Raw genomic sequence first — 57,671 nt, forward strand, 5'->3', positions numbered from 1 at the left:
ATAAAAGAAAAAACTGTAGACAGCATCCATAAAATGGACTTTGTCTACAGTCTGGGGCAGCTTCTAGTTGCTCTTTTCTCTTTTTTTGATATGATAAAGAGGAACTTATTAAAGGAGTGAAAATGATATGTCAAAAGTTTTAGTTTTCGGACATCAAAATCCTGATACAGATGCAATCGGTGCTGCCATTGCTTTTGCGAACCTGCAAAAGGAATTGGGAGTAGACGCAGAGGCTGTTGCATTAGGCAAGCCTAGCGAAGAAACACAATACGCGTTGGATTATTTTGGATTAACGGCACCTCGAGTGGTAGAAACGATCGCAGATGAAACGAGCGACGTGATGTTGGTCGATCACAATGAATTCCAGCAATCAGTTTCTGACATTGAAAAGTTAAATGTGTTGTGGGTAGTGGATCATCACCGTGTGGCGAATTTCCAAACGGCAGATCCATTGTACTATCGTGCTGAACCAGTCGGCTGCACCTCTACGATCGTTTTGAAGCTATATAAAGAAAACAATGTTGCTGTTCCTAAAGATATTGCTGGCATCATGCTCTCTGCGATCGTATCAGATACGCTGCTATTTAAATCACCAACGTGCACTGACGAGGATGTGGCGGCAGGTAAGGAATTAGCAGAAATTGCTGCAGTAGATTTAGATGCTTATGGATTGGATATGCTGAAGGCTGGCACGAATCTAGCTGATAAAACAGAAGCAGAATTATTGGATTTGGATGCTAAAAGCTTCCCAATGGGTGATAAAACGGTCCGTGTGGCTCAGGTAAACACGGTGGACATCGCTGAAGTATTTGCACGACAAGAGGCATTGAAGGCAGCCATGATCGCTGAAAACGCAGAAAAAGGCTATGACCTTTTCTTACTTTTAGTAACCAACATTTTGGACTCTGATTCTGAGCTGCTGATTGCTGGCGAACCACGGGAAAAAGTGATTGACGCCTTCAATATCCAATTGACAGATGACCGTGCTTCATTGCCAGGGGTCGTTTCACGGAAAAAGCAAGTCGTTCCTCAATTGACAGCTGCTTTTGAAGGGTAATATTCTGAGGATTTTCATACGTGAAAGTCCTCTTTTTTTTTGCTTTTTAAGTGATTAGGCTTATACTAGATTGGGGGTCATCATGAAGATTATAACTACTGATAAAAAATTAATTAAAGCGCTGAAAGAACCTCTTGTTCTTGCCCTACTGGACTATTTTGAGGCATTAGAAACACCAGTGATATTAAGAGAACTTCGACAAAACTTTTCTGATTATCCACATTTGGATAAAAACATCGATCTTTTAGTAGATACAGGAGTTTTGCAACGGCAGGATCGCAGATATCAACTGAGGCTACCGGTGCTAAGCGACTTTCCGTCTTCAGGTAATACAGATGCTCTTTTAAAAATCATTTCAAAAAAAGAGCTGGTTTGGTTTGTTGAAGCTTTCTGGCAGGAACTGCCAAGCCAAACGATAGCTCTATCCTTTCCGTTAGCGAAACAAACGGTATTGGAAAATGATCATTGTCGATTCGTCACAGTCAATGCACAAGACATTCAAAGCGTGACTTTGCCAAACTATTTTCATTTTTCACAAGAAATGCGTCCTGAGCGCTTTAAAGAATTGGAGTATGTGATCGGTGACGTAGATCCAGGGTTTTACCTTAATCAGATAGAACTGATTTTTGAACGCCTTCAGGCAGGACAAGCACCAAAAAAAGACTCCATCTTCCTAAAAAGTTTGTGGATGACACAAGCAATTACGGAAGACCAGCCGCCTGCTATTCTGCTACCAGTTTTTGATTCTCTGGAAATTTCGACAGATAAGCAGCGAACAATTGAAGAACTGCTTGATAAAATGGAGGCTTCTGAACGATACTTTGCTGTTCACCAAGTGGTCCAACAGCTGCTTGTCTCAAAAAAAGCTTTTTCATATTTAATCAATAAGAAGGAATAGTCATGAGAAAAATAGGTATAGGGATCAGTCTTTTGCTCTGTTTAGCGATAGCAGCATTTGGAATCTACTACCGCCAAATTCGTTTTGTCAGACCCAGTCCACTGGTCAAACAGGACGGGATCGCTTATCAAAATACGCCAACCGTCTTTATTCATGGGTATCAAGGAAACTCCTTTTCTTTTGGACCGTTGCTGAGAAGTTTGGAAAATGAAGGGGTGGCCAAAAAAGAAATGGTGATCACGGTCGAAGCAGATGGGCACCTTCAAGTGGATGGCACACTGGATCACCGAAAGGAAAATCCTACGATCATGGTTCTGTTTAGCCAGGATGTCCCTGATGAGATTCAACAAAGTCAATGGGTCAATCGTGTGATGAGTTATTTGTATGATCAAGGGATTCGACAGGTCAATTTGGTTTCACACTCAATGGGCGGAGTGTCCTCTCTGCGTTACCTGTTGGAAGATGCTGGCAAAAATCAGCCGATGGTCAAAAAACTGGTGACGATCGCTGCGCCTTTTAATGATTTAGAAATTGCTGAGGATACGGAGGAAATCTTTGCCTATGAGCTGCATGAAGCTGGTCCAAGTGGTGAAACACCTATTTACCAATACTTTGATCAGGCAATGGAAAAACTGCCTGCCCACTTGGAGGTTTTGAATGTTGCTGGAGATTTAAAAGACGGCACGGAAAGCGATGGGTCCGTTTCGACGCACAGTGCGTTTTCTTTGCGTTTTTTGTTAGAATCGCACACAGACAAGTATCAAGAGCTCTTAGTAAATGGCCGTGCTGGCGGACATTCGCGCATCACAAGGAGCCAACAACTAAAAAAAGCGTTGATCCATTTTTTATGGAAATGAAAAAAGTAGCCACTCGGCTGTTGAAGAGTTCAACAACGGAGGGCTACTTTTTTTGGCGCTTGCGAATACGCTTGGTCCAAAAGCCGCCTGATATATATTTTGGTTCATAGGAGATAATAAACGCTCTTGACTCGATTTCTTTGATTAGACGATACAATGTTCTTTCGCCATTTCTAGGAGAGAGGATCTCCAGTACCATACGTTCGCCTTCTAAGCCTTCTGCATAGGATTGGGTAACACCGTAGCCGTTCTCTCGCAAAATCTTAGGCAAACTCATTTCTTGATCGGTATTCGTCGGCAGGATCACGCTGACCATGATATAGCCTAATGCCAGCTTATCTTCGATTTTTATGCCAACACTGATCCCGATCGCATACCCTAAAGCATATACAAACAGGTTGATTGGATTGTCTAAGCGATCAAGGACCATTGACAATCCAAGAATGTAAACAGTAATCTCCACCATACTTAAGAGCGGAGCCAGAACACGGTATCCCTTCATCGTCAACATAAAGCGAATCGTATTCATTGCAACATAGGCAAAATTGATGAAGAAAATCATGGCGAGCATTCGTAAATCAATCAATTCTATCCCTCCTCACACCCAGCCTATAGATTTTTTACGAAAAAGGCAAATAGAAGAAATAGAAAAAAGTAATTATCAAAGTAAAATAACGTCTGTTAGAATTGATATTTCATCGAAAAAATCTATTTCGAGAAATATTATGAGAAAAATAGCATATGTTATCTTTTATTAAGAAAATGATTTCTCAACGCATTATAATAATACTCATGAATTTTTTTTATGATTTTTTTGCATTTATTCAATGTTTTAGGTGACTAAACATGTTTTTATATGTTATTCTAAAAATGTAAAGGAAATCTAAAATTAATATTTCGTTAATTTCATGAAAGTTAAAATGAATTTTCATTTCATAAAGAAAAGGGGGAGTTGAAAATAGAAAGAGGAATAAAAAAACAGTTAGAGAATGTGAAAAAAATGGAGAAAAGTTTTCTAACTGGCGAGAATTTTCATTTGCAGCACCTGTTGGGCGCACATCTGCTAGAGGAAGGGCGATTCGTTTTTCGTGTATGGGCACCAAATGCACAAGCAGTATTTTTGGTAGGAGATTTTAATGATTGGAAAGACACTTTGCCGATGGAGAAGGATTCGCACACTGGGATTTGGACGATCGAAACGACAGAGGCAAAGGTAGGGGATCTTTACAAATATAAGATAAGACAAGCTAGTGGTAGGGAAATCATGAAAATCGATCCTTTTGCGATACGGTTTGAACAGCGTCCAGGAGACGCGGCGGAATTGTACATGATTCCTGAAAAAAAATGGAAAGATGGACTTTGGCGCGGACGTATGAAACGAACCAACCAGTTTCGCCGTCCCATGAACATCTACGAAGTTCATCCAAGCTCATGGAAACACCATGAGGACGGAACGCCTTATCATTTTTCAGAATTGACAGAAGAGCTGGTCCCTTATTTAGCTGACATGGGCTATACCCATGTCGAATTTATGCCTTTGACGGAACATCCGTTAGGAAGGTCTTGGGGGTATCAATCTATTGGGTATTTTGCCTTGAGTTCTTATTATGGGACACCAGAAGATTTTCAAGCTTTCGTTGAAGCTTGTCATCTAAACAATATTGGCGTGTTGATGGACTGGGTTCCTGGTCATTTTTGCATCAATGATGACACACTCCCCTATTACGATGGCACGCCGCAATTTGAATACAGCGACCCAGATCGAGCGAATAATCGCCGTTGGGGTTCAATCAATTTTGATCTTGGCAAGCCGCAGGTCCAAAGCTTCTTGATTTCCAGCGCTATGTTTTGGATTGAGATGTACCACCTTGATGGCATCAGAGTTGATGCTGTTTCAAGTATGCTTTATCGGGATTACGATGATGGACCGTGGACACCGAATCACGAAGGAGGAAATCGCAACTTTGAGGGTTACTATTTCTTACAGAAATTAAATGCGTGTATCAAATTAGCACACCCGAATGTGTTGATGATCGCTGAAGAGAGCTCTTCAGAAACTCAGATCACCGGTATGATTGAAACTGGAGCTTTAGGTTTTGATTACAAATGGAACATGGGTTGGATGAATGATGTTCTACGGTTTTACGAAATGGATCCGATTTATCGCAAGGATCATTTCAATTTGGTCACTTTCTCATTTATGTACATGATGCAGGAAAATTATTTGCTGCCGCTGTCTCATGATGAAGTAGTCCACGGTAAAAAGAGCTTGATGCACAAAATGTGGGGAGACCGTTACAAACAATTCGCTCAGTTAAGAAACCTGTATACGTTCTTCATGACCCATCCTGGGAAAAAGTTACTGTTTATGGGCAGTGAATGGGGACAGTTTTTGGAGTGGAAATTTGACGAGGGATTAGAATGGGTTGACCTAGACGATGACTTAAATAGCAAAATGCAGCAATTTACAGCCAAATTGAATGAATTTTACAAAGCGCAGCCGGCGTTATGGGAATTAGAAGATTCTTATGACACGATCGAGATCATTGATGCTGACAATACATCAGAGACTGTCTTGAGTTTTATTCGTAAAGGAAAGAAAAAGAAGGATTTTCTGATCGTCGTGTTGAACATGGCACCAGTTGAACGAAGAGATTTTCATGTAGGTGTTCCATATCCAGGAACTTATAAAGAAGTCTGGAATACGGAAATGCTGGAGCATGGGGGGACCTGGACAGAGCATAATCCAGAATGCACCAGTTTGCCAATTGCTTTTAACAACTATGGACAGCTGATCAAAACTACAGTGCCTGCATTGGGGGCCATCATTTTGAAACCAGAAAAAATCAACTTACGAAAAAGAAACTAACGATATTTTTGAAGGGGGGGTTGATGAAGGATGAATACCTTCATCAAATAAATGAAAACAGAAATATTAGCAATGATCTTAGCAGGGGGAAAAGGGTCTCGCTTAGGAAAGCTGACACAAAATATTGCCAAACCGGCGGTACCCTTTGGCGGAAGATACCGAATCATCGATTTTACACTAAGCAATTGCATCAACTCTGGGATTAACAAGGTGGGAGTTGTTACCCAGTATCAACCATTGGCTTTAAACAGCCACATTGGAAATGGGGCAAGCTGGGGCTTCGATGGCTTCGATTCTGGAGTGACAATTTTACAACCCTATTCCAGCAATGAGGGTAGCAAGTGGTTTGAAGGGACCGCGCACGCCATCTATCAAAACATTGACTATATTGATCAGATGGATCCGCAGTATGTGCTGGTTTTATCAGGTGACCATATTTATAAAATGGACTATGAGGCAATGTTGGAAGATCATAAACAAAACAATGCTTCTCTGACAGTCGCGGTGATTGAAGTACCGATGGAAGAAGCGTCACGTTTTGGGATCATGAACACTGACGAGAATGACCGAATCATTGAGTTTGAGGAAAAACCAGAGGAACCAAAGAGTAATTTGGCTTCGATGGGAATCTACATTTTCAATTGGGACCGACTGCGAGGAATGTTGTTGAATAGTTATCAAAAGGACGGCCAAATGCTGGATTTTGGAAAACATGTGATTCCAGCCTATTTAGACAGTGGTGAAAATGTCTTTGCTTACCGTTTCAACGGCTACTGGAAGGATGTTGGAACGATCGATTCTTTATGGGAAGCCAATATGGAATACATTGATCCGAACCACAGCCTGAACATTCGAGACAAAAATTGGCGAGTATCGGCAAAAAATACGGTTTCACCACCGCATTTTATTGCAACAGAAGCAGAAGTAAAGGATTCACTGATCGTAGATGGTTGTTACGTGGCTGGAAAAATCTCCCACAGCATCCTGTCTTGTGATGTCCAGGTCAAGGAGGGGGCGACGATCAGCGATAGTGTGATTATGCCAGGAGCAGTGATTGGCAAAAACGTGACAATTTCAAGAGCGATCGTTGGAGAGAATGCGATTATCGGGGATGATGCAGAAGTCATCGGTGAAGAAGAGATTGCCGTAGTCGGCTATTCAGAAGTGATAGGGGTGTCTGTTGATGAGAACGAATAAAATGTGTGCGATTTTAGGAAATGCTCATGAATCGCGTGAATTACTTCCTTTAACGGAAAAACGACCTTTGGCGACCTTGCCGTTTGATTGCAAGTATCGTTTATTGGATTTTGCATTGTCCAATGTGGTAAATGCAAATATCAAATCTGTTTATATGGTCTTCAACCAAGGCAGAACAAAATCGGTGTTTGACCACATCGGCGGTGGAAGAGAATGGCATTTGGATAGTATCGAAAGTCGCTTCTTCATTCATTTTTATCAAGATGTGCTGCAAAAGCGGGCAGACGGCGAAAATTATTATGAAGCAGCTATCGATTATTTAAAAAAATCAAAATCTGAATATACCGTTTTTATTGGCAATAAAATGATCTGCAATATTGATCTGCGAGGCGTGTTAAAAAGCCATCAAAGCAATGACAGCAAGCTGACAGTGGTCTACAAAAAAATGCCGAAGGATCAGATCGCTTATCAAGATTTGATTCTGACCATCAATGAGAATGGACAGGTGGAAGAGCAGAACCGCTTCTATGATGAGCAATCAGATACCGAATTGAAGAACTTATGTATGAATATATTCATCATGAATACGAAATGGTTAATCTATGCCTTGGAAGAAGGGCAGAAAAAAGGCGGCCCTGCTTCCATGCAGGAATTCTTGGCATTGTGTATGGAGCTGTACCCAACGACAGCATATGAATATACCGGCTTTTTGAGCAACGTATTTGATATCAAGTCCTATTACGAGGCCAACATGTCCATGCTGGAACCAAAGAAATTCAGTTCGTTGCTGTACGCGGATCGTAAAATTTTCACTAAACTAAAAAATGAGGTCGCAACCTATTATTCGGGAGATTCAGACGTAAGAAACAGTCAATTTGCGACCGGCTGTATCGTCGAGGGTGTTGTGCGGAATTCGCTCTTTTCCCGCAATGCTCACGTAGAAAAGCAAGCAGAGATTCATGATTCTGTCGTGATGGCCAATGCAGTCATCAAAAAAGGCGCGATCGTCAAATATGCTATACTTGATAAAAACGTCGAGATCGAGGCCGGGGTCAAAGTAACTGGAACGCCAGAAAAGCCAATTGTGATCAAAAAAGGCCAGAAAATCAAGGAAGACATATTCGGAGGAGAGTAAGCGATGAAGGTATTATTTGCAGCAGCAGAGTGCGCGCCCTTTTTTAAAACAGGAGGATTGGGCGACGTTGCGGGTGCGCTGCCTAAGTCTCTCAAGAAAAACGGAGTCGAGGTTCGAGTCGTATTGCCGTATTTTCCTAAAATGGCTGCACAGTACAAGGACCAGATCAAAGACTTATTCCATTTTGATGTTTATGTGGGATGGCGTAAGCAGTATTGCGGCATCAAGTATTTGAAGCATCAAGGGATCGAGTATTATTTCATCGATAATCTGTATTACTTTGATCGACCAGAGTTGTATGGGTACTACGATGACGGAGAGCGGTTTGCGTTCTTCCAGATGGCATTGATCGAGATGCTGGAAAAAATCGATTATATTCCTAATTTGATACACGTCAACGATTACCATACCGCGATGGTTCCTTTCTTATTAAAGGAAAAATACAATTGGATCAATGCATTTTCTGCTATTCGTACGGTCTTTACGATTCACAATATTGAATTCCAAGGACAATATGCTTCAGAAGTTTTGGTCGATCTTTTTGGGATGGGGACCGAGCGATACGAAGATGGAACTGTTCGTTTCAATAACTGTGTCAACTTTATGAAGGCTGGCATTTTGTATGCCGATCGGATCACAACAGTCAGTCCTTCTTACGCAGAAGAGATTCGTACTGCCGAGTTTGGTGCGGGACTAGATGTGATTTTAAGGATGGAAAGCGGCAAGCTTTCTGGAATCGTCAACGGCATTGATGATGAATTATTCGACCCGGCAAAGGACCCAGCGCTTTTCAAAAATTACGACGTGAAGCATTTGGACGACAAGGTAGAGAATAAATTGCGTTTTCAAAAGGAACTGGGTTTGCCCGTCCGTAAAGATGTGCCGATGATCGGTATCGTCAGTCGATTGACCTATCAAAAGGGCTTTCATTTACTATTAGAGGAAATGGAAAATCTGATGCAGTTCGATGTCCAATTGGTTCTGTTAGGGACCGGGGATCCTCGTTTTGAGGCAGAATTCCGTTCTTTTGGAGAAAGATATAGTGCGAAGGCCAGCATTCATTTGACCTTTGACTTGTTATTCGCACAGAAAATTTATGGATCCGCTGATCTATTCCTAATGCCGTCTGCTTTTGAGCCATGTGGTCTATCGCAAATGATTGCTATGCGTTACGGTACCTTGCCGATCGTTCATGAAATCGGCGGGTTGAGAGATACCGTGACCCCATACAATCCGCTTACACACGCAGGAACCGGCTTTGGCTTTGTTGATTTCCAATCCTTCCATTTGATGAATGCGATCAAGCAAGCGATTGAAGTTTATCAAAATCAGCCAAAGATTTGGCAAGCGCTAATGGAGCGTGCGATGCAGCAGGATTTTTCATGGGAGCAATCCAGTCAGCAATATCTTGAGTTGTATCGTCAAATCGTATAAAAACAATCAGAATCCAGAAGCTATTTTGGATTCTGATTTTTTGCCAAAGAAAAGGGGAGAGAGTTACTTGGATAAGATTGAATTTAAACAAACGTTTATTGAGCGATTGGCTGAGCTTTATGCAATGGAGGTGTCGGATGCGACACCGATCGAATTGTATCAGACCCTAGGATCAATCGTTTCAACGACCTACACAAAACAATGGAGCAAAAGCTGGCAGGACTATCGAGATACAAAACAGAAACAAGTTTATTATTTTTCGATAGAATTCCTGCCTGGAAAAATGCTCAAAAGCAACCTATTGAATATGGGCTGGTTGGAGATCGTGGAAGAAGCCTTGAGTGAATTAGGTATTAAGTTGGATGACTTAATCGAGATCGAACCCGACATGGCCCTAGGCAATGGTGGATTGGGCCGACTGGCTTCTTGCTTCATGGACTCTATTGCTTCTCAGTCGCTGCCGGGCAACGGAAATGGCATTCGCTATCGCTATGGACTGTTCAAGCAACGTTTTGTTGACGGCCATCAGGTAGAATTACCTGATGAATGGCTGCCAAAGGGGAACATTTGGGAGGTTCGCAAAGACAGCAAAGCGGTGGATGTTCATTTTGGAGGCAGTGTGCATCTGGAAGAACACCACGGTAGATTAAAGCCGGTGTATCATGGCGGTTATACTGTGCGCGCTGTCCCGTATGATACCGGCATGGTAGGCTATAAAAACGGCACTGTGAACACGATGCGTTTATGGGATGTTGCAATTCCAGCAGAGGAGGAAGAACATTACCGAAGCATTGAGGACCGACGAATGGTGGAAGAATTGACATCGGTTCTCTATCCAGATGATTCCAATGAAGCTGGGAGAAAATTGCGGCTTTCACAAGAGTATTTTTTCGTGTCAGCGGGGGTACAAAGTATTCTTCGTTATTACAAAAATCTGCATCTTCCATTGGAACAGATCAGCCGTTATATTGCGATCCACATCAATGATACTCATCCTGCGATGTGTATCGCTGAGTTCATGCGTTTATTGGTCGATCAGGAAAATCTTAAATGGGAAAAAGCGTGGCGATTGACATTGCAAGTCATGAGCTATACCAACCATACGATCATGGCAGAAGCATTGGAAAAATGGTCTATCGAAATGATGCAAGATGTTTGTCCGCGTATTTATCAGATCATTGAGGAGATCGATCGTCGCTTTGTTGAAGAAATGTCGACCTTCCATAATCAAGGACTGATCCAGCGAACGCGCATCATTCAGGACGGTCAGATTCATATGGCCCATTTAGCGATTTTAGGTTCGCATTCTACCAATGGAGTAGCGAAGATCCACTCTGACCTGCTAAAGAATGTGATATTGAACGACTTCTATGTCTTGTATCCGTCACGTTTCAACAATAAAACAAACGGAATCGCACAACGACGCTGGTCCCAGCTGGCCAATCCAGCAATGACGAAGGTTTTAAATCAAACCATTGGTGATTCATGGCATCGAACACCCACGGATCTGCATTTGCTGATGAATTTCACGGAGGATGACGAAGTGCTGGAGCAGCTGGCTGCAGCCAAATTGGAAAATAAAAAGCGGCTGGCAGCTTATATCAAAGAGCATAAAGGAATCGAAGTTTCGCCGGAAGCAATCTTTGATGTCCAGATCAAACGATTGCATGCTTATAAACGGCAATTGATGAATCTGATGCACATTTTGAAGCTGTACTTTGAACTAAAAAACGATCCAAAACGAGATATTCATCCGAGAGTTTTTATTTTCGGTGCCAAAGCAGCTCCAAGCTATCACTACGCAAAGGCGATTATTAAAGCTATCAATGAAACTGCCAATTTAATCAATCACGATCCGGATATTCAAGACAAAATAAAGGTTGTCTTTTTGGAAAACTACAATGTCAGTTTGGCCGAAAAAATTATTCCCGCGGCTGAAGTTAGCGAGCAAATTTCGCTAGCCACAAAAGAGGCTTCTGGCACTTCCAATATGAAATTGATGCTGAATGGTGCGCTCACCATAGCTACACTTGATGGGGCAAATATCGAGATTCGCGAAGCGGTAGGAGAAGAAAATATCGTCACTTTCGGTCTTACCGAAAAAGAGGTCTATCGTTATTACCAAGAACAAAATTATCGTTCGCTCGAGTGGTATCATAACGATCCGGTGATCCAACGGATTTTAAATGCGTTTATTGACGGCACGATTCCTAATATTGTTAATGAAGGCAAACAAATTTTTGATTCCTTGATCCAATACCATGACGAATTTTTCGTACTGAGGGATTTTGCGGATTACTGTAGAGCACAAGAAATAATCAATCAGCTTTATCAGGATAGTCGACGCTGGAACCAAATCAGTTTGATTAATATTGCCAATGCCGGTATTTTTTCTGCCGACAACACAGTAGAACGCTATGCGGAAGACATTTGGCAGATCCGTCCAAATCCTTCTTCACAGCTTGGAGGAGCTGCTCAACATGATTGTTATCCATTATAATTCCTGGTCCGAAAGGTTCAAACAACCTTTCGGTGCCATTCAGGTTGGGGCGTTGATTGATTTTTGGATCCATGTTTCGGAGGCAGCAGAAGTCTCTCTAATTATGCAAAAAGAGGCTGTTCCTCACAAAGAGATTTTGCCAATGAGGAGACTTACAAAGGAGCGCTATCATTGCCAATGGAAACCAGAACAGGGCAGCGGCCTATACTTCTATTATTTCCAAGTCGACTGTCCAGGCCAAGCACCGATTTTTTACGGTGCTGATCAAGGGGGAGAAGGCGTTTGTTGCCAGTCGGAAGATCAAACCCCTCTTTATCAACTGACTTGTTTTGACCAATCGGAGCCGGTGTTGGATTGGTATCGTAATGGTGTGGTCTATCAAATTTTTCCAGATCGTTTCTTCAATGGGAACCCGGATCGTCTGATCAATGCACCTAAGGAAAATTCATTCATTTATGGCAGAGAAACGGATGACCCAATGTACATTCGAGACAAAGAAAACAACGTTGTCCGCTGGGACTTTTTTGGGGGAAATTTAGCAGGTATCACTCAAAAGATCCCTTATCTCAAAGAACTGGGAATAACAGCACTCTATTTAAATCCGATTTTTGAAGCCTGCAGCAATCATCGCTACGATACGAATGATTATTTTAAAATCGATCCGATTTTAGGTACGGAAGAAGAGTTTAAGAAAATGGTCGATGCCTTGCATGAATCGGGGATCTCGGTGATCTTGGATGGGGTTTTTTCTCACGTCGGCAGAAACAGCCGCTATTTTAATCAAGCAGGGATCTACGGCGAGAAAACTGGGGCAGCACGTGACCCGGAAAGTCCCTATTTTCCTTGGTTTACTTTTACTGACTATCCAAGTCAGTACAAATCCTGGTGGGGTGTAGCAGACTTGCCTGAGATCAACAAAGAAGAGCCTTGTTTCCAGGAGTTTATCTATGGTGAAGAAAACAGTGTGCTAAAAAAATGGACTGATCTGGGTGTTGATGGCTGGCGATTGGATGTTGCCGATGAGCTGCCGGACCCCTTTATCGAAGGGATCCGAGCTTGTCTAAATCAATATTCGGATAAATTGTTGATCGGGGAAGTCTGGGAAGACGCCTCAAACAAGATTGCTTATGAAAAAAGGCGAAGATATGTATTTGGCGATTCGCTGAATGGGGTTATGAACTATCCATTGCGTAATCAAGTGATCGACCTGTTGAAAAATCAACGTTCTTTTGAGACAATCAGTCGCGAAATCGTTCAATATCAGGAAAATTATCCGCGAGAATTTTATTACAATCAATTGAATAATATTGGGACTCATGATACCGAGCGGATCTTAAGTGTTTTCGATGGATCGAAATCGGCTGTAAATCAGGCCTGGGGCTTTCTTTTCATGATGCCAGGGATTCCTTGCATCTACTACGGGGATGAAGCGGGACTGACTGGTGGCAAGGACCCGGAAAATCGCAGGTTTTTCCCTTGGAATTCGATCGATTCAGAGTTATTTACAGATTGTCAGACTTGGATTGAACGCAGAAAGCATTCCTCTGCCATGAGAGCAGGAAATTGTTACCCTTTTTACTCAGAGGAGCAGCAGCTATTTGGACTTCTTCGCTGTGATGAAAACGAACAAGTCGTATATGTAATGAATCGTTCTGAAACAACACAGTCAATCAATTTCGATACCTTCACTGGCCCGACGCTTTCAAAGGAAGTGCGGAGAGGATTAGCAGAACTTCTGAAAAATCAGTCGATCGGAGAAAAACAGGACCTCTTTTTGACTAGCAGCAGAAGTTTGGAGGAATACTGATCGAATAAATCTTCTGCATGTTGCGCTTTTTTATGCTAAACTAAGAACAAATCGGATAAAAGGATGTTTTTTATGAACAAGCGACCTTTTCAAGGAAAAAACGGACGTTTTCCAGCTTATGATGATGAAACTGGTGTGAAATTGAATACGAACAACCGACGTGTGCTTTTTGATGGACATGACGACTTGATTACAGATTATCGACCTGATGCCAGAGATATGCTGGAAAGAGCCACGGTTAAGCATGATAAAAAGCTGCGACGCGTTCAAACAGATGAAGGAACCAGATCGGCTCTGGAGCGTCAAAAGAATACGCTGCCTGATTATGGACCAAGGACAAGTGAGCAGAAAACCACTCGTTCTTTATTTGAAGAAAAAAAGCCAAAAGTTGAAAGCTCTCAAATGACTATTAAACGCCATGATCGCAATGCAACACCGTTCTCACCAACGTATGTACCAGAATCTTTGATCCCTGATGAGTCAGATGATCGAATTTCAATGAACGAGCTTTATCAAAGCATGAAAAAAAATCGGAGCAGCTATCTTCGTTTCGGCTCTGAACGAGACCATTATCAGCAGCCCACGATCCAAAAACGATCTGAACAGCGCCAAAAACCTTCGAATCAGCGCTTGGACCGATCCTTGCAAGGCATTATGAACGATGATACGAATGTACTAGAAAACAGCAAATATTTCCATGACTAATCATAATAGGATGATACGGTGTATCGTCCTATTCGTTTGAGGTGAACAAGATGAACAATCCATATGAAGAAAAAATCCAGCAGTTGAGAAACGGGGACATTTCAGAATTTACAGTGACCCGCGACGATTTCTTCTTATTTCGCGAGGTTTGGTTGAAACAAGAAGACCGAAAATGTTTTAGAGGAATCGCAGGACATGATGGCGTGATCGTTTATGTCTACGATACAAATATGGTTTAGTCGGTTGACTTTTTCCTTTTTTCTCGCTATGATAAAAAAGGTTTTGCAGAAGTGATGGAACGGCAGACATGCAAGATTGAGGGTCTTGTGGGAGCAATCCCGTGTGGGTTCAAATCCCATCTTCTGCATCGAATCAACAAAGCGAGTGAAGCAGCATACGCTGTTTGTTCACTCGCTTTTTTTTGTAGTAAGAACTAATAAATTGGGTTTGTCTTAAATCATTGACTTTTTTGTTTTGCAAGTTGCTCTCCTTTATACCATGCTTTAAAATGAAGGTAATGTGAATTCGCATATTTAGGGGTGAATCAATGGAATCAATTGGCCGTGTACTGAAAGAGTTTAGAAAAGAACACCGGATGACACAAAAGGATTTGTCACAAGATATTTGTTCCCAAAGTGTTTTAAGCCGAATTGAAAATGATGAAGAAATACCGAATATTATCGTGATGCAACAGCTCTGTCAACGACTTGGAATCACCATAGATCAATTGATGGTGGATTTTTTACCAGAAGAGTTGCTGCTGCGGAAATATTTTCACAAAATGTATCAATTGTTGAGAGCGGAAAGGTACTCGGAAATCGACGAGACCTTGGAATATCTCGATGAGCAGGAGTTTGTTTTCTTGGATAAGGATCGTCAGCAGTTTTATTTTTTCCGGGCAGTATGCTGCTACTACTTAGAGTGCGATCCTGAGTCGGCGTTGAAGCTGCTGCGCAAAGGACTGGAATTAAGTATTTCAAAAAAATATCATGGCTATTTCGATAATAAATTGTTACTGCTGGGCTTTGCAGCAAAAATGAATGAGGTTTTGCATAATAGAAATGAAGCTGAGCGCTTTTATTGTCAGGGCGTCGATTTGTTTCGGACCATGATGTCCGGGTATTCCGAAAAAATCGAATTGAGCCAGGTTTTTTTGAACTATGCGTCCTTTCTAAAGAAGGAACAACAGTATGAACGTGCCGAACACATTCTAGATCTAGGGTTGAGATGGAATCAGCATCAGCAAAGCTATTATAAGTTTTCAGAAATGCTTGCATTAAAGATTTTCTTGTTGCAGCAGCAGGGGAAAATAGAAAAAGTGGCGAAATTTCAGGAACTATTAGAAGCGAGTAAAAAAATCCAACAATTTAATTTGAATGGTCTACACCATTCTTGACAATCGATTCAATCAGGAGTAATTTTAAAGTATCAAATAAGAAGGAGAGCTTCTAATGAAAACATTTATTTATGCAGATAAGTTCTTTTTTACCTCTGGTGCTAAAGGTGCTGGTTATTTAGAAATTACAGATGGTGTGTTTGGCGAATACTCCGAATCTCTACCTGATAAAGAAGCTGAAGTGATCGATCAAACAGGCAAATGGATCGCTCCAGGATTAGTGGATACGCACATTCACGGATTTATGAATCATGATGTCATGGACAACGATGCAGAGGGCTTGAAGGTCATGTCTGAAGGGCTGCTCTCTTGTGGCGTCACAAGTTTTTTACCTACTACACTTACGTCTACTAAAGATCGATTGAGAGATGTAGCGGAAACGATCGGCAAAATGTATCACGAGGCGCCAGGAGCAAAAATACAAGGAATCTACTTTGAAGGTCCTTTCTTTACTGAAGAACATAAAGGGGCTCAAAACCCAAGTTACTTCGGGGATCCTGATCTGGATACTTTCCATGAGTGGCAAGAGGCTTCGGGCGGTTTGATCAAAAAAATTGCTTTAGCACCTGAACGTCAAGGCGTCAAGGAATTCGTCAAGGAAGTGACGGATGAAGGTGTCGTAGTTGCCTTGGGACATTCAAATGCGACATTGGAAGAGGCTCAAACCGCTGTAGAGGCTGGTGCAAGTGTTTTCGTTCATGCCTACAACGGAATGCGCGGCTTGAATCATCGGGAACCTGGAATGGTAGGGGCTTTGATGTCCTTACAGCATGTATTCTCCGAGCTGATTTGCGATGGCCATCATGTTCATCCGCAGGCTGCAGAAATCTTAATGGACAAAGTTGGGCATGATCACGTGGCTTTGATCACGGATTGTATGATGGCTGGTGGAATGCCAGACGGAAATTACAATCTAGGGGAATTTCCAGTAGTTGTGAAAGACGGAACAGCTCGTCTGGAAACTGGCAATCTAGCAGGAAGTATTTTAAAACTAAAAGAGGCCATAAAGAATGTTGTTGACTGGGGAATCGCTACACCAGAAGAAGCGGTGATGATGGCGACTTACGTTCCCGCAGTCAGCTGTAAAATCGAAGACCAATGCGGAATGATCGTTGAAGGACGTGCAGCGGACTTCATCGTATTAGACCCAGCCATGAATCTTGAAGCAACCTACCTTGATGGGGTCCAACGATACCAAGCTTAACTTAAAATGTTGAGGCTGTGACAGTGATGTCACAACCTCTTTTTATTTGGTCTGACTATTTTTCTAAAAACAATTCCTGCGGTTCTCGAGAAAAATCAAAAGAAGTCGCTACTTGAAGTTTTTGAATATGGTAAACTGGAGAAAATAAGGAGGGAAAAAAGTGGCTTATATCGAGGTTATCAATGAGACCAAAACATATAAGATGGGGGAAACACTGATCCATGCAAATGACAAACTCAACTTCTCGATCGAAAAAGGAGAAATTGCTGTTATCTTAGGACCCAGCGGAGCTGGTAAATCGACTGTGCTGAATATTTTGGGTGGAATGGACAGCTGCGACAGCGGGCAGGTCATAGTTGATGGGGTAGATATTGCAGCTTTTGATCAGAAGCTGCTGACAACTTATCGACGCAATGATGTGGGCTTCGTCTTTCAATTTTACAATTTAGTTCCTAATTTGACGGCTAAAGAAAATGTGGAGCTGGCTTCACAAATCGTTGGAGACGCGCTGGATCCTGAAACAGTTTTGACTACTGTAGGGTTGAAGGAACGGATGAATAATTTTCCAGCACAGCTTTCGGGCGGGGAGCAGCAACGAGTGACGATCGCTCGTGCCTTAGCGAAACAACCAAAGCTATTGCTTTGCGATGAACCAACGGGCGCCTTGGACTTTGAAACAGGAAAACAAATTTTAAAGATCTTGCAGGACACTGCTCGCAAGCGTGGAACAACGGTTGTGATCATCACACATAATTCCGCGATTGCCGCAATGGCTGATCGTGTGATTCGGATCAATGATGCCAAAGTCCGCAGTCAGGAAATCAACAAGCGACCTCAATCAATTGAAGAGATTCAATGGTAGGAGGACAAAAAAATGAATAAACCGTTGTGGAAGACCAGCCTGCGAGAGATTAGGCAATCCAAGGCTCGTTTTCTTTCTATTTATGCCATTATCTTTCTGGGAGTCGCTTTTTATGTCGGATTAAGCGCTACTGGTCCAGACATGATCAAAACAGCGACAAATTATTATGAGAAGAAACAGCTAGCCGATACCAGCGTAGTTTCCAACCTGGGAATCAGTGAAGAAGCTTTGGATACGGCCCGCTCAATCGAAAATGTTGCCCAAGCAGAAGGACGCCATTCCCACGACGTTTTTTTGAATGAATCCAATCAGGTTATCCGATTTTACAGTTACGATCCACAACAGCAGTTGAATCGAGTTTCTATAGAGAAGGGGCGCCTGCCGGAAAAAGAGAATGAGGTTGCCTTAGACTTAGTGGCAAAGCAGCAGCACAAGTATCAGATCGGTGATCAGATCTCTCTGGACCAAAAAGAGGATGGCTTGAAGGAGAACTCCTTTAAGGTCGTTGGTTTTGTTAAAAGTCCTCAATACATTGAGAATTTTACACGAGGGAATACAACTGTTGGAACAGGTTCCGTTGACTTTTTTGCATTGATTTCTCCAAAGGCGTTTACAGCTGCGGTATATTCGGAGATGTTGATTCGTTATCAGCGACCAGAAAGCTTGTCAGCATATACCGGAGCGTATGACCAAGAGGCAGAAGAACGTCAGAAACACGCCAAAAAAGTTTTAGATGCTGAGGCGGAAAACCACACAATAGCTGTTAAGCGAGCTGTCCAAAGGCAAATCGATGAAGCCAAGGAGCAACTGAATGAGGCCAAACAAGAAGCCAAAGAAAGCGAAAAACAGCTAGCGGAAGCCAAGAGGGGCTTGGATCTAGGACAGAAAGAATATGACAGTAGTCTAAATGAGTTCGAGGAGAAGCAAACTGCAGCAAAAGAACAAATCGATGAACGAACGGCGCTGTTAGCAGATACCAAAAAGGAATTTGATGCCAAAAAGAAAGAACTCGATGATAAAGACAATCTGGAGGAAAAGCAGCAAGCCGCGGAAGCCGAGCAGCCAGAATTAGAATCCGAACTGGAGCAACTGACTGACTCTCTGCCTAAGCTGGAGCTGCAGCAAAACCGTTTAGAAAAACTAAATCAACTGTTAGAGGCACAAAACGATGAGGACCTTTCCTCGCTGACTGCTGATTTGGATAATCAGAAGTTTGCCGAACTGCTGACGGCGATCCAGACGAAGGACTATGCAAAAGCGCAGGAATTGGTAAAACAGGAAGTCGCTGAAGGAAACAAAGTGCTTCAGGAACAGCAAACAAAACAAACAGAGATCAAGCAGAAAATGGCTGAAAATCAGCGGATCTTGGCAATAGAAAAGCCAAGTGAAAGTGAATTAGAGCAGTTGAAGAGTGACGTGGATTCTTTAGAAAGTTACATGGAAAAGGGAAATCAGCAGTTGGAAAAGGCCAAGACCGATTTTGAAGCGAGTCAGAAACAGGCGCAAGCCCAACTTGATTCCGCTAAAGAGAATTTGACTGAAGCCCAAGAGGTATACGAACAAGGAAAAACAGACTACGAGGAACTTTTTAGCAGCAAAATGTCAGAAGCAGCAACTGAGCTGGCAAAAAAAGAACAAGCGTTGAAACAGATTCGTACGTTAACGTATCACTTCCAAGATCGAAACAGCAACCCTGGCTATACCGAGTACGGCGATAATGCCAAACGAGTTTCATCTTTAGCTACGGTTTTTCCGATGATTTTCTTTTTGATCGCCGCATTGGTAACTTTGACAACTATGACACGGATGGTGGAAGAAAAACGCTCTGAGCTGGGGACATTTAAAGCATTAGGATATAAAAGTCAGGAAATTGCCTTGAAATATGTACTGTATGCCGGATTTGCCAGCAGTATTGGTGCATTGTGCGGACTTGCAGTTGGATTCTATCTGTTTCCGACGATCATTTTTAATGCCTATGGACAATTGTACAATCTCAGTCAACTGGTAACCCCTTGGTATATCAAAGAATCAGTGATCGCTTTAGTGGTTGTACTCATCTGCGCTGTTGGTTCTGCACTATTTGTTTTGCGATACGACTTGCGTTCCAATGCAGCTTCCTTAATGCTGCCTAGGTCTCCGAAGAAGGGAAAGCGCATTTTACTAGAACGTATCACGCCGATCTGGCTTCGTCTGTCGTTTACTCAAAAGGTGACGATGCGCAATCTTTTCCGCTATAAACAGCGCATGTTGATGACAATCATTGGGATCGCTGGGTGTATGTCGATGATCATCACCGGCTTTGGTCTGCGGGATTCGATCGGAGACATCGTCACGATCCAGTTTGATAAATTATTCAAGTATCAAGCAACTGTCATGTTCAACCAAGAGTTGAGCAAACAGGAGCGCACTGCTTATGAACGGCAGCTAGCGGCTTTGCCGGATTTTGATCAGGATCTATTGGTTGCCACAACTCAAGTGACTGCGAAATCAAAAGATGTCAATCAGCAAGAGATCACTATCAATGTGCCTGAGAGCAAACAGCGAGTCCAACGATTTATGCTTTTCAATGATCGTGAAACGGACAAGCATTATCCATTACGTGATCAAGGAGTGATCATTAATGAAAAGCTGGCTGAACTTTTTGATCTGAAGCCTAAAGATGAGTTTGTGATCGAAACAAACGATGGAAAAAAACACACGGTTAAAATCGCTGCAATTGCTGAAAACTATGTGGGCCATTTCTTATACATGAGTCCAAACTATTATGAATCATTGTTTGATCATTCGCCGATATATAACACAAGTCTGCTGCGTTTCAAAAAGAACTTATCGAAAAAACAGGAAGAAGCGATTGCAAAAGAGCTAATGGAAAGTCAAAAAATCGTGAATACTTATTTCATTTCCAACTCACGAAATGCATTGCAGGACACGATCAAAAGCTTGAACATCATTATGTGGGTCTTGATTATTTCAGCGGGCTTGCTGGCATTCGTTGTTTTGTATAATTTGACGAATATCAACGTATCAGAGCGAATCCGCGAGCTTTCAACGATCAAGGTTCTAGGTTTTTATGACAAGGAAGTCGCAGCTTATGTTTATCGGGAAAATATCTTTTTGACATTAATCGGGATTTTGTTGGGCTTTGGTTTGGGGAAAATTGAACACCAGTATATTTTAAAGACGGTTGAGTTGGACATGACTATGTTTTCACCGGATATCCAGTTAGCCAGTTATTTGTATTCAGCGGTGATTACCATGTTCTTTACACTCGTCGTGGGGATCGTCATGTATTTTCGACTCAAAAGGATCGACATGATCGAGGCTCTGAAAGCAAATGAGTAAAAGAGGATCAGTCGTCTGACTGATCCTTGATTTGTTGCTGCACTTCCGTCAGCATTTTTGACAATTCAGCTTCTTTTTTGCGTAATTCGTCAAGATCCTCTTCAATTGCTTTTTCTTTTTCGATCTCAGGAGGGCGAATGACTCCGTTTAAGATGATGGCAATAAGGGTCCCAATAAAGGTATCCAGTACACGGTTCAAGGCATAAATAGCGGACTCCCCCTGTGGGATACTCAATGAGATCAACAGCATCGTCGCGATCGCCGAGATGATGCCGGAATTGTTATCGATCCCATCGGATATGACGATGACTAAGATCACCATCAGCGGGAGAACGATCAGTTCCATTGAAAACGAGTGGTAAACGTAATCACGTATGTAAATATAAGCAAGTGCGAAAAAACCACCGATCGAATTGCCTAATATTCGTGAGCGCCCAAAGGAGAGACTCGTATTTAAATCCTGCCGCAATGAGAAAACGGCGGCCAAAGCAGCGATCAGAGGACTGCCGCGATCCAGCAAATGAAAAAGAAGAAGACAGATCATCACCGCCAGTGCGGTTTTAAATGTGCGCATGCCTAGACGAAAGCGTCCAAAATGCATGATGGTTCCCCCTTTTTCTTTCTTACTTCTAGTGTAACGAAAAAAAAAGGAAAAAACTACAAAAAAGACACTGAGTTTTCTCAGTGTCCACGCCAATGCTGTTGCATTTGATCCAATAGATCGATCACCTCTTGTGTGAGAAAGAGGGAACGATTCGGCAGTTCGTCTTGAATTATTTTAACCATGTTTTCAATTTCATAATTCATCGCTTCGAGAGAAGAACCGGATTCGATCCATTCAGTCGTTCCATCATTAAAAACGACTTCAGCTTTATCTGCTCTCGGGTAGTTATCGACGGTTATATACCCATTTTCAAAAGAGACGATGCCCTTTTTGGGCATTTTTGCTCGAAAAGTCAGGCTGACTGCTGCAAGTTCTCCGTTGTCGTTTTGCAAGATCGTGACAGATTGCTCATCGACTCCGGTAGAAAAAGGCTCCATCGTAGAAGCTGTTACTTTCGGCTGCTCTGACATAAACCAGCGAGCAAAAGAAACGGCGTAGGTTCCAATATCAAGCAAGGCACCGCCTGCCAGATCGGGGTTGAAAAAACGATTATGCGGATCGGGTTCTTTCCAGCTTCCGAAAGGGGCTTGAATCATTTTGAGCTTGCCTAATCGTCCGCTGTCTACGAGTGAACGCAGTTCATGAAACAAAGGCATGTTAAAAATGGTCATTGCCTCAGCTAAGATTAGCTGCTTCTGGTCGGCTAGCGATACAGCTTTTTGCAGCTCTTCTGTATTCATAGTGATGGCTTTTTCACAAAGGACGTGCTTTCCGGCGTTTAATGCTTTTAAAATGTGTGCTAGATGTTGACGATTTGGTACAGCAACATAGATAATAGAGATATCTGGATCAGCCAGCATTTCGTCATAACTGCCGTAGGCTTTTGGCAGCTTATACTCTTTTGCAAAATCTTCAGCTTTTTCTTTCGTTCTAGAAGCACAAGCTGTCAACGTGCTAGAAGTTTGATCGAAGTGCGAAGCGAATTCATGGGCGATCTGTCCGAGTCCGACAATGCCCCATTCGAGTGGTTTCATAAGGATCCTCCTGATCTATACATGTAAAATGGACAAGCAGCAAGTAAGAGTAGTACCTATAGAGTATGCAGGAATTATTAAATTATTTCAATCAATTTGCAAAAAACTGTATTTTTTAGAAAATATCAGTAAAATAATAAAGGAGGGATTTTCTTGAATCAAATTTATTTGGATTTATTGCTTCATACTATTTTAGAACAATTCCATTCAGAGGAAGAATTTTGTACAAATTATTTAGGTGTTGAATTGGCTGACTGGCAAGCGTGGAAGAGTGGAGCAAACAATCTTTCACCAGAGCTCAATCAAAAAATCAAAAACCTGTTTAGTGATTACGAATGGATGTTGAGTCAGAAGGTGATTCGTCAAGCCTTCTTATTTCCAGAAAAGCGTCAAACGGCAGTTGCAGAATATCGTGAGATGAAGACAGTCGTTGCTCAGAAATGGATCGAAAGCGGCATGGGAAAAGTTGAACTGATTCCTTACAAGAATAAAAATGATGAAGAAAATCATGAGTATCTAGATCTTCGCGTAACGATGGACTACGCGCAATGGGGATATGATGATATTTTGAGCTTCCGTCTTCCCGCCCATGTTCAAACGCAAATCGAAGGTTCCCAAACTCAAACAGCTTTGTTGGATTGGGTCAGTGAAAACCTGACAGAGACCTATACTTCTTTTGAGGAGTAATGAAAGGAATTTTTAATTGAAGAAAAAAATTGGATTACTCTCAGTTATAGCAATGTTTAGCATGACTGGTTATTCTTTATTTTACAGCAATGCAGAAGCCAGAGAACAAAAGCCTAAAGCTCCCACGACTTCGACTTATTCATTTGAAAAGGAAAAGAAAAAAGCCGAATCAGATGTTCCCAAAGCGGATCCTGATTCCTGGGAGCTGACGTTAGTTGGGCCTAAAAATAAAATTGAAGAGGAAATCAATGAGGATCAGTTGACGACGTTATCAGATGCTAGCCATCAGGTAGACAACCGCATCGCTTCCGACTATGAAGCTTTTTCTAAAGCAGCTTCGGATGCTGGATTTCCACTTGTGATCATTTCTGCATACCGATCAGTTGCCGCTCAAAAAGAAGTTTTTGATACGAATGTCTATGGATTGATGAATCAAGGCATGAGCCAAGAAGAGGCGACAGCAAAGACCAAAGAAACCATCACAGAACCAGGGTTCAGTGAACATCACACGGGACTGGCTTTAGATGTTGTCGATCAAGATTGGTACAACAATTACGGCAACCAAGTGCTAGATGCTACGTATGGCGATCAGCCTGGTGCAAAATGGATTGCTGAAAACGCGCCGAAGTACGGGTTTATCGTGCGTTATTTGGAGGATCGCGAAGATATCACTGGGATTACTTATGAGCCTTGGCACATTCGGTATGTCGGTAAGAAGAATGCGGAATACATCGCGAAGCATGATCTAACGTTAGAAGAGTATTTGAAATTGTTGTCGTCAAATTAAGGAGGCATCATGCCAGCTAGGAAATACAAAAAAGGCACACGCAAGCTGTCAATTCCGTATCTTTTCGCAGGGTTTCTATTCATAGGCCTTGCGTTTGTTTTTTCTTTGCATGTTCTCTCAGATCGAATGGAACCGAAAAGAGATGCGAATGAACCCATGAGTCACGAGCAGTTTATTGAATACCTTGCCCCCCATGCCAAAGAGTTGCAGCAGGGGTATGGCGTTTTGCCAAGTATCATTCTTGGGCAAGCCATCCTCGAATCCAATTGGGGAGAATCAACTTTAGCCAGCGAATACAACAACCTATTTGGTATCAAGGCTTATGGCAACCAGTCTAAGGTCACCTTGGAAACTAAAGAATACGTCAACGAAGAATGGATCACGATTCAAGGAGATTTTCGGGTATATCAATCCTGGCAGGAATCCATGGATGACCATACTCAGTTATTTGTTCAAGGAACCACTTGGAATCCATCTCTTTATGAACAAGTACTGACCGCTGCGAATTATCGTGAAGCCGCTCAGGCATTGCAGGATGCAGGCTATGCGACTGATCCAGGCTATGCACAGAAAATAATCAATGTGATCGAAACGTATCACTTGGATCAGTATGATCATCCATAGTAAAATGAGATGATCTAAAAACGAATACGGAAGGGTGATAGTTTTGGACCAAAAGATACCAGAAATTATGACAGAATTACGCCAAGATATTGTTCGAGTTCCTAAGGTGATCCATGATGCTTCAGGAATTCTTATTTTTGGCAAACGAATCCGTTCCATTATTTTTACCACAGACATCGCCATCATTCGCAATACAGATGCGGATGCGGTGATCGCAGTTTATCCTTTTACGCCGCATCCTGCAATCACTAAATCGATCATCGAAGCAGCAGATATTCCCGTTTTTTCGGGTGTTGGCGGTGGATTGACTCATGGACAGCGTTCTGCTTACATGGGTATGTTTGCTGAAGCACAGGGAAGTCTTGGCGTGGTCGTCAACGCTCCGACACCTGTCGAAACGATCAAATCGCTTTCAACAGTCGTAGATATACCTGTGATCGGAACAGTGACCTCCAAACACGCCCAGATCGATGAAAAATTAGCGGCTGGCGTGCAAATCATCAATATCAGTGCAGCTAAAGAAACAGCAGAAACGGTAAAACATTTTAGAGAATTGTATCCAGAACTGCCAATCATCGCCACCGGCGGACCGGATGAAGAAACCATTCAAGAAACCATTGAGGCCGGTGCAAATGCAATTACATATACACCGCCTTCAAACGGAATTCTTTTCAGCAAAAAAATGGAGAAATACCGCAAGCAAGAACAGGAAGGCCATTAAAAATTTCAAAAAAATCCCTCCACAACGATTTATAGTGTGAGGGATTTTTTATATGGATTAAAATAATTGCTTGATGGCTGTCGGTAATTGTTGAAAAGCATTCAGTTCTAAAGCTTGCAATTTGGCGGCATTTTCAACAGTTTTTTCTCGATGGTTAAACCAAAGCGCATTCCAGCCTGCTTTTTTCGAGCCGATGACATCGTTCAGGTAATTGTCGCCGACGTAAAGTGATTTTTCAGGATCTAGATGAAATTGCTTCGCCGCGAGCTGAAATATTTTAGGGTCAGGCTTTTCATAGCCGGTAGCCTGAGAAATGATGATGTTCTCCTCATCGATCCAGTCTAATAAATTCAACTGTAGAATTTTTTTGTATTGATGGTCTGTGGGTCCATTAGTGATGATCCCCATCGGAACCTCTTTTTCTTTTAAGTAATCTAGAGTTTTTCTCACCTCTTCATGCATGTTAATCGCATCAAGTTCTTTTTCATAAACAGCCTGAAATTCAAGAGCAAGGCTCTCCTCAATGATTGGATAATTTAAATCCTTCAGTGATTGGATCGTCCGAAAATTCCGCATGTATTCTAAAGACCATTCTTCAGTGATCACTTTGTTAAAATTTTCGTCACTATGCACTCGATAGCGAATATACAATGCATTTAAATCGTTTGGTGAAACAAAGGGAAGTACTTTTTGAACGGCTCTGCGAAAAGGCTGCTGCTGGTCGTAGAGCGTATCATCAACATCAAAAACAACGGTTTCTAACAAATTGGACACACCTTCCATTTTTATGAAAATTTTCAAGATTGTTTCTCGATCATTTTAGCGCAGAAACAGCCTAAAGAAAAGAGTAAAAACGTTGATATATAAAGGTTTTATTTACTAGAATTTAAAATCGTTGTTGTTGCAATTTTCAGTTTTTTTCACTAAAAAAGATTTTCTTTTTGAATCCTAATCTTATATAATAAACAGAAAGGCAGTTGGAGGATAAGCATGCGGAGAAAAGAGAGACAAGTTACAGAACTTGAACGGATCAAACAATTGGTAGAAGACTGTCAGGTCGTGCGAATTGCTTTTAAGGGAGACGAGTACCCATACATCGTTCCGGTCAACTATGGGTATGTGTGGCAGGAGGACCAACTGATCCTTTATGCGCACGGTGCTACTCAGGGCAAGAAAATTGAATTACTGCAGAAGAATGGGAAAGTTGCGATTGAAATGGACGATCATCATGCATTGATCCAAGGAAGTCAAAATGCGGCTACTTACTCGTACGCGTATCAAAGTTTGATCGGGTTCGGTGAGGCTGAGCTGGTCAATCATCTAAAAGAGAAGAGACACGCGTTGCATGCATTGATGGATCATGCTGCCAAGGGCATTCCTTTTGATGAGATTCCAGATAAGATGTTGGAACGAACAGCGATTATCAAAATAAGTGTTGCAACTTATACCATGAAAGAAAATAAACCAAAACCAAAAAAAACGCAGAGTTAATTCTCTGCATTTTTTTTGGCTATTTTTTTCAAACGATATTCCTCAAAGTAAGCTGTATTTCCTCTGGACTGAATGAACGCAAACACGCCCATCAAGAAAGCACCAACTGTGTTCGTCAGCAAATCCCCCATCGTGTCCATCAAGGCAGCGCGTCCGACTAAGAGATGGCCATTGGAAGTAGCGTAGCGCTGCAAATTCATATCTGCAACAGTGTCACAGAGAAATTCCCAAAACTCCCAGAAAACCCCGCACAGACCTGCAAAGGCAAATCCAAAGAGCAAAAACAACCAAGGAGAGGTTTTACGAATGTCCGCTTCTTTCATTAATAAACCGATCAGTCCATATCCGAGGGCTGTTAATACCATTGGGCTGACTGCATGTAAAATTTTATCCCAAAAGGCGATGCGGGAAATCATATGCAGCGAAGTTCCTAAGAAAACAGAAATAACTAGGAAAAACCAATAAAAATAGACGATCTTCTCTGGTATCGCTAGGCGAAAAAGCCTTTGAACGATTTCAGGCAAAAAAATCAAGGCAATTCCGGCCAAACATTCAATCATGAAGATAATTCCTTGTTGGGTAGAGTACTTGCCGATTGCGAATTCATAGATATTGTAGACCAGACAGAGAAGACCAAAGAAAATCAGCCCTCTCTGGTACTTGTGGTAATTCATTTAATCCCTTCTCTCTTGAAGAAAGTTTTGAATCGCGATCAACAGCTCGGATTCAGAAGAAACGATTTGTCCATTCAATTTGACCAATCCAATCGTATAAAGGTTAACATAATGGAATTGATTTTCTGCTGGTGTTTGCAATGCTTCCAGCTTTTTTGGGTTTTCCGCACCTTGTTGACGTGTGTCAGTATAAAGACCGATTACTGGAATTCCTTTAGCATAGGCAACACCGATCTCAGAGGCAACTCCAGCATCAATGGTCAGCCCATCCAAGATTGCTATCATCAGGTCACTGCGTAAAACCTCTTCGGTGTCCGCTAGTGCGATCATTTTACTGTCCGCATAAGCCGATTTATCATTGATTGCCTCATTTTCCTGCGGTAGATAGACTGTAATTTCTGAAGAAAGTGCACGAATCTCTTCAACAACATGAGCATTGTAACGCAGATCTCCTTGAGAAAACATTGGTGCAGCAAAATATAAATGGTTAGAAATAGTCACTAAAATACGCCTCCATATCGGGTAAGGTTTCTTCTAAAAGCTGGAGCGTTGCTTTGTCCGCTTCCAGTCGTTCGATGCGAGCAAGATAAAGTGCTCGACGGTAATTCATTAATAAACAGGTTAATGTTTGGATGGATAATTTTATCCGATGACCTTGAGGTTCGTTGGAGACGATCAATTCGCTGTCTTCACTCCAGCGAACACCAAAAATGCCATTGTTCCAATCTGCCACTGGATCAGTCACCTCAAAATAAAACGGTTCTACCTGCTTAGCAAAGGGATACTCCTTCAAAAACTCTTCCACGTCTACGATACGAGCCATAAAATAAGGAGCGATCGTTTCCTTGATCTCACTGTCATCTAACAAGAAAGAGAGAGGCTCATTTTTATAAATATCTCCCTGGGCCCAATAAACCATCGAAAAATGTGCGCTGATAAAATTCCACAAGCCATTGCGGGCTTCTTGATTCAGATAGAACATCTCTTTAACGTGAAAAACCTCTTCTGAGATCCAATAAAACAGGACGCCCATTGGCTCTCCATGGTGATCATAGTAAATGGCAGCAGTTCGTTCCTCTTCATTTTCAAAACGCCAATATTCTTCCCAATTCAGCTCTTTGCGAATCATTGCCCCATGGTTCCTTAAAGCAAATTGGTCGTAGACTTTATAAACGTCAGGATCATCAACACCTTTTCGCTCGACCATACCAGGTACTTCGACTTGTTTAGGGAGCTGGGTATCACGGATTTTGAAGCTGAGCTTGTCTGACATGATTTCCCAGCCTTTACGGCGATAATATGGAATGTTATAGGGGTACAAATAAGAAATCCATTGTTTGTCCTTGCGCATTTCAATCAAGGCCAGCTGGATTAAATCCTTCATCAGTCCATGATTGGCATATTCGGGATAAGTGCCTACTCCTGTAACACCGCCCATTTGAAAAATCTTTCCATGGATATTGACTTCACAAGGATAAATGGCGATCTGCGAGATCAAACTATCATTGTGAAACCATCCGAAAACCTTCGACTGCTCCAAAACAGGTTTTTTCGCCCGCATCATCTCGCGTTTGTCTTCATAGCCGCTGCTTTCGACATCCTCTTCAGTAACCTGAAACACATAGCTCAAAAGCTCATCGTACTGATCCAAGTATTGCTCATCAACTCGTCGCAGCTCTAATTGATTTTTTAACTCATGGTCCATTTTTCCATCTCCAAATTTAGTTTATAAAACAAGTATAGCAAAAGCGCATTGATTTTTCTCATGCCAACCTTGAGAAATAGTAAAAAGCCTTTTTTTATCAAGGAATCGTTGGTATAATGAGTGGTGCTGATTAAAAGAAATGAGGAACATTCATGAATATGGACGAAATGAAAAAAAGACAGGAGCAAATTCGAAACTTTTCGATCATCGCTCATATTGACCACGGCAAGTCGACCTTGGCTGACCGTATATTAGAACAAACCAATACTGTAAGCTCGCGAGAAATGCAGGATCAATTACTGGATTCGATGGATTTGGAACGCGAACGCGGGATCACGATCAAATTGAATGCGATCGAGCTGCATTACGATGCCAAAGACGGGCAAACCTATACTTTCCACCTGATCGACACACCAGGACACGTCGATTTTACCTATGAAGTTTCACGCAGTCTAGCTGCTTGTGAGGGAGCTGTGCTGGTCGTCGATGCTGCACAGGGAATCGAAGCACAGACGTTGGCAAATGTCTATTTAGCTTTGGACAATGATCTAGAAATTATTCCAGTGATCAATAAAATCGACCTGCCAGCTGCTGATCCGGAGCGTGTGCGAAAAGAAATCGAGGACGTGATCGGGATCGATGCAGAAGATGCTGTGTTGGCTAGTGCTAAAACCGGGATCGGAATCAATGATATTCTGGAACAAATCGTCGAGTTGGTACCTGCACCAGACGGAGATTTAGAGGCACCTTTAAAGGCGCTGATCTTCGACTCGGTTTATGACAGCTATCGCGGTGTCGTATTGAATATACGAGTGATGGATGGTGTTGTTCGACCAGGTGACAAGATTCAGATGATGAGCAATGGAAAGACCTTCGATGTGACAGAAGTCGGAGTCTTCTCACCAAAAGCCATTCAAAGAGATTATTTGATGGTTGGAGATGTTGGTTACATCACTGCCAGCATCAAATCTGTACAGGATACTCGAGTGGGGGATACCGTCACGTTAGCTGACAATCCAACATCAGAAGCATTACCAGGCTATCGTAAAATGAATCCGATGGTTTACTGCGGACTTTATCCGATCGATACGTCACGGTACAATGACTTGCGGGAAGCATTAGAGAAGCTGCAGTTAAATGATGCGGCACTGCAATTTGAACCGGAAACTTCCCAAGCTTTAGGCTTTGGCTTCCGTTGTGGATTCTTAGGACTTTTGCATATGGATGTTGTTCAAGAACGTTTGGAACGTGAATTTAATCTAGAGCTGATCACCACGGCACCATCGGTAATTTATCGTGTCAATCTAACAGATGGAACAACAATCATCGTGGATAATCCAGCTGACTTTCCAGAACCAGTAAAAATCCAAAGCGTCGATGAACCCTATGTCAAAGCAAATATCATGGTTCCAAATGATTATGTTGGGGCAGTGATGGAACTTTCGCAGCGCAAGCGCGGTGAATTCATTACGATGGATTATCTAGATGATTATCGTGTGAATGTCGTCTATAATATTCCATTATCTGAGATCGTATTTGATTTCTTCGATAAGCTGAAATCCAGTACAAAAGGCTACGCATCACTGGATTATGAAATGTCAGACTACCAAGAAAGCAAGCTTGTCAAAATGGACATTTTGTTGAACAATGAAAAAGTTGATGCCTTAAGCTTTATCGTGCACAAGCAGTTTGCTCAGGAACGTGGTCGAGCGATCGTAGAAAAATTGAAAAAACTGATTCCTAGACAACAGTTTGAAGTGCCGATCCAAGCAACCATCGGAACGAAGATTCAAGCTCGATCCGATATCAAAGCCTTGCGGAAAAACGTTCTTGCCAAATGTTATGGTGGTGACGTATCTCGTAAGCGCAAATTGCTGGAAAAACAAAAGGCCGGCAAGAAGCGAATGAAACAAATCGGTTCGGTCGAGGTTCCTCAAGAGGCGTTCATGGCCGTTTTGAAAATGGATGAAGACGAGCCGAAGAAATAGCTATTTTATAGCAGCAAAAGCCTATTAAATCAGTTTTTTTCTTTCGTTATATTTTTAGGAAAAACTTTTTAAAGTAGATTTATGCTGTCGGAGAAACTGTCGATTGAATAAAAATTGACAAAATTGTTACACTTTCTTGAAATTTTATTGGTGAATTGAGAGATGAGAAAAAAGCATTATTTTTTCTCATCTTTTTTGTTTGGAGGCGTGAAGTGAAGTTTGGAGGATGGCTAAGTGAAAAAAGAGAAAGCTATTTTGTATCACAACAACGATTCGCGATTGAAAGTAACTGTTCTAGAAGATACATTTCAATGGTTGAAACTGGAAAATAGGAACCCATTGAAAAAATGCGACTGGATTTGATGGAAGATTTGGAACGATTAAATCCAAATAAAGAGATGGAACTTGTGTTTGACTATGTGCACTTCGATTTGATACTTATGATGTTAAGCATGTGATTGAAAATATTTTGAAAATGAAAATGAAGTATATGTTATACGATGACTTTGCTTTTTATGGATAGATTATATTTTTAGAGAAAACTTTTTAAAGTAGATTTATACTGTCGGAATAGCTGTCGCTTTTGGATACATATATTCATAAATCTGATAAGCTAATTACTTCTTTGACATATCAAATTATTAAGCTATCTACACTAAAATGAAAAAACTTAATTGTAATATTATTTTTTTTAATTGTGTAACTCTAAGGACAACGTAATGATTGATTTAATTTTTATCATGCCCGTTTGATATGTTTTCAATACTCAATACTTTATTTCTCATATTGATGAACCATCGTATTTCAAATTCAATTTTTTCTATTGAAAAATCTAAAGTGGCATATTGAAAGCGTGCAATATCATGAATATCATTATCTGCTAAATCTCTTTGATTTAGGGTAGCTTCAAATTTTTCTAAATAGTCTTTTTCAAAGCTATATCTCGGTTCAAAAGTCATAGCAACTTTTTTTAAAGACTGAAGTTCTTTTTCTAATTCCTTAATATATGAATCTATTAAGGCGACTCGCTTATTTTTGTCAACATAACCCATGAAGAAAAGTTTAGCAAGCTCCATATTTTTCTCTTTATAGAGCATTGAAGTGGATATTGTTTCTTTAAAATAGTTTTCTCCGTCACGAGTTATCATATATTTTTTTCGATTCTTTCCATTTTCAACGCTCTCGGTAAAAGTCACAAAGCCGTTTTCTAATAATTTCTTGAGTGCAGTTTGAATACTTCCTGTGCTATCGCTACTTACATTAGAAAGATAAGTTCTAATTTTTTGTCTAATTTCATAAATCGTTAAATCCTGTGTCATTATAAGACCTAAAATAATGATCTGCATATACATGTCCTTTCTAAATTTATTGATGAACTATTCAAATTGAGAAGAGATTTCAATTTGTCAAAGCGGTGATAAAAAAACAAATAGAAGCGATGAGGGCAAGTGGAGTCATTATCATTTTTTCCTTTTTACTATACGAAAAAAGTTCATTATCGAATTAATGATAAGAAAGAAAGCAAAAAAGAAACATATTTTTTTGCTAATGAATAGGAGAAATCAATAGAAACTATTTTACCTGCATATAAAATAATTACGATTGCAATGATTTGAATGACGAATGAACTCGCACTTATAAGTCTCATCTTTTTTGGTAGTACTTTGAACTTTCCACCCAATGTGTACTCACCAAGGGGCAAACCAAAAGTAACTAAAAAAGTCAGTAAAGCAATAACACTGAACAACAGAGCACCTAGTAATGGAAAAATACGCACTTAAATTCCTCCTAGTATCTTTTATACTACTAATAGCAACATAACTATTAGTACTTTGCAATGTACAATAAAAATGATTAGTCAGTAATCCTGATTTTTTCTAAGCAAAGGCATTTCTACAAATGCTTACTATAATAACTGATTTTATAATGAATATTGCTATTTTGTCTTTGAAAAAGTAAGTAGAAGCGCGGCTTTTTTTAGAGACTCCACATATTGCCTCCTAAAGCCATCTGTGAGCTTTTATTTTCAACTTCTAAAAGTTCGATGTAACGAAGCGTTTCTTCGTCATGTGAGCTGATTTTGCACAGTCAAGACGCAAAAAAATGAACTATCAGCAATAACTTTGTTTTGGATGAGGGTGGTAGGATACGTCCACTATAACAAAATAAACTTGGGAGCAACTCGCAATTCTCTCAAGTTTTTTAGGTTTGTAAGCATGAACAGGAAGATTAAAAGCTTAACAAAACTCATATGTAAACAAATTTGGAATGTCTTTGTGTAACTAATTTCATTCTATTTATTTTAACTAAAATATATTTCAAAAACCTATTGACTTCCCTTGCGGAAACCGTTATCATTCAAAGTGTAATATGTTTCATTTTAAAAATAAATTAAGTAACAAGTTCTAAAAAGTGAAGGAAAGGCTAGGACAAAGCATTGGTTATCCTTTGGTGATAGGAGGATAACGGAGAATTATTGAAAAATTGTCAAGAACAAATTCATTTAGCAAAATCTATTGCACTTATTTTTTTCAATCAAGCAGTAATAAGGAAAGGAAAATGACTGATGAAATATGAAGAGCTGGCACGTACGATCGTGCAAAATGTTGGTGGAAAAGAAAATATAAGCGATCTCGCGCATTGTATGACGCGTTTACGGTTCAAATTAAAGGATGAAGACAAGGCGAATACAGACATCCTGAAGAATACTGATGGCGTGGTTTCCGTCGTTCAAAGCGGAGGACAGTATCAGGTAGTCATTGGTAATTCAGTCGGCGATGTCTACAACGATATCAATAGTATTTATGAAATCAATGAAGGGGACAATGTGGTAGATGAACCAGCAGATGACAAGAAGCTGTCAATTTTTGATCGTTTTATTGACCTAGTATCAGGTGTCTTTACACCAACATTAGGAATTTTAGCTTCAACCGGAATGATCAAAGGGTTGTCGACAGTTTTTGTTGCAACAGGGTTATTGAGCATGACTTCAGGAACGTATCAAGTCTTGAATATCATTGGTGATTGTTTCTTCTATTTCTTCCCCGTGTTTTTAGGCTATACTGCGGCACAGAAATTTAGAGGCAATATCTTCATCGGCATGGCGATTGGAACGGCGATGGTTTATCCGACCTTGGCAGGTATCATGGCAGAGGAGCCACTGTACACCCTATTTGCAGGAACGATTTTCGAATCACCCGTTCACCTGACCTTCTTAGGGATTCCAGTTATTTTGATGAGCTATGCTTCAAGTGTCATTCCGATTATCGTTGCCACATGGATTGCCGCAAAAGTTGAAGGCGGATTGAAAAAAATCGTACCAGATGTCGTGAAGTTTTTCTTTGTACCCGCTGGAACGTTATTAATCGTGATCCCGCTGACATTCATCGTCATTGGTCCAATTGCCACCTGGGCATCGCAACTATTTGGTGCAGGAACACAAGCCTTGTATAACTTGAGCCCGGTTATTACATCTGCAGTCTTAGCAGGAGTGTTGCAAATTTGTACGATCTTCGGAATTCACTGGGGCCTTGTGCCAATCACGTTGAACAATTTAGCGGTACTTGGTTATGATATGATGATTCCCGCTACAACGATTGGGATTTTCGGGCAGGTAGGGGCAGTCTTGGCAGTTATGCTAAAAACAAAAAACAAAAAGCTGAAGGCATTGACTTATCCAGCATTTATCTCAGGCCTCTTTGGAATAACAGAACCAGCGATCTATGGAATCAATTTACCTAGAAGAAAACCATTTATTTTGGGCTGTGTCAGTGCAGTAGTAGGTGGATTGATCGTTGGATTGATGGGAACGAAGGGCTATTCATTGATCGCTGGAATTTTCTTGCTTCCTAGCGTGATCGGACCAAATGGGATTGATCAAGGCTTTTATGGATTAGTAATTGGAATAATCGTTACGATGGCACTTGCTTTTGCCCTTGTATACTTTTTCTGGAAAGATGAAGAAGAAGTGGCGTAATCCTTATTAACAATCAGGATTAAAAAAAAGAAGAGGAGAGTAATTATGACTACATTTAAAGAAAATTTTATGTGGGGTGGTTCTGTTTCGAGTATGCAAGCAGAAGGTGCCTGGAATATAGATGGAAAAGGTCTTACAATTTACGATACAAAGAAAAAAACCACACATGCAAAAACCTCATCAGATTGGGGAAATGGCATTGATTTTTATCACCGTTATAAAGAAGATATTGCACTATTTGCCGAAATGGGCTTTAATTCGTACCGCTTTTCATTAAGCTGGGCTAGGATTCTACCAGATGGTGAAGGGGAAGTGAATCAAGCAGGATTAGACTTTTATGACCGTGTGATTAATGAGCTGATTGCTCAACAGATCGAGCCGATTATTTGCTTGTATCACTTTGATCTGCCGGATGCACTAGCTGAGAAGTACGGCGGCTGGCAATCAAGAAAAGTTTTGGAAGCCTATCAGAAATACGCAGAGATCGTAATTAAGCATTTTGGCAAAAGAGTGAACTACTATATTCCCATCAATGAACAAAATGTCGCGCACACTATGACGAGCGATTTGTTGCCGAAGGATGTTGATCCAAAAGAATTGGCTCGCTGTGAGGCACTGGCGCAGCACCATTCATTCTTGGCTTCAGCAGCTGTGAAGCACTTAGTTACGGCATTTGCACCTCACGCACAAGTTGGCGGGATGGTTGCCTTCTCACCATTCTATCCAGAAACGAGCCATCCTGATGCGATCCTCAGTGCACAAATCGCCAATCGCAGGATGACCTATCAGTCAACTGATGTCTTTGTCTATGGGGAGTATCCTCAAGATCTGCTTCATGATTGGAAAAAGAATGGGATCATGCCAGAGATTACTGCGGAAGACAAGCAATACTTAAAGGAAGGAACAGTAGATTTCTTACCATTTAGTTATTATCAAAGTGCAGTAGCCAAAACGGGTGCAGATATTACCGTCAATTCCTTTTTAGATTCCTTTTTAGACGGTACACAGCCGAAAAATGAGTTCTTGGATGTAAGCGAATGGGGCTGGATCATTGATCCGCGCGGACTGCGACTAGCGGCGAAGGAACTTTTTGACCGTTATAAGATGCCGGTCTTCACTGTAGAATGCGGGATCGGCGTCAAGGAAAGCTTGAATGATGAGTTGACTGTTGCAGATGATTATCGGATCGATTATTTAAGAGATCATGTGGAACAATTGCGATTAGCTGTAACAGAAGACGGCGTTGACTTGATGGGCTTTCTAACGTGGGGACCTATTGACATCTTAAGCTCTCAAGGAGAAATGAAGAAACGCTACGGCTTTATCTATGTCAATCGCGATGAAACGGATTTAAAGGATTTGAAACGTTATAAAAAGAAGAGCTTTGAGTGGTTCAAACAGGTGATTAATAGTAATGGTGAAGATCTTTGGGACAAAACAAATCCGTTGACCTATCAGCACTAATCGCAATGCCAGTGGTAGGCAGAAAAGAGGAAATCAATGAGAAAAGTAAAAAAGAGTGCATTTTTATTGTTGGTACTATTAGGTTGCACGGTATTTAGCGGATGTCAGGCAAAGTCTGACGCTACAGAAGATAGTGGTGAAAAAGGGAGCGCTATGGGGGAGAAGGCTGTGAAAGTAAAAAGTGAGGATGTCACATTTGAATCCAAAAGAGGCACAAAGATTTATAGTACGGTAGTTACTCCAGCGGAAATGACAGACGAAAGCTATCCAGTTGTCCTATTTTCTCATGGGTTTGTCGGATCGAGAGATGGTGATGGTGCCTTTCCTAAAATCGCTGAGAAGTTAGCTGAAGAAAATATCTTGTCCATCATGATCGATTTTGCCGGGAATAATGAGAGTGAAGAACCGTATACCAATTATACGATCAAAAATATGAGTGAGGATATGGATACAGCACTTGATTATATGAAAGAAAATTACAAAATTGACCAGGACAAAATCGGTCTAATGGGCCATAGTATGGGGGCTCGCATGACTGCTTTGAAGCTGAATGATCAAATTAAAGCTGCGGCTATCTGGGCACCTGCTGCCGCGCCTGGGCTCGAAGGCATCTATGATTTTATGGGTGGCAAGGAATCGGTTGAAAAGTATTATCAAGAAGCACAAGAAAATGATTTGGCCGTATTCGATTTTTATGGCGAAGAGAACGCTATCGATCTGAGCTTGGATTTCTTTGAAGGAGTCAAAGAAAGTAATCCTGTAGAAACAATCAACAATTATCAAGGGAATCTCTTTATTGCAGTAGCGGAAAAAGATCCTGCGATTCGCAAGGAAACAACCGACCAAGCAATTAAAGCAGCGACGAATGTAGAAGAATTATCTGTCTGCACAATCAAGAATGCTGATCACGGCTTCAAAAATATTGAGAATGGAGAGGATACTAGCGTACAAGGCTATACGATTGATCGGACGGCTGATTTTCTAATCCAAAAATTAAAATAATGCGCAGTTCTAACTAGTAGAGAAAATATGTAAGGGTGAAAGGAGAAGCAAATGAAGCGATTCAAAAAGATGATCATCGGAATGTTGTCAGTAGGCCTGTTAGCAGGATGTTCAGGAGGGGGCGCGGCCACAGATTCCACCGATGCCGCTTCCGAGAATAAATCAGAGGAAGTCACTGTTTATTTCACACGTCACGGGAAAACAATGCTGAACACTACCGGCAGATCACAAGGATGGAGTGATGCCCCATTGACGCCGGCAGGAATCGAGGTAGCAGAGAATGTCGGTACCGGTATCGGCGACAGTATCAAATTTGACAAGGTCTATACAAGTGATAGTGGACGAGCAATCGAAACAGCGGAGATACTCTTAGATAAAGCGGGGCAAAAAGTAGAAATAAACAAGGATAAACGCTTGCGGGAGTTCAACTTTGGAACGTTTGAATCGACACTAGGGGCAGAATCAGTAGAAGCGATTGCCAAGCGAAAAGATTTGACGGCTGATGAATATACTGAAAAGGCAGCTAAAGAAGGTGGCGGCTATAATGGCTTTATCAAAGAAATCTCAAATGATCTAGCTGAAATTGACAAGGAAAATGTCAAAGAAAACGAGAATTGGCCAGCAGAGGATTACGATACTGTAGCGAAGCGATCGAAAGCAGCATTGGATGATATCGTCAAAGAGGCAAATGAAGACGGCGATCAATCAATCTTAGTCGTCTCTCACGGAATGACCTTAGTAACACTGTTGAATGAGTTAGATCCAAGTGTTGCTAGTGAGATCCCAATGTCTGGTTTAGAAAATGCAAGTATTTCAAAAGCGATCTACAAAGATGGCAAGTGGAAAGTCGAAACAGTCAATGATATGAGTTACGCTGAAAAGGGCGTAAAAGAATAGTGGACTGGATAGATCATTAGAAAGATTTCGTACGCGAAGTCCAGCCATCAACGAAATGCATAGAATGAAAAGGGAAGGTGAGTAATCAGCTTTCCCTTTTTTAGCTGTGCAAAAAGCACAATAAAAGCTGTCGATCCCTTCATATCACAGGATTGGCAGCTTTAGTTGATTATTTTTTTGTCTTTTGTTTTCGTTGATCACCGATCCAGTTAAAGTAATAAGAAATAATCTCTGAAAATAGAAACATTTCAAACCGGACATCCAATTGGTGTAGGGATCCGTCTTCTCTTAAAAAGGTTGAAGCGGCTGGTAAAATAAAGGATTTGGAGACCTTTTTCACTAGTTCAGCATCTTTGTTCATGGTGATTAAAATGGTTTTGGCTCCAGCAGCATTGGCTGCATTGATCAAGTCACTGTATAGCTCCAAAGCTGTAACCGAATAAATAATGTAGACCCATTCCTTTTTCACAGTCTGACTTAAATAATGCATTTTTGTTTCTGTTGTGATTGCTTCATAAAAAAAGCCTTGTGAGTAAAGAGAATAGACCAGCTGTTGAGCAGCCAGGCCAGTGTTGTCAAAGCCGATACATTTAACATCCTGGGAATCATGCATCCATTCTACAAACTCGATAATATCCTTTTCCATATCTAATTCCTTCAGCTTCGAAAATGAGCGTTCATAAGTATTGATGACCTCATGGAATAAGGAAGATTTATGGACAGGTTTTTCTTGGTTTTTGTCATTGACAAATGAATCCAATGCCAGCTTGAACTCTGGATATCCGCTGTAGCCGATTTTTTTGATCGCTCGCAAAATAGTAGGGGAGCTCACATCAAAACGATCAGCCATATCATGGATCGACAGCCCAACGTATTGTGCAGGATCAGCCATTATTTGTTCAAAAATCTTTTTATCTGTTTTAAACATCTTGGTATAATGAATTGTGATTGCTTCTTCGATATTGTGCATCCTCTCAACATCCTTTCCCTGTTCTTCTACCCTTATCCTACCAAAAAACGTAATAAATTTCAAACGATCATTCGACTTAGAAATATATTACAAAACCCTTGACTTGGCAAAGAGAAAACGATATCATGTATGTAACATATTACACTTGAACATTATCCTAAGTAACAAATTACTAAAAGAGTCGTATCAGCTTCCTGTTTCCTATCACCAAACAATTTGCTGCTGCGGCTAAATGATAAAAAGGAATTGAAAAGCATGCTAAATTTAAATCCATTATTAACAGATAATGTGGTATTACAAGCAGAAAAGAATCATTTAATTAATGGCATAACAGACCCTCATCTTCAAGTCTCTCTTACGATCGGTGAAATAGTTTTAAGTGAGACAAGTGATTCGAAAGGGGCCTTTATCTTTACTGTACCCCCTCAACCTTATGGAATGATTGATCGTATGCGTATTGAAACAAAAAATGATGCCAAGGAAGTAATTGTTCAATATGGCGATGTTTTTCTCTTTGCGGGCCAATCAAATATGGAATACACAATGGCTTTAGAAGTTCATTATTCAGAGGAACTGACTCAAGTCAAGCAAGACAACATATTCTTCCATGTTGTTCCAAAGCCTGAATTCGAACTAGAACTCGAGAAAGAATCTTTTGGAACTTGGGAACAGCTGGGCTCAGATAATTTAGGCACTTTATCAGCCGTTGCCTATTATGCCATGAAAGAACATCGTAAAAGCTATCCAGATCGGATTATTGGCATCGTTGTTTGCAGTAAAGGCGGAACCAGTGCCAGCTGCTGGGTGAGTGAAGCAGACTTATCAGAAGATGCCGTGCTGAATGAGCAGATTTTAGCTCCGTTTGTTGAGACAACTAAAGGAAAAGAGAAACAGTCTTTTGATACAGAATTTGCTACCTATTTGGCGACGTATCAGGCATACATAAAAAAACGTGCTAAGTGGGTCAAAGATCATCCTGAACTGACACTAGGACAGATCAAAGAACAGATCGGACATTCACCCTGGCCGCCGCCTGCAAATCCGTATCTCTTCAATCGACCAGGCGGGCTTTATCAGAAAATGTTCAAACGAATCACACCTTTTACTTTTTCATCAGTGATTTGGTATCAAGGAGAAGAGGATACAATGATTGGCTCAGTGTATGGACATTTATTGAAGCGGCTAATCCTGCGTTGGCGTAAGGAGCTAATGGAGCAAATCCCATTTTATCTCGTTCAATTACCAATATGTAAAGACAAACCGCAGCATGATTGGGCCAGTGTTCGACAAGCGCAAGCACAGGCTGTTCAAAAGTATAAAGATATTTTCCTAATCACCAGCTTGGATTGTGGAGAAGTAGAGGATATCCATCCAACAGAAAAAGCTATTCTCGGGCAACGCATCGGTGAGATCTTAGACAAGGTATATTATGCCAGCGCGCCTGTCGCAAGAGTATCCAGTTGGCACGACACAACGCTTGTGATCACAGTCGATCAGGCAGCTTCTTTGAAATTGCTGGAAGTGTCTGCAATCCAATCAGATGGAACAATCGAAAAGATAGCAGTAGAAGGAAGTCAATTGATTATCGAGGGAAACGTTCATAACATCAGCTATGCTTGGGAGAATGCTCCTGTCGTTGCCCTTTTTAATGAAGTCGGCTACCCTGTCTGCCCCTTCAACTTTGAAAGGTGCTGACCTAAAATTATTTCAAAACAATTACGTAACGAGGAGAAAGAAGATGTTGAACTTCAGAAGTAAAGAAAAGGAGATTTTCTCTCCAGTCGATGGTGAGCTACTTCGATCTGTTCTAAGACCGTGATTCTTGTATCGGATTTTTTCCATGTCACAAAGAAATAGCCGTCATTGTGTAAGCAATTCAGCAGGTTGTAATCAAAGTAACCATGATCAACGTCATAGGTAACTTCTGCTTAGTTCAGTAGACACTCAAAATGGTTTAGATCATGTTCTTCAGTGTTGGTGAGCGTAAAACGCTCTGGTTACTGATTTTCTTTATCCAGAAAACAGAGATTCAAATAAAGCTCGATGCCTGCTTTTGTTTTCCGAAACGTCGCCAAGGAAATCGAGCTTTTTTCAGTGGAATCGTGGTCGAATCAACGAGTTGTAGTCTAATTACTTTTGAACTCGGTTGTTGCTCAGACACTTTCCTAACCAACTAAGTAAAGAGTTCTATCAGAGCTTCTTCCCTGATTTTAGCAGTTTTGCGAGAAAGTTTACTGTTGCCCGATGAATCAATTCCGATTTCTTCACAGAGACAACGCTTCACAAAGGCATGCTCCATTTCACGAAAGTTTGGCAATTCTCCATAAACGGTGAGTAACAGGACTTTTAGTTAGGAATCAAATTGTTTAAGCAAATTTTGAGCTGCTTTAGATAATTCTTCCACATTTATTGCGAAAATTCTTTTCTGAAAAGATGTTTTAGAGCTACATTCATACATACTTGGTTCCTTTTTATTGGTTTTGGATAAGTCATCCAAGATTAGTATAAAGGCCTTTTTTTGTGGTTCACAAAAACAAAATTTCACCAATTTTTTTGTTTTTAGAGACCATATCAATATTTTTGAAATCATGCAAAAATATATGCATGGAGGCGATCAATAGTGAAAAAAGCAAATACGACAAAATTTATGTATGACATTGGGGCATTAGCAATCGTTCGAACGGAAAGCTTCAATCGGGCGTCCGAAATCGCAGAAGGGTGTATTGCAGGCGGAATCCCTGTGATGGAAATGAGTTTCACCTTAAACAACGCCGGAGAAATCATTCAGCAGTTAAAAGAAAAGCATGGTGTTTCATTGTGTGTGGGAGCAGGGACGGTACTTGATTCCGAAACTGCACGGCATGCCGTTTTAAAAGGGGCAGATTTTATTATTTCTCCGAATTTTGATTTGGGTGTTGCTCAAGTTTGTAACCGTTATCAAATTCCGTATGCGCCGGGATGTACTAGTTTTACTGAAGCGGTCGAAGCTTTAAGTGCTGGTGCAGCATTTATCAAAGCTTTTCCAATTTCTGATTTTTATGGCAATCAATTGGTAAAAGTTCTTAAAACGCCTGTGCCAGATATGCCGATCTTAGCTAGTGGTGGCATTACTTTAGACAACTTGGACGAATGGCTTAAAAATGGCGTAGATGTATGCGGATTTGGCTCCTTATTGACCAAAGGTACGGCAAAAGAAATTGAGCACAATGCAAAGAAAATTGCAGAAATTATTAAAAATTACAGATAGAAAGAGGGAAAAAGAATGATTGCATTAACACGGGTAGATTTTCGATTGATTCATGGACAGGTGATTACACGCTGGCTAAAGCAATGTGATATCAACGAAATCGTAACGGTGGATACGGAATTGAGCAAGGATGCATTTATGCAAGATGTATTCAAAATGGCTGCACCAAAGGGAGTGAAGATCAGCGTCGTCTCTTCGGAACAGGCAGTTACAGTACAAGAAAAAGGAGGGTTGGATAAAAATCGAGTGTTGCTGCTGTTCAAAAGTGTCAAAGAATTATGTGCCACTGTAGAAAAAGGACTGAAGCTAGAAGAAGTCCAAATTGGCGGTTTAGGTGGAGGGCCTGGTAGAAAAGCAGTCAATAATGCGATTACGCTGGATCGAACAGATGCGGACCAATTGCTGGATTTAGAGAAAAAAGGAATCAAAGTTTATTTTCAAACAACACCAGATTACCCTTCTGAAACATTAAAGAATGCGGTAGCAAAACTATAAAAATGAAAAGGAGATTGTTATGGTTATTCAATCAGCGTTAGTGGGACTTATTTATTGGATCGCAATGGGAAGGGCGCAGTATTTCTTCTCCTTTGCTTTTCGTAAGCCGGTTGTTTTAGGCGTATTTATCGGATTAGTTTTTGGAGATGTTCAACAAGGTTTGTTGTATGGGGCAACAATTCAATTGATTTATATGGGCGGGATCGAAGCTGGAGGGAATATTCCAAGTGACCAAGCATTGGCGGCCTGTATTGCGATTCCGGCAGCTTTATTAAGCAATTTAGATGCGAATGCTGCTGTAGCGTTAGCTGTTCCTTTTGGTGTTTTAGGAGTCTTGATTAATAATGTTCGCCGTACATTCAACTCTTTCTACAATACGCGGGCTGACAAATTAATTGAAGAAGGCAAATATGATCAACTGTCCTTGTATTCATTTCTGATTCCGTGGCTTACTAATGGCGTTTTATATTTCACCCCGGTATTTATCTCTACTCTTTTTGGTGCGAATGTCGTCAAAGCCTTTATCAATGTGATTCCTGATTGGCTGATGAATGGGTTATCCAATGCCGGTGCGATGCTTCCCGCTTTGGGCTTCGCCTTAACACTAGTCGTTATGGGTAAAAAGCAATACTTGCCATTCTTTGTTTTAGGCTTTTTCGCCTACTCAGTAATGGGCTTCTCCATGCTGACAGGTGCCGTTTTCGCAGTTTGTATAGCGATGATTAGTTCTTTATTTAAACAAACTTCTGACGAGGGGGATTACGCATGAGTGAAGTAAGTACAGTTTCAGATAAGAAAGTTACTCGCATGGACCTATTCAAAGCTTGGTGGAAATGGACCTTAGCGGTGGAAGTTCCTGTAAGTTTTGACCGAATGCAAGCTTTGGCCTTCAGTTATTCATTGAATAAAATTTTGCAAAAGATCTATAAGGACGATCCAGAAGAGCTGCAAGAGTCAATGAAGCGTCATGTCCAAATGTTCAATACCAACTGTGATTGGGGTAGTGTCATTCACGGTATCATTATTTCACTTGAAGAACAACGCTCGATGGGAAATGAAGAGATCACTCCTGAGATGATGGAATCACTGAAAATCGGGTTGATGGGTCCTTTAGCTGGGATCGGCGACAGTGTTGACCAGGGGATCGTTGCGACAATTCCTTTAGCGATCTTTGTTCCGATGGCATTAGAAGGTTCTGTTTTAGCGGCCTTTATCCCTGGGATAATCTACCTTGCATGGTCTTATAGCTGGTCATGGTTTTTGTTTAACAAAGGCTATTCATTAGGAAAGAATTCAGTTATGACGATCTTGCAATCAGGAGCGATCAAGAAGGTTATCGATATCGCAAGTATTGTTGGACTGTTTATGATCGGTTGCTTATCGGCAGCGTATGTCAAATTTGAGACGATCTTAGAATTTGTCAGCAATACTGAAAAAGTTTCAGTACAGGAAATATTGAATGGAATGTTGCCAAACCTTTTACCATTTTGTCTAGTTATGGCGATGTATTTCTACATCATTAAGAAAGGTCCGAAGTATCTTAATATCATCCTCGTCACAATGGCAATAGCCATTTTACTGACATTCTTAGGAATTATTTAAAGGGGGGAGTTGGATGAAAGTATTAATAACACCACGAGGCTTTGCCGCTTACGGGTTGGACTACGTGGAAAAAATGAAAAAAGCCGGACTAGAAATTCATTACAATGATACAGGCTTGGCCTATTCACCAGAGAAATTCGCTGAACTAGCAAAAGACGCCGATGCAATCATTGTAGGTGTTGACAAAATGGATAGAGCGCTAATCGATCAATGTCCGAAATTAAAAGTCATATGCAAATTTGGTGTCGGAACAGACAATATCGATGTTGCTTATGCTGAAAGCAAAAAGATCTATGTGGGCAGAACGATTGGATCGAACTCGAATGCGGTAGCTGAGCATGTGATGAGTTTTATCTATTGTGAGTCGAAGAATCTTTGGCCAACGATTCGTGAGGTAAAAAATCATAGATGGGAAAAACCGACAGGCTTTGAAGTTCGGGAAAAAGTATTAGGGATCATTGGTTTTGGAGCAATTGGAAAACACTTAGCAAAACAAGCAGTAGGCGTAGGCATGACTGTCCAGATAAATGATGTATTCGATATTTCAACCGAAGTATTAGACGAGTACCAAGTTGAAAAGGTCGAACTGGGACATTTATTGGAAAGTTCAGATTATATTTCGCTACACCTACCGTTAATCAATGATACCAAAAATTTGATCTCAACAAAAGAATTTAAAAAAATGAAAACTAACGCATGTTTGTTGAATGCTGCTAGAGGCGGCATCGTAGACGAACAAGCCTTGTATCAAGCGTTGAAAACGGGAGAGATCAGAAGTGCTTGCTTTGATGTATTCAGTACTGAGCCGCCAGCGGAAGACGAGCCGCTGCTGGAATTGGACAACTTCTTATTGACCTCTCATACCGCAGCACGAACAGTGGAATCAGAAAAACGAACCTGCGAGTATTCATCAAGCATTATTATGGAACAACTGCAAGGTTTAACTCAGAGTTGAAAAGAGGAAATGAAATGGCGAAATTAAACATCATTGTGGCAACTCATGGACAGTTTGGTGAAGAGCTGGTGAAATCCGCAGAAATGATCATTGGTCCGACCGAAAACGTCTATAATTTATCGCTGCTTCCAGAAAAATCTTTTGAGGATTTTTATAAAGAAGCAAGAGCGATTTTTGAAGAAATTGAAGGCCCGACCATTGCTTTGGTCGATCTATTTGGTGGAACGCCTTCTAACGTTTTGACGGCACTGACGAAACAATATGATCACAAAGTATTAAGCGGTGTGAATCTGCCTATACTAATTGATTTGTACATGAAAGGTATGACAGCAGAAAACATCGATCTGGAGCGAATCGTGCAAGAGAGTTTTAAAGTCTTTAACGAAAGCATGATTTTGACCAATGAACGATTAGAAGTTTAGAAAGCAGGTGAAATAAACGTGTTTGAAGGAATCATTACCCCGATTGTGACCCCTATTAGAAGGGATACGGCAGAAAGTTTAAATTTAGCAGCAATGGAACAACTAGTCGATCATTTGATTGGAAAAGGTGTTTCAGGTATATTCCCATTGGGTAGCAATGGAGAGTTCCATGTTTTAGATAATCAAGAAAAAATGGATTTTACTAAAGCGGTTATTCATCATGTTAACGGACGCGTCCCGGTCTATGTGGGTACTGGGGCATGTTCAACCAAAGAAACGATTCAATTATCGAAACAAGCAGAGGCTCTCGGAGCAGATGCTTTATCCGTGATTACCCCTTATTTTCTACGACCAACTGATGAGGAATTGATTCAGCATTATACCCAAGTTGCGGAAAGTGTGAAGATCCCTATCATTTTATACAACATTCCTAAAGCTACAGGAGTAAATATATCCAGTGATGTATTGAAAGCCTTGAGCAAGGTTGAGAATATTTCTGGGATCAAAGACAGCAGCGGTGATTTAGCTAATCTTGAAAATTATATTAAAACGGTTGAAGGTACAAAGATCAAAGTATTGGTTGGTTCAGATTCTAAAATTTTAGCTGGATACCAAATGGGAGCAACGGGTGCCATCGCTGGAACGAGCAATTTAATTACTGACACGCTAGTCGGCTTGGATCAAGCTTACCATGCAGGAAACTTGGAAGAAGCACAAAAACTGCAAGCAGATATCGAAGAATTACGGAAAGTATTGCCGTTTGGAACCGTGCCATCAATCTTGAAACGAGCAGTAGAAATCGCTGGTATCGCCGAAGTTGGTCCTGCTAGAAAACCAGTTCAAGAACCAAGTGTAGAAGTAGAAGATAAAATTAAAAAGATGCTTTCTTATTATCATTTATAAACAAAGATGAGTAGTCAAACGGTTTTTCGGGTGATGGATGCAGCTAAAGATTTATGTGGTATATTTAGATCAAAATAGAATTTTTGGTGATCAAAATGAAACTAGGGAAAATTTTTAAAGAGTTCATTCATGTAGTTCAAGAAAACCCCGACTATATCATTGGGTTGCTGAACGAAAAAGGTAGGATAGTATCTTGCAGTTTGGAAGAAAAAATTAATGAGACCGTTGCGATTGAAAGCAAAGATTCGAATCATCGAATATACAAAATTGTTGTGTCTAATGATCAATATGGTTATTTATGGATTAGCGGACCTAATCAAGCGATTGACGTTGTTGGAAAGCTTCTTTTTGACTCTTTGAAGACTCGGATTCAATATGAATTGAATCAAAAATCTGCGAAAGAGATTCTTTCAGTAGATGATAAGCTGATCAAGGAGTTTTTGAATGAAGAACGGTCTAATTATCGGTATATAGATGAGTTGATGGCGAAAATCAAATTTGATCGGTCACTTCCTCGAATACCGATCTATATTATTAATGAAGAAAAATTTGATAAGGAAGAAATTACGGGTTTGAAATATAAAATCAACGATAAGAATACCATCTATTCTTTGTTGACTCCTAATAATTTGCTGATCTACAAATCGCTGCTTAAACAGAATGAAACGAGTACAACTGAATATGTGAACGAATTTATTCAAGAAATGATCGAATGGGGGCTTTCAGATTGTTATTACACTGTTGGATCGATCCAAGTCGATATTGATTTGTATAGTTTTAGCTACCTGAACTGCCTCTGGCTACGAGAGAATGTTTCGTTAACGAAGGATGAACCGGTCTATTTTGAAGATCATTTGTTTGCTTATTTCACAACGAGTGCTTCAAGAAAGCTGACTTCTAATGTTTTTGATTATTACAAAAGAAAAACGGATCAATTGGACGTGGATGAGCTTATTCAAGTCGTTGATGAGCTTTATGCAAATGATTTCAGTGTCAAAAAAACCTCCGAAAGGCTATTTCTGCACAAAAATACGTTGCTTTACAAAATAAAGCGTTATGAGGAACTGTTAAGTTTAGACATTCGGGGAAGCTTTCAAGGGAAAATGATGATTTATTGTTTGGCGAATTTCCTAAAAAGCCAAAGTAGAAAGCAAGTGGGTGAAAAGTAAATGAGTGTGAAAATCAAATTAGTTCGTGTAGATAATCGGTTGCTGCATGCCACAGTAGCTTTGAATTGGAACAGCTTCGTAAATGCGAATTTCATTGCAGTAGTTGATCCTACTCATATTAATGATCCTTTTCTTGCAAAAGTTCTACAACTTAGTTTTCCGAAAAAGAATGGCGTGGGTATTTTTTCAGTTGATCAGCTGATTGAATTTCTCCAAAAGGATCGAGAAGAAATTTGCAAACTCATGATCATTTTTAAAGATCTGGAAGTACTGAAGGAGGCAATTGATAAAGGCTTTGAAACTGCAGAAGTTCAGTTGCCTTATCCTGCCAGCAGAGTAATGATCAAGCAGTTGGACGCATACTACAGTGCTGAAGAAATCAAAGCGATTCGTTATATTCAGAAAAAAGGAACAAAATTTTTCTTGCAAACTGCACCTTACGACTCAAAAGACTACTCTATCTTTAAACAAACGAAGAAAGATGGTTGATTATGATTGAAAAATTTGAACAAACTATAAAAAACGAGATTAACGATTTTTTTGATACAATGGATTATCAAGCTTTAAATGAAGCAGAATCATTGGTATTAGCTTCAGAAGGCGAAGGTGGTCGAGTTCATGTCACAGGAATCGGCAAGCCCTCCTATGTTTCCGGGTATATTGCTTCATTGCTTTCTTCTACAGGAACTCCTGCTTACTTTTTAGATGGAACAGAGGCTGTTCATGGATCTAGTGGGCAGGTTAAACCAGGAGATGTTGTGATTGCTATTTCTAATAGTGGTGAAACAGCAGAATTGTTATACACGATTCGCACATTGAAAGCCAACGGGGCAAAAATCATCGGTGTTTCTAGAAGCCGCGACTCTTCTTTGAGTCAGTTATCAGATGTGTGTTTGTGCACTTGCACCAATGAAGAAGGCGATGATTTGAACAAACCACCGCGTGCTTCGATCATCAAACAAACATTATTGTTGCAGACCTTATCGATTCTTTTGCAAAAAGAGCGAAACTTAAATCCCGAAGATTATGTCGTTTGGCATCCAGGTGGCGCAATTGGTGAATCTCTGGGCGCATAAAAATAGAACATCTGGCGAGATTCGTCGGGTGTTCTTTTTAAGATAGGAGAAACAATAAATGATTAAAGCAATCGTATTTGACTTGGATGATACCCTATATTGTCAACAAGCTCCTTTTGATGAAGCGATCAAGATCCTTTTCCCACAATTGTTAAATGAGAACTTAGATGAACTTTTTATACTATTTCGCTCACTAAGCGAACAACTTTATGAACAAACAGAAAAGATTACCGAAGAGACTATCAGAAAAATGAACCATGTTCGTTTGTCAAAATCATTGAAAGCAAAGTATGATTTTCAAGTGACTGAATCAATGACTGAAAACTTTGAAGCTGAATATGAGCGACAGCTGCGTCAAATCCGTTTATCCTTACCGCTTGTCTGCGCATTGCAGGAACTTGCAAAGAGCTATAAGTTAGGAATCATTACTAACGGCTATACACAGCGTCAAGAAGTGAAACTTGAAGCACTTAAAATCAGAAAGATCATCCCAGAGGAAAATATATTGATTTCAGAAAAATTCGGGGTAGCAAAACCAGATCGGCGAATTTTTGATCAAATGGCCAAACGTTTAGCATGTGACTCAAGTGAGTTGATTTACATTGGAGATAATTATAGAAATGACGTGCTCGGAGCAAAGGAAGCGGGATGGAAAGCTTGGTGGTTGAATCATAAACAGCAATTGATACCCGATGAAAAAATATCAATTGCTGATAAGGAATTGATCTCTTTTATCGAATTGGAACGAGAGCTCATTAATTTATAGTATTATATAGAAGCACTAGCGTTGCACAAATATAGTCAGAATAATCTGAAAACTATTTCTTGCTAAAAATTTCCAATCAAATGCTTGATGTAACGCTATCCAACCATAAAAAAGTCCTTTATACTACTCTTGGATGACTTATCCAAGACCAATAAAAAGGACTCAAGCATGGATAAGTATAACGCAAAAACATCTTTTCAGAAATGGTTTTCCGCAATTAAGTTTGAAGAATTATCTGAAAAAGCCAAGAATTGGATTTTTCAGTTTGATTCTTACAGTAAAAAATTAGATTTCACTACCACAATCAAAATTCTGTTACACGCCGTTTATGAAGAACTGCCCAGCTATCGTGAAATTGATCGTGCATTTATGGATCGCAGACTCTGTGAAGAAATCGGGATTGATTCATTGTGCTACAGTTCGTTATCGCGTAAAACTGCCGAAATCAGTCAAGATGTCTTAATAGAAATTTTTACACAATTGGCTCGGAAAGTGTCCGAGCAACGGCCAAGTTCAAAAACGAACAGCCTTCAACTCGTTGATTCAACCACGATTCCACTGAATAGAACGCGATTTCCATAGGCAACGTTTCGGAAAACAAAAGCAGGCATCAAACTTCATTTGAACCTCTGTTATCTGGATAAAGACAATCAGTATCCAGAAAGTTTTACGATCACCAATGCCGAAGAACATGACCGGAATCATTTCGAGTGTTTGGTGGACAAAACGGAAGCAACCTATGTGGTGGATCGCGGTTATTTTGATTATCAACTGCTGGATCGTTTGCACTATGACGGCTATTTCTTTGTGACACGAACAAAATCCAATACAACAATCACCGTCTTAGAACAAATTGAACTCACCAAGCGAAAGACAACAGATGGTGAAATCATCAGTGACCAGCACGTGATTTTAGGCGGTGGGAACAATCATGTTACCGAACAGTTTCGTTTAGTAACGGTTCTGACGAAAGGGCAGCGCCTCTTGCGCATTGTAACCAATCGCTTTGATGTTTCGCTGATATGTATCAGGCACGCTGGCAGATTGAGCTGTTCTTTAAGCATTTAAAACAGAATTTGACGATCAAGCAGCTTTACTCGCGAAGCGAACAGGGCGCGATCAATCAAGTGATTCTTACACTGATTGCGACGCTATTAACCTATCCCATCAAGATCGAACTGAATTCGGCAGCGACACTCTTTCAGTTGAAGCGCTCCTTTCATTACCTGCGTTTTGAATCTGCGGAAATCTGGTTGGAACGGCACAAACCCGGCTGATTTTAAATAAAAGGATTATCGTCACTGTTAGGATTCAGTTGAATACGCACCAAAATTCTGGAAAAAAGTCATCCTCTGCGTAAGCATTAGACTTTTTGGAAATTTTTAGCAAGAAATAGTTTTCAGATTATTCTGACTATATTTGTGCAACGCTAGTGACAAAATAGTAAAATCAAACGTATCCCAGTTTCTACTATTGAAAAGGTTTTAAACATTTCTTGTGAAGATTATTAAATGAGACGAGTTTCAAACGTATACAAATACGAAGTGAGAGGTACCTGGTTTTATTCTGTAACTTTGGAGCGGACCGATTTGGAAAACGAGTGCAGCGATCTAAAAAAGGTTTTTCAACCCAAAGAGAAGCAAAGCGCAATTATGAAGAGTCTGATGGTGTATATTTAAAGGGAATAAAATTTAAAGAGTATTTTGAAAAATATTTCTTCCCGTGGTACAAATTAGGGACTGTTGAAAAAACATACTACAAAACCGAAAAAGCACTTAAACGGGCGCTAGACTATTTCGGGAAAATGCAATTTGAAAATATTCGACCAATTCATATTCAAGAGTTCCAGCAATATTTGGCAACAGAGTGTCTCATTAAAAATAAAGATGGGTCGACAAGAAAGCTTTCGAACAACTATATCAGGCAAATTTTCATTAAATTGAGAGTTGTTTTCCAACGAGCAAAAGTAAACGTTTTATGAGGTTCTTGTTTGTAACTGGTATGAGAAGTGAAGAATTATTTGCTCTTCAATGGAATGATGTCAATTTTGAAAAAATAACCTGTACGATCAATAAGTCTCTATACATCCGAACTAGAACGGATTATGATTTTTTTTATACTAAGAAACGATCAGGCATCCGTACTTTAGCGCTTGATCCAAAGACTATTCAAGTTTTGAAAAATTGGAAAGAAGAACAGAAAGAAATCGGAGAAATTGATTTCATTTTCTCTTATGATGAATTACCACCATCACCGAAAACTTTTCGAACAAGAATTCAGAAGCTAGCTGAGCAAGCGGATGTTAAGCCAATCACCTTATATGGCTTAAGGCATTCTCATGTCGCTTTCTTAATCGAGCACAATAAGAATATTATGCTGTATCAAAAAGGCTTGGACACTCATCAGTAAAAACTACTTTGGATAAATCTGGACATCTTTATCCAGATACGAATCAACAACTGGCTGACGAGTTTTCGCGGTTCGATATTTAAGCAAAATTCTGCTGTCAAATCGCTGTTTTTCCTTCTCTTTATTTAAAAAGTATTGATATACCAAGCTTTATTCATTATCGAATTCAAAGAAAATGGACGAAAATGACCCGAAGAAATAGTATTTTATAGTATCAAAAGCCTACTAAATCAGCTTTTCCTTTCGTTTTTTAAGGAAAATCGGTTTAAAGTGGTTTTATTCTGTTTTTCTGCTGTCGATTACAGTGACTTGATAACAAAAATAGATAATTCACTCGAGAATAATCTGAGCATAGTATGTGATAAAAACATCTCTAAAGGAGGTGTTTTTTCAATTTTTTCAATTTTTTCATTTCTAAAATGAATAATAAGGAAAAAAGGAGAGAGAGTCTATAAAATTTTTCGATTCCTACTATAAAAGAGAAGAGGGCCATCTTTTTTTGACTTTTCAGCAACTCTTATGCTTGAGAGTACAAATATACTTGTGAGGGGAAATTACAGATGAGCGTTGTGTTCCATGTCGATGAATTAGCCAAACTTAGTGAGGCTCGCCATAATATTCAAAACCTATTAACTACCGATAAAAATGCCACAACCGCATTAGCAGTCAATAGGGAGGCGATTCAATGCTACTTGCTGCCAACCGCTTGAATTTATGATGGAGTGCTTAACAGTCAGCTACCTTGCTTGCAGAAAAGTCATGAATGCTCATCGTTAAAAAAGAAAACTTAGAAAAAAGTCGAAGTAGTACCTAGTGTTGTGATGGCTCTGATTTGTGTCCAGCAGGAAGGCTATATCTATATCAAGCCCTAACGAATTGCCAGACTAGCCAAACAGTTCGGCGATTTTACTTCGTTCTATTTTTAGAAACAGCTTCCTTTTTTCTCCGTCTAAAGATACAAAATGGCTAGGAAAAATAGAGGAATGGCTATGAAAAGGTAATTCTAAGGAACAGAGAAACTGTTTATTCATCCTGATAGGTAGTTAGAGGATAATAAATGTTGGCCAAGGCTTGCTACACAAAGTATTATCTGCTAGTTTAACAACACAAAAATAGCTGTGCTCAAACAGCGTAGCTAACGGTTTTCATCCCATTTTTTAGACTCAAGATATTGCTTTCTAAAGCCACCTGTGAGCTTTCATTTTCAACCTCTAAAAGTTCGATGTAACGAAACGTTTCTTCGAGTACAAGTTGATTTTGCATGGTCTTTAATATCCGCAGATGTTCAGCCAGCCATGTTTTTCACAGGATCATCATCTCTTGAAGAGTCTGTCATAAATATTTTTTTAACTGATTCCCGGCTTATTAACAATCGGACACGTGATAATTATTCCCTTTTTGATGCCCAATGCGATATTTTTACATATACACTAGTTAGCTATCTTGTTCACCATCTGTAAGTCATAAACCTCAAATCAGTAAAGAATTAACCGATTAATTTTAGTGTCATAAAAGGATACATACATTTGATTGAGTTACTTAGGCTTTGTTAATAACACTTTCTTGGGAATGCTAGGTTTCGTTTATGGGCTTTAACTAGACGCACGTATCGTTTCATTTTCTTGAGACTTAGGCAAGGAAGGTAACATATATTTTTGATGATAAATTACAGTAAAAGAAGAGCATAGACAAGTGTAACGTTGATCCCTTTTTTAGGCTTTTCGTAGAGAAAGCTAAAAAATAGTCGATGAAACTGTTTCTTTTTAAAGAGCCGAACTAGAAAGTGATATTTTTCTCTCATATTTGAAAGGGTATTTATATTTTCATTCGTATGTTAGTATCAAAAGTATAAGTATTAATGAACGTAGAAGGTGGTGGGCTGTGAATGAGTGAGATCATCAGCTATTTAGATACTCAAAGTACTATTCAACTAATGACGAAAGCTTGTCTTGTTCAAAAGAATCTTAGGACGACTGATTTACTATATTTAATGAAGGGAAAAGCTGAGCTGAAAATTGATGAAGTGGATTATGAAATGCGAGCTGATGATATCGTAATCATAAATAAGTCTGAAAGCTATCAGCTTGTAACCAGTGATGAGAACAGTCTGCTGTTTTATTTTTCAATCTCTGATTTCTTGTTGTCACAGGCACTTGAAACTGGAGTAATCAGCTTTAATTGTAATTCAATTAAGGAGCCGGGAAAAAATTACCAATCCACCCGTGAGCTGATTATTGAGATCGTTGATTTATTATTATTTGAAAATGAACGAACTAACTTTTTACAGATTAGTAAGGTCTATCGTTTAATGAACGAACTCAGTAGTTTGTTTATCGAGTATAGTTCATTGGGAATTCATCAGGATAAACGGATTCAGCAGATTACTCGATTCATTAAAGAACGTTATTATGACAATATCACCTCAGCAGAGCTGGCTGAGCAGGTACATATGGATACCGCTTATTTTTCGAAGTTTTTTAAAAAGAATCTGGGGACGAATTTCAAAGATTATTTAAGTCATATTCGAATGCAGTACGCGGTGAGAGATTTGTTAGAAACCGATAAATCGATTACTCGCATTGCTATCGATAATGGTTTCTTTAGTGTGAATGGCTTTAATAAGAAGTTTAAGGATCAGTTTCAACTGACACCCTCCCAATATCGAAGTCAAAACGAGCCTCAAAAAGCGACACTGGTAGCGGAGTCGGACCAGAAGGTGAAGCATGCGTTTAGTAATTTTAAGGAAAAGCAATTAAAGGAAGACACCGCGAAAAAGTCTTACTTGAATCTGGATATCGAAGGTCTGGAACCAACGCCGATCAAGGAAACTTGGAGCAAAATATTGAATATTGGGGAAGCCGAGATTGTTTTGAGTAGTAATCTTCGACACCATTTGTTGATTTTGCAGCGAGACCTGTGCTTTGAATATGGCAGAGTCTGGGGAGTTTTTACTAAAAGTTTTCTTGGAGACTCGTTGAATATCTATGAGAAGGTTGATGAAGTGTTGGATTCCCTGTTGGAACTTGGGCTTACTCCTTGGCTGAGTCTTAACAAGTTGATTGGTACCTTTAAAGAAAGCAATTATCCAGATGCAGAGTGGGAGGAAGCATCGAAAAAGTTTTGTCGTCATATCTTAAACCGCTATGGACGCAAAGAAGTTGAAACTTGGGTGATCGAGATTGTTGCCAGTGATCCTGAAGACAAGAATTTAGTTGATCGGTATCGACAGTTCTATCAGATAACTTCTAAAATATTCCGAGGGCTGGTACCGAAGATAACAATTGGCGGCGGGAGTTTTGTTTTGTCAAATAAGCTTGATTTGGCAGATTTTCTGCATAATGATTTAGCAGATTGCTCGTTTGACTTTTATTCCTTTGTCCTGTTTCCTTACTCTAATCGAATGGTGCGGGAGAAACGTAATTATCAGAGAATCACTGAACCTGATTTTCTATTGAGCAAAGTGAAGAAGATCAAGGAAGTACCTTCATCTAAGCCGGTTTTTATTAGTGAATGGAGTAACACCGTTTCCCGCAGCAATCTTTTGAATGACCATTTGTATAAGGGTGCGTTTATTGTTAAAAGTATTATCGATATTTTCGATCAGGTAGAGGGCCTAGGCTATTGGTTAGGTACCGATCTTGCCCAAAAAACCTCGAAATCATCTTCCTTATTAAGCGGCGGAAATGGATTACTTACCAGAAGTGGTCTGTTTAAGCCTGCAATGCATGCGATGAAACTGTTTGATCAGTTGAAGGGCTTGAGATTTCTTTACAAAGATGAGGAGAGGTTGGTTTGCACACTGGATGGCGAAGAGCTGTTTGTTCTGGGGCATCATTATATTCATCCAAACAGTCTGTATTTCTTAAAGGACGAGGCACACCTTAAAAAGACCGAGCTGACTAATTTCTTTGAAACCGAAGAGGTCGAAGAAGAGCTACTATTCTCAAATATTCCAAATGGTAATTATGAGCTGCGGATTTTTTCCTGCTTGGATAATCATGGGGATTTGTTTGGACTCTGGCAGAAATTCAATTTCAACAAACACCTCCGTTCTTCGGATCTCGATTATTTGGATAAGAAAAATACCCACTTACTAACATTAGAGGAAGTCAACGTAACGAAAAATCGTTTAGTTGTAAAGAAACATCTGACAAGCAACGAGTTTTATTCAATCAATATAAAGAGAAGACAATAATTCAAAAAGACAAAAATGATCTGATTATTTTTGTCTTTTTTTTGTCTTCAAAAGAAAAAGGCAAAAAATAGCTAATAAGAAAAACAAAAATCTGAATTCTTCATTTCGGTAAGCGCTTTATACTTCAAATATAGAAAAGGAGCAGATGTTAGTCCGCTTTTCTCAGAAACACAGAACAGGAAGCCCAAGATAAGTTTTAGCAACGGGAAAAAAATAAGTGCAGTATAACGGAATGATATGGGTAGTGAGGATCAAACTCATTTTTCGAATTTCGAAAAATGAATACATTAATACGAAATAGGATGTCAGTTCCGCTTTTCCCAGAAACACAGAGCAGGAAGCCCAAGATAAGTTTTAGCAACGAGAAAAAGATAGGTGCAGTATAGCGGAATGATATACGAAGTGAGGATCAAACTCATTTTTCGAATTTCGAAAAGTGAATACATTAATACGAAATAGGATGTCAGTTCCGCTTTTCCCAGAAACACAGAGCAGGAAGCCCAAGATAAGTTTTAGTAACCGGGAAAAGATAGGTGCACTATAGC

At 40.2% G+C, this 57,671-nt stretch carries 52 protein-coding genes, 1 tRNA gene and 2 pseudogenes; 45 read left to right on the forward strand and 10 right to left on the reverse strand.

What is annotated here, in order from left to right; translation table 11 throughout:
• Positions 1-127: 127 nt before the first annotated feature.
• The 3 genes from NRIC_RS16470 to NRIC_RS16480 all read left to right on the forward strand — a co-directional run bounded on the left by NRIC_RS16470 (position 128) and on the right by NRIC_RS16480 (position 2,812).
• Entirely contained in the window at positions 128-1,057 is a 930-nt protein-coding gene (locus NRIC_RS16470; RefSeq protein ID WP_146623811.1) for a manganese-dependent inorganic pyrophosphatase, read from the forward strand.
• Positions 1,058-1,139: 82 nt separating this feature from the next.
• Positions 1,140-1,955 (forward strand): DUF1803 domain-containing protein, encoded by an 816-nt coding sequence (locus tag NRIC_RS16475; RefSeq protein WP_146623812.1) that lies wholly within the window; start codon positions 1,140-1,142, stop codon positions 1,953-1,955.
• A gap of 2 nt (positions 1,956-1,957) precedes the next feature.
• Positions 1,958-2,812, forward strand: a complete 855-nt coding sequence (locus NRIC_RS16480; RefSeq protein ID WP_146623813.1) for an alpha/beta hydrolase — start codon at positions 1,958-1,960, stop codon at positions 2,810-2,812.
• Between the two features lie 43 nt (positions 2,813-2,855).
• Here the strand turns inward: NRIC_RS16480 and NRIC_RS16485 are convergent, their stop codons facing one another.
• Positions 2,856-3,398 carry a DUF2179 domain-containing protein gene (locus NRIC_RS16485; protein WP_146623814.1) on the reverse strand — a complete coding sequence of 181 codons (543 nt, stop codon included), beginning with the start codon at positions 3,396-3,398 and terminating at the stop codon, positions 2,856-2,858.
• 372 nt (positions 3,399-3,770) lie between these two features.
• Here NRIC_RS16485 and glgB point away from each other — a divergent pair, with 372 nt between their 5' ends.
• The 13 genes from glgB (at position 3,771) to NRIC_RS16545 (ending at position 21,263) form a co-directional block, all read left to right on the forward strand.
• Positions 3,771-5,681 carry a 1,4-alpha-glucan branching protein GlgB gene (gene glgB, locus NRIC_RS16490; protein ID WP_265416120.1) on the forward strand — a complete coding sequence of 637 codons (1,911 nt, stop codon included), beginning with the start codon at positions 3,771-3,773 and terminating at the stop codon, positions 5,679-5,681.
• 51 nt (positions 5,682-5,732) lie between these two features.
• Entirely contained in the window at positions 5,733-6,878 is a 1,146-nt protein-coding gene (locus NRIC_RS16495; protein WP_146623816.1) for a glucose-1-phosphate adenylyltransferase, read from the forward strand.
• Complete coding sequence (glgD, locus tag NRIC_RS16500; RefSeq protein WP_146623817.1) at positions 6,865-8,013, forward strand: glucose-1-phosphate adenylyltransferase subunit GlgD; 1,149 nt, start codon at positions 6,865-6,867, stop codon at positions 8,011-8,013. Before NRIC_RS16495 ends, glgD begins: the two co-directional genes overlap by 14 nt.
• A 3-nt stretch (positions 8,014-8,016) precedes the next feature.
• Positions 8,017-9,447, forward strand: a complete 1,431-nt coding sequence (gene glgA, locus NRIC_RS16505) for a glycogen synthase GlgA (RefSeq protein ID WP_146623818.1) — start codon at positions 8,017-8,019, stop codon at positions 9,445-9,447.
• 67 nt (positions 9,448-9,514) lie between these two features.
• The gene (locus NRIC_RS16510; protein WP_146623819.1) at positions 9,515-11,947 is read left to right on the forward strand and encodes a glycogen/starch/alpha-glucan phosphorylase; all 2,433 of its coding nucleotides are present in this window, start codon (positions 9,515-9,517) and stop codon (positions 11,945-11,947) included.
• Positions 11,928-13,754: a glycoside hydrolase family 13 protein gene (locus NRIC_RS16515; protein WP_146623820.1), complete on the forward strand. Its 1,827-nt coding sequence runs from the start codon at positions 11,928-11,930 to the stop codon at positions 13,752-13,754. The genes NRIC_RS16510 and NRIC_RS16515 overlap by 20 nt, the downstream gene beginning before the upstream one ends.
• Positions 13,755-13,826: 72 nt before the next feature.
• Positions 13,827-14,459 carry a hypothetical protein gene (locus NRIC_RS16520; RefSeq protein WP_146623821.1) on the forward strand — a complete coding sequence of 211 codons (633 nt, stop codon included), beginning with the start codon at positions 13,827-13,829 and terminating at the stop codon, positions 14,457-14,459.
• A gap of 50 nt (positions 14,460-14,509) precedes the next feature.
• The gene (gene ykzS, locus NRIC_RS16525; RefSeq protein WP_146623822.1) at positions 14,510-14,698 is read left to right on the forward strand and encodes a protein YkzS; all 189 of its coding nucleotides are present in this window, start codon (positions 14,510-14,512) and stop codon (positions 14,696-14,698) included.
• A 45-nt stretch (positions 14,699-14,743) separates the two neighbouring features.
• Positions 14,744-14,826: transfer RNA gene (locus tag NRIC_RS19140), tRNA-Leu, on the forward strand.
• Between the two features lie 180 nt (positions 14,827-15,006).
• Positions 15,007-15,855, forward strand: coding sequence for a helix-turn-helix domain-containing protein (locus NRIC_RS16530; RefSeq protein ID WP_146623823.1), 849 nt, complete (start codon positions 15,007-15,009; stop codon positions 15,853-15,855).
• A 55-nt stretch (positions 15,856-15,910) separates the two neighbouring features.
• On the forward strand, positions 15,911-17,059 hold the full coding sequence (gene nagA, locus NRIC_RS16535; RefSeq protein ID WP_146623824.1) for an N-acetylglucosamine-6-phosphate deacetylase: 1,149 nt from the start codon (positions 15,911-15,913) through the stop codon (positions 17,057-17,059).
• Positions 17,060-17,219: 160 nt separating this feature from the next.
• The gene (locus NRIC_RS16540; protein WP_146623825.1) at positions 17,220-17,921 is read left to right on the forward strand and encodes an ABC transporter ATP-binding protein; all 702 of its coding nucleotides are present in this window, start codon (positions 17,220-17,222) and stop codon (positions 17,919-17,921) included.
• A 12-nt stretch (positions 17,922-17,933) separates the two neighbouring features.
• Positions 17,934-21,263 (forward strand): FtsX-like permease family protein, encoded by a 3,330-nt coding sequence (locus NRIC_RS16545; RefSeq protein WP_146623826.1) that lies wholly within the window; start codon positions 17,934-17,936, stop codon positions 21,261-21,263.
• Positions 21,264-21,270: 7 nt separating this feature from the next.
• Here NRIC_RS16545 and NRIC_RS16550 read toward each other — a convergent pair whose 3' ends face one another.
• Both NRIC_RS16550 and NRIC_RS16555 read right to left on the reverse strand, forming a co-directional pair.
• Positions 21,271-21,864 carry an FUSC family protein gene (locus NRIC_RS16550; protein ID WP_146623827.1) on the reverse strand — a complete coding sequence of 198 codons (594 nt, stop codon included), beginning with the start codon at positions 21,862-21,864 and terminating at the stop codon, positions 21,271-21,273.
• Between the two features lie 80 nt (positions 21,865-21,944).
• On the reverse strand, positions 21,945-22,901 hold the full coding sequence (locus NRIC_RS16555) for a Gfo/Idh/MocA family protein (RefSeq protein ID WP_146623828.1): 957 nt from the start codon (positions 22,899-22,901) through the stop codon (positions 21,945-21,947).
• Positions 22,902-23,054: 153 nt separating this feature from the next.
• On the opposite strand from NRIC_RS16555, the gene NRIC_RS16560 reads away from it, so the two are divergent.
• The 4 genes from NRIC_RS16560 (at position 23,055) to NRIC_RS16575 (ending at position 25,720) form a co-directional block, all read left to right on the forward strand.
• A complete protein-coding gene (locus tag NRIC_RS16560; RefSeq protein ID WP_146623829.1) occupies positions 23,055-23,588 on the forward strand; it encodes a hypothetical protein in 534 nt (177 codons plus the stop codon).
• Between the two features lie 16 nt (positions 23,589-23,604).
• Positions 23,605-24,375: a M15 family metallopeptidase gene (locus tag NRIC_RS16565; protein WP_146623830.1), complete on the forward strand. Its 771-nt coding sequence runs from the start codon at positions 23,605-23,607 to the stop codon at positions 24,373-24,375.
• Positions 24,376-24,384: 9 nt separating this feature from the next.
• Positions 24,385-24,999: a glycoside hydrolase family 73 protein gene (locus NRIC_RS16570; protein WP_146623831.1), complete on the forward strand. Its 615-nt coding sequence runs from the start codon at positions 24,385-24,387 to the stop codon at positions 24,997-24,999.
• 67 nt (positions 25,000-25,066) lie between these two features.
• Complete coding sequence (locus NRIC_RS16575; protein WP_146623874.1) at positions 25,067-25,720, forward strand: beta/alpha barrel domain-containing protein; 654 nt, start codon at positions 25,067-25,069, stop codon at positions 25,718-25,720.
• 57 nt (positions 25,721-25,777) lie between these two features.
• Here the strand turns inward: NRIC_RS16575 and NRIC_RS16580 are convergent, their stop codons facing one another.
• Positions 25,778-26,485: an HAD family hydrolase gene (locus NRIC_RS16580; RefSeq protein WP_227873835.1), complete on the reverse strand. Its 708-nt coding sequence runs from the start codon at positions 26,483-26,485 to the stop codon at positions 25,778-25,780.
• A gap of 225 nt (positions 26,486-26,710) precedes the next feature.
• On the opposite strand from NRIC_RS16580, the gene NRIC_RS16585 reads away from it, so the two are divergent.
• Positions 26,711-27,211 carry a pyridoxamine 5'-phosphate oxidase family protein gene (locus tag NRIC_RS16585; protein ID WP_146623832.1) on the forward strand — a complete coding sequence of 167 codons (501 nt, stop codon included), beginning with the start codon at positions 26,711-26,713 and terminating at the stop codon, positions 27,209-27,211.
• Here NRIC_RS16585 and NRIC_RS16590 read toward each other — a convergent pair.
• Genes NRIC_RS16590 through NRIC_RS16600 form a run of 3 tightly spaced genes read right to left on the reverse strand, consistent with a single transcriptional unit; the run spans position 27,208 to position 29,590 of the window.
• On the reverse strand, positions 27,208-27,885 hold the full coding sequence (locus NRIC_RS16590) for a DUF2238 domain-containing protein (protein ID WP_146623833.1): 678 nt from the start codon (positions 27,883-27,885) through the stop codon (positions 27,208-27,210). The genes NRIC_RS16585 and NRIC_RS16590 overlap by 4 nt on opposite strands.
• The gene (locus NRIC_RS16595; RefSeq protein ID WP_146623834.1) at positions 27,886-28,386 is read right to left on the reverse strand and encodes a nucleoside 2-deoxyribosyltransferase; all 501 of its coding nucleotides are present in this window, start codon (positions 28,384-28,386) and stop codon (positions 27,886-27,888) included. It lies immediately after the preceding gene.
• The gene (locus tag NRIC_RS16600; protein ID WP_146623835.1) at positions 28,373-29,590 is read right to left on the reverse strand and encodes a GNAT family N-acetyltransferase; all 1,218 of its coding nucleotides are present in this window, start codon (positions 29,588-29,590) and stop codon (positions 28,373-28,375) included. Before NRIC_RS16600 ends, NRIC_RS16595 begins: the two co-directional genes overlap by 14 nt.
• Positions 29,591-29,742: 152 nt before the next feature.
• Here NRIC_RS16600 and lepA point away from each other — a divergent pair, with 152 nt between their 5' ends.
• Both lepA and NRIC_RS19915 read left to right on the forward strand, forming a co-directional pair.
• Positions 29,743-31,578, forward strand: a complete 1,836-nt coding sequence (lepA, locus tag NRIC_RS16605; RefSeq protein WP_146623836.1) for a translation elongation factor 4 — start codon at positions 29,743-29,745, stop codon at positions 31,576-31,578.
• A 454-nt stretch (positions 31,579-32,032) separates the two neighbouring features.
• Entirely contained in the window at positions 32,033-32,101 is a 69-nt protein-coding gene (locus NRIC_RS19915) for a hypothetical protein (RefSeq protein ID WP_227873839.1), read from the forward strand.
• Positions 32,102-32,306: 205 nt separating this feature from the next.
• On the opposite strand, the gene NRIC_RS16610 is transcribed toward NRIC_RS19915, so the two are convergent.
• Both NRIC_RS16610 and NRIC_RS16615 read right to left on the reverse strand, forming a co-directional pair.
• Complete coding sequence (locus NRIC_RS16610; RefSeq protein ID WP_146623837.1) at positions 32,307-32,924, reverse strand: PadR family transcriptional regulator; 618 nt, start codon at positions 32,922-32,924, stop codon at positions 32,307-32,309.
• A gap of 52 nt (positions 32,925-32,976) precedes the next feature.
• Positions 32,977-33,349: pseudogene (locus tag NRIC_RS16615) on the reverse strand (hypothetical protein).
• 795 nt (positions 33,350-34,144) lie between these two features.
• Between NRIC_RS16615 and NRIC_RS16620 the strand changes: the two are divergent.
• From NRIC_RS16620 to NRIC_RS16635, 4 genes are read left to right on the forward strand one after another with little or no spacing between them, the layout of a single operon-like run.
• Positions 34,145-35,554: a PTS transporter subunit EIIC gene (locus tag NRIC_RS16620; protein ID WP_146623838.1), complete on the forward strand. Its 1,410-nt coding sequence runs from the start codon at positions 34,145-34,147 to the stop codon at positions 35,552-35,554.
• Positions 35,555-35,599: 45 nt separating this feature from the next.
• Positions 35,600-37,018 carry a glycoside hydrolase family 1 protein gene (locus NRIC_RS16625; protein WP_146623839.1) on the forward strand — a complete coding sequence of 473 codons (1,419 nt, stop codon included), beginning with the start codon at positions 35,600-35,602 and terminating at the stop codon, positions 37,016-37,018.
• Positions 37,019-37,054: 36 nt separating this feature from the next.
• Entirely contained in the window at positions 37,055-38,020 is a 966-nt protein-coding gene (locus tag NRIC_RS16630; protein ID WP_146623840.1) for an alpha/beta hydrolase family protein, read from the forward strand.
• Between the two features lie 51 nt (positions 38,021-38,071).
• Positions 38,072-38,917: a histidine phosphatase family protein gene (locus NRIC_RS16635; protein WP_146623841.1), complete on the forward strand. Its 846-nt coding sequence runs from the start codon at positions 38,072-38,074 to the stop codon at positions 38,915-38,917.
• A gap of 169 nt (positions 38,918-39,086) precedes the next feature.
• On the opposite strand, the gene NRIC_RS16640 is transcribed toward NRIC_RS16635, so the two are convergent.
• Positions 39,087-39,887, reverse strand: a complete 801-nt coding sequence (locus tag NRIC_RS16640) for a MurR/RpiR family transcriptional regulator (protein ID WP_146623842.1) — start codon at positions 39,885-39,887, stop codon at positions 39,087-39,089.
• Positions 39,888-40,142: 255 nt separating this feature from the next.
• Between NRIC_RS16640 and NRIC_RS16645 the strand changes: the two genes are divergently transcribed.
• From NRIC_RS16645 to NRIC_RS16720, 18 genes and pseudogenes are all read left to right on the forward strand, one after another.
• A complete protein-coding gene (locus NRIC_RS16645) occupies positions 40,143-41,582 on the forward strand; it encodes a sialate O-acetylesterase (RefSeq protein WP_146623843.1) in 1,440 nt (479 codons plus the stop codon).
• Between the two features lie 925 nt (positions 41,583-42,507).
• A complete protein-coding gene (locus NRIC_RS16650; protein ID WP_146623844.1) occupies positions 42,508-43,134 on the forward strand; it encodes a beta/alpha barrel domain-containing protein in 627 nt (208 codons plus the stop codon).
• Between the two features lie 15 nt (positions 43,135-43,149).
• Positions 43,150-43,629, forward strand: coding sequence for a PTS sugar transporter subunit IIB (locus NRIC_RS16655; protein WP_146623845.1), 480 nt, complete (start codon positions 43,150-43,152; stop codon positions 43,627-43,629).
• Between the two features lie 19 nt (positions 43,630-43,648).
• Entirely contained in the window at positions 43,649-44,398 is a 750-nt protein-coding gene (locus NRIC_RS16660; protein WP_146623846.1) for a PTS mannose/fructose/sorbose/N-acetylgalactosamine transporter subunit IIC, read from the forward strand.
• A complete protein-coding gene (locus NRIC_RS16665) occupies positions 44,395-45,231 on the forward strand; it encodes a PTS system mannose/fructose/sorbose family transporter subunit IID (RefSeq protein ID WP_146623847.1) in 837 nt (278 codons plus the stop codon). The genes NRIC_RS16660 and NRIC_RS16665 overlap by 4 nt, the downstream gene beginning before the upstream one ends.
• A 13-nt stretch (positions 45,232-45,244) precedes the next feature.
• On the forward strand, positions 45,245-46,186 hold the full coding sequence (locus NRIC_RS16670; RefSeq protein ID WP_146623848.1) for a phosphoglycerate dehydrogenase: 942 nt from the start codon (positions 45,245-45,247) through the stop codon (positions 46,184-46,186).
• A 14-nt stretch (positions 46,187-46,200) separates the two neighbouring features.
• Positions 46,201-46,608, forward strand: coding sequence for a PTS sugar transporter subunit IIA (locus tag NRIC_RS16675; protein ID WP_146623849.1), 408 nt, complete (start codon positions 46,201-46,203; stop codon positions 46,606-46,608).
• Between the two features lie 18 nt (positions 46,609-46,626).
• Positions 46,627-47,511, forward strand: a complete 885-nt coding sequence (gene dapA / locus NRIC_RS16680; RefSeq protein ID WP_146623850.1) for a 4-hydroxy-tetrahydrodipicolinate synthase — start codon at positions 46,627-46,629, stop codon at positions 47,509-47,511.
• A gap of 95 nt (positions 47,512-47,606) precedes the next feature.
• Positions 47,607-48,680 carry a PucR family transcriptional regulator gene (locus tag NRIC_RS16685; RefSeq protein WP_146623851.1) on the forward strand — a complete coding sequence of 358 codons (1,074 nt, stop codon included), beginning with the start codon at positions 47,607-47,609 and terminating at the stop codon, positions 48,678-48,680.
• Positions 48,681-49,169 (forward strand): PTS sugar transporter subunit IIB, encoded by a 489-nt coding sequence (locus NRIC_RS16690; protein WP_146623852.1) that lies wholly within the window; start codon positions 48,681-48,683, stop codon positions 49,167-49,169.
• A 2-nt stretch (positions 49,170-49,171) separates the two neighbouring features.
• Entirely contained in the window at positions 49,172-49,756 is a 585-nt protein-coding gene (locus tag NRIC_RS16695; protein WP_146623853.1) for an SIS domain-containing protein, read from the forward strand.
• A 58-nt stretch (positions 49,757-49,814) separates the two neighbouring features.
• On the forward strand, positions 49,815-50,522 hold the full coding sequence (locus tag NRIC_RS16700) for an HAD family hydrolase (RefSeq protein ID WP_146623854.1): 708 nt from the start codon (positions 49,815-49,817) through the stop codon (positions 50,520-50,522).
• Positions 50,523-50,690: 168 nt separating this feature from the next.
• Complete coding sequence (locus tag NRIC_RS19625) at positions 50,691-51,104, forward strand: hypothetical protein (protein WP_227873837.1); 414 nt, start codon at positions 50,691-50,693, stop codon at positions 51,102-51,104.
• 39 nt (positions 51,105-51,143) lie between these two features.
• A complete protein-coding gene (locus NRIC_RS19630) occupies positions 51,144-51,590 on the forward strand; it encodes a transposase (RefSeq protein ID WP_265416119.1) in 447 nt (148 codons plus the stop codon).
• Complete coding sequence (locus NRIC_RS19635) at positions 51,545-51,799, forward strand: transposase (RefSeq protein ID WP_227873838.1); 255 nt, start codon at positions 51,545-51,547, stop codon at positions 51,797-51,799. Before NRIC_RS19630 ends, NRIC_RS19635 begins: the two co-directional genes overlap by 46 nt.
• 234 nt (positions 51,800-52,033) lie before the next feature.
• Positions 52,034-53,014, forward strand: a pseudogene (locus NRIC_RS16710) (site-specific integrase).
• A 477-nt stretch (positions 53,015-53,491) separates the two neighbouring features.
• Positions 53,492-53,641, forward strand: coding sequence for a hypothetical protein (locus tag NRIC_RS19350; protein ID WP_175580138.1), 150 nt, complete (start codon positions 53,492-53,494; stop codon positions 53,639-53,641).
• A gap of 1,175 nt (positions 53,642-54,816) precedes the next feature.
• Positions 54,817-57,126: a GH39 family glycosyl hydrolase gene (locus NRIC_RS16720; RefSeq protein ID WP_146623855.1), complete on the forward strand. Its 2,310-nt coding sequence runs from the start codon at positions 54,817-54,819 to the stop codon at positions 57,124-57,126.
• Positions 57,127-57,671: the final 545 nt, after the last annotated feature.

This window comes from Enterococcus florum (assembly GCF_004309355.1).
GTDB lineage: Bacteria > Bacillota > Bacilli > Lactobacillales > Enterococcaceae > Enterococcus_A > Enterococcus_A florum.

What these genes read in the sequence shown, in the direction of transcription:
- NRIC_RS16470 (WP_146623811.1), top strand. Translation starts at nt 128, where the DNA reads ATGTCAAAAGTTTTAGTTTTCGGACATCAAAATCCTGATACAGATGCA.
- NRIC_RS16475 (WP_146623812.1), top strand. Translation starts at nt 1,140, where the DNA reads ATGAAGATTATAACTACTGATAAAAAATTAATTAAAGCGCTGAAAGAA.
- NRIC_RS16480 (WP_146623813.1), top strand. Translation starts at nt 1,958, where the DNA reads ATGAGAAAAATAGGTATAGGGATCAGTCTTTTGCTCTGTTTAGCGATA.
- NRIC_RS16495 (WP_146623816.1), top strand. Translation starts at nt 5,733, where the DNA reads ATGAAAACAGAAATATTAGCAATGATCTTAGCAGGGGGAAAAGGGTCT.
- glgD (WP_146623817.1), top strand. Translation starts at nt 6,865, where the DNA reads ATGAGAACGAATAAAATGTGTGCGATTTTAGGAAATGCTCATGAATCG.
- glgA (WP_146623818.1), top strand. Translation starts at nt 8,017, where the DNA reads ATGAAGGTATTATTTGCAGCAGCAGAGTGCGCGCCCTTTTTTAAAACA.
- NRIC_RS16515 (WP_146623820.1), top strand. Translation starts at nt 11,928, where the DNA reads ATGATTGTTATCCATTATAATTCCTGGTCCGAAAGGTTCAAACAACCT.
- NRIC_RS16520 (WP_146623821.1), top strand. Translation starts at nt 13,827, where the DNA reads ATGAACAAGCGACCTTTTCAAGGAAAAAACGGACGTTTTCCAGCTTAT.
- ykzS (WP_146623822.1), top strand. Translation starts at nt 14,510, where the DNA reads ATGAACAATCCATATGAAGAAAAAATCCAGCAGTTGAGAAACGGGGAC.
- NRIC_RS16530 (WP_146623823.1), top strand. Translation starts at nt 15,007, where the DNA reads ATGGAATCAATTGGCCGTGTACTGAAAGAGTTTAGAAAAGAACACCGG.
- nagA (WP_146623824.1), top strand. Translation starts at nt 15,911, where the DNA reads ATGAAAACATTTATTTATGCAGATAAGTTCTTTTTTACCTCTGGTGCT.
- NRIC_RS16545 (WP_146623826.1), top strand. Translation starts at nt 17,934, where the DNA reads ATGAATAAACCGTTGTGGAAGACCAGCCTGCGAGAGATTAGGCAATCC.
- NRIC_RS16550 (WP_146623827.1), bottom strand. Translation starts at nt 21,864, where the DNA reads ATGCATTTTGGACGCTTTCGTCTAGGCATGCGCACATTTAAAACCGCA.
- NRIC_RS16555 (WP_146623828.1), bottom strand. Translation starts at nt 22,901, where the DNA reads ATGAAACCACTCGAATGGGGCATTGTCGGACTCGGACAGATCGCCCAT.
- NRIC_RS16570 (WP_146623831.1), top strand. Translation starts at nt 24,385, where the DNA reads ATGCCAGCTAGGAAATACAAAAAAGGCACACGCAAGCTGTCAATTCCG.
- NRIC_RS16575 (WP_146623874.1), top strand. Translation starts at nt 25,067, where the DNA reads ATGACAGAATTACGCCAAGATATTGTTCGAGTTCCTAAGGTGATCCAT.
- NRIC_RS16585 (WP_146623832.1), top strand. Translation starts at nt 26,711, where the DNA reads ATGCGGAGAAAAGAGAGACAAGTTACAGAACTTGAACGGATCAAACAA.
- NRIC_RS16590 (WP_146623833.1), bottom strand. Translation starts at nt 27,885, where the DNA reads ATGAATTACCACAAGTACCAGAGAGGGCTGATTTTCTTTGGTCTTCTC.
- NRIC_RS16600 (WP_146623835.1), bottom strand. Translation starts at nt 29,590, where the DNA reads ATGGACCATGAGTTAAAAAATCAATTAGAGCTGCGACGAGTTGATGAG.
- lepA (WP_146623836.1), top strand. Translation starts at nt 29,743, where the DNA reads ATGAATATGGACGAAATGAAAAAAAGACAGGAGCAAATTCGAAACTTT.
- NRIC_RS16610 (WP_146623837.1), bottom strand. Translation starts at nt 32,924, where the DNA reads ATGCAGATCATTATTTTAGGTCTTATAATGACACAGGATTTAACGATT.
- NRIC_RS16620 (WP_146623838.1), top strand. Translation starts at nt 34,145, where the DNA reads ATGAAATATGAAGAGCTGGCACGTACGATCGTGCAAAATGTTGGTGGA.
- NRIC_RS16625 (WP_146623839.1), top strand. Translation starts at nt 35,600, where the DNA reads ATGACTACATTTAAAGAAAATTTTATGTGGGGTGGTTCTGTTTCGAGT.
- NRIC_RS16630 (WP_146623840.1), top strand. Translation starts at nt 37,055, where the DNA reads ATGAGAAAAGTAAAAAAGAGTGCATTTTTATTGTTGGTACTATTAGGT.
- NRIC_RS16635 (WP_146623841.1), top strand. Translation starts at nt 38,072, where the DNA reads ATGAAGCGATTCAAAAAGATGATCATCGGAATGTTGTCAGTAGGCCTG.
- NRIC_RS16640 (WP_146623842.1), bottom strand. Translation starts at nt 39,887, where the DNA reads ATGCACAATATCGAAGAAGCAATCACAATTCATTATACCAAGATGTTT.
- NRIC_RS16645 (WP_146623843.1), top strand. Translation starts at nt 40,143, where the DNA reads ATGCTAAATTTAAATCCATTATTAACAGATAATGTGGTATTACAAGCA.
- NRIC_RS16655 (WP_146623845.1), top strand. Translation starts at nt 43,150, where the DNA reads ATGATTGCATTAACACGGGTAGATTTTCGATTGATTCATGGACAGGTG.
- NRIC_RS16660 (WP_146623846.1), top strand. Translation starts at nt 43,649, where the DNA reads ATGGTTATTCAATCAGCGTTAGTGGGACTTATTTATTGGATCGCAATG.
- NRIC_RS16665 (WP_146623847.1), top strand. Translation starts at nt 44,395, where the DNA reads ATGAGTGAAGTAAGTACAGTTTCAGATAAGAAAGTTACTCGCATGGAC.
- NRIC_RS16670 (WP_146623848.1), top strand. Translation starts at nt 45,245, where the DNA reads ATGAAAGTATTAATAACACCACGAGGCTTTGCCGCTTACGGGTTGGAC.
- NRIC_RS16675 (WP_146623849.1), top strand. Translation starts at nt 46,201, where the DNA reads ATGGCGAAATTAAACATCATTGTGGCAACTCATGGACAGTTTGGTGAA.
- NRIC_RS16685 (WP_146623851.1), top strand. Translation starts at nt 47,607, where the DNA reads ATGAAACTAGGGAAAATTTTTAAAGAGTTCATTCATGTAGTTCAAGAA.
- NRIC_RS16690 (WP_146623852.1), top strand. Translation starts at nt 48,681, where the DNA reads ATGAGTGTGAAAATCAAATTAGTTCGTGTAGATAATCGGTTGCTGCAT.
- NRIC_RS16695 (WP_146623853.1), top strand. Translation starts at nt 49,172, where the DNA reads ATGATTGAAAAATTTGAACAAACTATAAAAAACGAGATTAACGATTTT.
- NRIC_RS16700 (WP_146623854.1), top strand. Translation starts at nt 49,815, where the DNA reads ATGATTAAAGCAATCGTATTTGACTTGGATGATACCCTATATTGTCAA.
- NRIC_RS19625 (WP_227873837.1), top strand. Translation starts at nt 50,691, where the DNA reads ATGGATAAGTATAACGCAAAAACATCTTTTCAGAAATGGTTTTCCGCA.
- NRIC_RS19635 (WP_227873838.1), top strand. Translation starts at nt 51,545, where the DNA reads ATGTATCAGGCACGCTGGCAGATTGAGCTGTTCTTTAAGCATTTAAAA.
- NRIC_RS19350 (WP_175580138.1), top strand. Translation starts at nt 53,492, where the DNA reads ATGAGCGTTGTGTTCCATGTCGATGAATTAGCCAAACTTAGTGAGGCT.
- NRIC_RS16720 (WP_146623855.1), top strand. Translation starts at nt 54,817, where the DNA reads ATGAGTGAGATCATCAGCTATTTAGATACTCAAAGTACTATTCAACTA.